The sequence below is a fragment of the Enterobacter sp. Bisph1 genome (assembly GCF_000814905.1).
Classification (GTDB): Bacteria; Pseudomonadota; Gammaproteobacteria; order Enterobacterales; family Enterobacteriaceae; genus Kosakonia.
Window position 1 is genome coordinate 1 of record NZ_JXAG01000019.1, and the last position, 57671, is coordinate 57671.

At 53.4% G+C, this 57671-nt stretch carries 51 protein-coding genes, 1 tRNA gene and 1 pseudogene (1 of these 53 running past the window's edge); 18 read left to right on the forward strand and 35 right to left on the reverse strand.

Annotated elements, in window-relative coordinates; translation table 11 throughout:
• Positions 1-182: 182 nt before the first annotated feature.
• The 20 genes from RW65_RS01140 to sdhC form a co-directional block, all read right to left on the reverse strand.
• Positions 183-258: transfer RNA gene (locus RW65_RS01140), tRNA-Lys, on the reverse strand.
• Between the two features lie 162 nt (positions 259-420).
• Positions 421-1218, reverse strand: a complete 798-nt coding sequence (gene cpoB / locus RW65_RS01145; protein ID WP_039054814.1) for a cell division protein CpoB — start codon at positions 1216-1218, stop codon at positions 421-423.
• Positions 1219-1227: 9 nt separating this feature from the next.
• Positions 1228-1743 carry a peptidoglycan-associated lipoprotein Pal gene (pal, locus tag RW65_RS01150; RefSeq protein ID WP_007373922.1) on the reverse strand — a complete coding sequence of 172 codons (516 nt, stop codon included), beginning with the start codon at positions 1741-1743 and terminating at the stop codon, positions 1228-1230.
• A 34-nt stretch (positions 1744-1777) separates the two neighbouring features.
• Complete coding sequence (gene tolB / locus RW65_RS01155) at positions 1778-3070, reverse strand: Tol-Pal system beta propeller repeat protein TolB (RefSeq protein ID WP_039054815.1); 1293 nt, start codon at positions 3068-3070, stop codon at positions 1778-1780.
• Between the two features lie 132 nt (positions 3071-3202).
• A complete protein-coding gene (gene tolA, locus RW65_RS01160; protein ID WP_039054816.1) occupies positions 3203-4483 on the reverse strand; it encodes a cell envelope integrity protein TolA in 1281 nt (426 codons plus the stop codon).
• Positions 4484-4522: 39 nt separating this feature from the next.
• Positions 4523-4951, reverse strand: coding sequence for a colicin uptake protein TolR (gene tolR / locus RW65_RS01165; RefSeq protein ID WP_039054817.1), 429 nt, complete (start codon positions 4949-4951; stop codon positions 4523-4525).
• 3 nt (positions 4952-4954) lie between these two features.
• On the reverse strand, positions 4955-5647 hold the full coding sequence (gene tolQ / locus RW65_RS01170) for a Tol-Pal system protein TolQ (protein ID WP_156123947.1): 693 nt from the start codon (positions 5645-5647) through the stop codon (positions 4955-4957).
• Positions 5644-6048 (reverse strand): tol-pal system-associated acyl-CoA thioesterase, encoded by a 405-nt coding sequence (gene ybgC / locus RW65_RS01175; protein ID WP_039054819.1) that lies wholly within the window; start codon positions 6046-6048, stop codon positions 5644-5646. The genes tolQ and ybgC overlap by 4 nt, the downstream gene beginning before the upstream one ends.
• Positions 6049-6196: 148 nt before the next feature.
• Positions 6197-6490 carry a cyd operon protein YbgE gene (gene ybgE, locus RW65_RS01180; RefSeq protein WP_039054820.1) on the reverse strand — a complete coding sequence of 98 codons (294 nt, stop codon included), beginning with the start codon at positions 6488-6490 and terminating at the stop codon, positions 6197-6199.
• Positions 6490-6603, reverse strand: a complete 114-nt coding sequence (gene cydX / locus RW65_RS21490; RefSeq protein WP_004100325.1) for a cytochrome bd-I oxidase subunit CydX — start codon at positions 6601-6603, stop codon at positions 6490-6492. Before cydX ends, ybgE begins: the two co-directional genes overlap by 1 nt.
• A 14-nt stretch (positions 6604-6617) precedes the next feature.
• Positions 6618-7757 (reverse strand): cytochrome d ubiquinol oxidase subunit II, encoded by a 1140-nt coding sequence (gene cydB / locus RW65_RS01185; RefSeq protein ID WP_039054821.1) that lies wholly within the window; start codon positions 7755-7757, stop codon positions 6618-6620.
• A gap of 15 nt (positions 7758-7772) precedes the next feature.
• The gene (gene cydA, locus RW65_RS01190) at positions 7773-9341 is read right to left on the reverse strand and encodes a cytochrome ubiquinol oxidase subunit I (protein WP_039054822.1); all 1569 of its coding nucleotides are present in this window, start codon (positions 9339-9341) and stop codon (positions 7773-7775) included.
• An 878-nt stretch (positions 9342-10219) separates the two neighbouring features.
• Positions 10220-11089: a succinate--CoA ligase subunit alpha gene (gene sucD, locus RW65_RS01195; protein WP_039054823.1), complete on the reverse strand. Its 870-nt coding sequence runs from the start codon at positions 11087-11089 to the stop codon at positions 10220-10222.
• Positions 11089-12255, reverse strand: a complete 1167-nt coding sequence (gene sucC / locus RW65_RS01200) for an ADP-forming succinate--CoA ligase subunit beta (RefSeq protein ID WP_039054824.1) — start codon at positions 12253-12255, stop codon at positions 11089-11091. The genes sucD and sucC overlap by 1 nt, the downstream gene beginning before the upstream one ends.
• 103 nt (positions 12256-12358) lie before the next feature.
• A complete protein-coding gene (gene odhB / locus RW65_RS01205; protein WP_039054825.1) occupies positions 12359-13591 on the reverse strand; it encodes a 2-oxoglutarate dehydrogenase complex dihydrolipoyllysine-residue succinyltransferase in 1233 nt (410 codons plus the stop codon).
• A gap of 14 nt (positions 13592-13605) precedes the next feature.
• Positions 13606-16413 carry a 2-oxoglutarate dehydrogenase E1 component gene (gene sucA, locus RW65_RS01210; protein ID WP_039054826.1) on the reverse strand — a complete coding sequence of 936 codons (2808 nt, stop codon included), beginning with the start codon at positions 16411-16413 and terminating at the stop codon, positions 13606-13608.
• A 356-nt stretch (positions 16414-16769) separates the two neighbouring features.
• A complete protein-coding gene (gene sdhB, locus RW65_RS01215; protein WP_039054861.1) occupies positions 16770-17486 on the reverse strand; it encodes a succinate dehydrogenase iron-sulfur subunit SdhB in 717 nt (238 codons plus the stop codon).
• A gap of 15 nt (positions 17487-17501) precedes the next feature.
• Complete coding sequence (gene sdhA, locus RW65_RS01220) at positions 17502-19268, reverse strand: succinate dehydrogenase flavoprotein subunit (protein WP_039054827.1); 1767 nt, start codon at positions 19266-19268, stop codon at positions 17502-17504.
• Positions 19268-19615: a succinate dehydrogenase membrane anchor subunit gene (gene sdhD, locus RW65_RS01225; RefSeq protein ID WP_039054828.1), complete on the reverse strand. Its 348-nt coding sequence runs from the start codon at positions 19613-19615 to the stop codon at positions 19268-19270. Before sdhD ends, sdhA begins: the two co-directional genes overlap by 1 nt.
• Positions 19609-20013, reverse strand: a complete 405-nt coding sequence (gene sdhC, locus RW65_RS01230; RefSeq protein WP_039054829.1) for a succinate dehydrogenase cytochrome b556 subunit — start codon at positions 20011-20013, stop codon at positions 19609-19611. Before sdhC ends, sdhD begins: the two co-directional genes overlap by 7 nt.
• A 274-nt stretch (positions 20014-20287) precedes the next feature.
• Between sdhC and RW65_RS23300 the strand changes: the two genes are divergently transcribed.
• Together RW65_RS23300 and RW65_RS01235 are read left to right on the forward strand one after the other, a co-directional pair.
• The gene (locus RW65_RS23300) at positions 20288-20446 is read left to right on the forward strand and encodes a hypothetical protein (RefSeq protein ID WP_502685536.1); all 159 of its coding nucleotides are present in this window, start codon (positions 20288-20290) and stop codon (positions 20444-20446) included.
• 202 nt (positions 20447-20648) lie between these two features.
• A complete protein-coding gene (locus RW65_RS01235; protein WP_039054830.1) occupies positions 20649-21935 on the forward strand; it encodes a citrate synthase in 1287 nt (428 codons plus the stop codon).
• 792 nt (positions 21936-22727) lie between these two features.
• Here the strand turns inward: RW65_RS01235 and nei are convergent.
• The 7 genes from nei to RW65_RS01270 all read right to left on the reverse strand — a co-directional run bounded on the left by nei (position 22728) and on the right by RW65_RS01270 (position 28478).
• Positions 22728-23519, reverse strand: coding sequence for an endonuclease VIII (nei, locus tag RW65_RS01240; RefSeq protein WP_039054831.1), 792 nt, complete (start codon positions 23517-23519; stop codon positions 22728-22730).
• Positions 23520-23533: 14 nt separating this feature from the next.
• Positions 23534-24271 carry a 5-oxoprolinase subunit PxpA gene (gene pxpA, locus RW65_RS01245; RefSeq protein WP_039054832.1) on the reverse strand — a complete coding sequence of 246 codons (738 nt, stop codon included), beginning with the start codon at positions 24269-24271 and terminating at the stop codon, positions 23534-23536.
• Positions 24261-25193 (reverse strand): 5-oxoprolinase subunit PxpC, encoded by a 933-nt coding sequence (gene pxpC, locus RW65_RS01250; RefSeq protein ID WP_039054833.1) that lies wholly within the window; start codon positions 25191-25193, stop codon positions 24261-24263. The genes pxpA and pxpC overlap by 11 nt, the downstream gene beginning before the upstream one ends.
• The gene (pxpB, locus tag RW65_RS01255; RefSeq protein WP_039054834.1) at positions 25187-25843 is read right to left on the reverse strand and encodes a 5-oxoprolinase subunit PxpB; all 657 of its coding nucleotides are present in this window, start codon (positions 25841-25843) and stop codon (positions 25187-25189) included. Before pxpB ends, pxpC begins: the two co-directional genes overlap by 7 nt.
• An 11-nt stretch (positions 25844-25854) precedes the next feature.
• Positions 25855-26598, reverse strand: a complete 744-nt coding sequence (locus tag RW65_RS01260) for a type 2 GTP cyclohydrolase I (protein WP_039054835.1) — start codon at positions 26596-26598, stop codon at positions 25855-25857.
• A gap of 10 nt (positions 26599-26608) precedes the next feature.
• Positions 26609-28021, reverse strand: a complete 1413-nt coding sequence (phrB, locus tag RW65_RS01265; RefSeq protein WP_039054836.1) for a deoxyribodipyrimidine photo-lyase — start codon at positions 28019-28021, stop codon at positions 26609-26611.
• A gap of 250 nt (positions 28022-28271) precedes the next feature.
• Positions 28272-28478 (reverse strand): YbfA family protein, encoded by a 207-nt coding sequence (locus RW65_RS01270; protein WP_039054837.1) that lies wholly within the window; start codon positions 28476-28478, stop codon positions 28272-28274.
• Positions 28479-28894: 416 nt separating this feature from the next.
• Here RW65_RS01270 and kdpF point away from each other — a divergent pair, with 416 nt between their 5' ends.
• From kdpF to kdpE, 6 genes are read left to right on the forward strand one after another with little or no spacing between them, the layout of a single operon-like run.
• Entirely contained in the window at positions 28895-28984 is a 90-nt protein-coding gene (kdpF, locus tag RW65_RS01275) for a K(+)-transporting ATPase subunit F (RefSeq protein WP_039054838.1), read from the forward strand.
• Positions 28984-30660, forward strand: a complete 1677-nt coding sequence (kdpA, locus tag RW65_RS01280) for a potassium-transporting ATPase subunit KdpA (protein ID WP_039054839.1) — start codon at positions 28984-28986, stop codon at positions 30658-30660. The genes kdpF and kdpA overlap by 1 nt, the downstream gene beginning before the upstream one ends.
• 20 nt (positions 30661-30680) lie before the next feature.
• Positions 30681-32729 carry a potassium-transporting ATPase subunit KdpB gene (gene kdpB, locus RW65_RS01285; RefSeq protein ID WP_039054840.1) on the forward strand — a complete coding sequence of 683 codons (2049 nt, stop codon included), beginning with the start codon at positions 30681-30683 and terminating at the stop codon, positions 32727-32729.
• 12 nt (positions 32730-32741) lie between these two features.
• Entirely contained in the window at positions 32742-33317 is a 576-nt protein-coding gene (kdpC, locus tag RW65_RS01290; RefSeq protein WP_039054841.1) for a potassium-transporting ATPase subunit KdpC, read from the forward strand.
• Between the two features lie 3 nt (positions 33318-33320).
• Positions 33321-36008 (forward strand): two-component system sensor histidine kinase KdpD, encoded by a 2688-nt coding sequence (gene kdpD / locus RW65_RS01295; protein WP_039054842.1) that lies wholly within the window; start codon positions 33321-33323, stop codon positions 36006-36008.
• Positions 36005-36682 (forward strand): two-component system response regulator KdpE, encoded by a 678-nt coding sequence (kdpE, locus tag RW65_RS01300; protein ID WP_039054843.1) that lies wholly within the window; start codon positions 36005-36007, stop codon positions 36680-36682. The genes kdpD and kdpE overlap by 4 nt, the downstream gene beginning before the upstream one ends.
• 161 nt (positions 36683-36843) lie before the next feature.
• Here kdpE and tnpA read toward each other — a convergent pair.
• The 5 genes and pseudogenes from tnpA to seqA all read right to left on the reverse strand — a co-directional run.
• Positions 36844-37130: pseudogene (tnpA, locus tag RW65_RS01305) on the reverse strand (IS200/IS605 family transposase); the annotation flags it as partial.
• A 126-nt stretch (positions 37131-37256) separates the two neighbouring features.
• A complete protein-coding gene (locus tag RW65_RS01310; protein ID WP_231564344.1) occupies positions 37257-37685 on the reverse strand; it encodes a WapI family immunity protein in 429 nt (142 codons plus the stop codon).
• A gap of 9 nt (positions 37686-37694) precedes the next feature.
• On the reverse strand, positions 37695-38375 hold the full coding sequence (locus tag RW65_RS01315; RefSeq protein ID WP_231564345.1) for a hypothetical protein: 681 nt from the start codon (positions 38373-38375) through the stop codon (positions 37695-37697).
• A gap of 378 nt (positions 38376-38753) precedes the next feature.
• On the reverse strand, positions 38754-40394 hold the full coding sequence (pgm, locus tag RW65_RS01320; RefSeq protein WP_039054844.1) for a phosphoglucomutase (alpha-D-glucose-1,6-bisphosphate-dependent): 1641 nt from the start codon (positions 40392-40394) through the stop codon (positions 38754-38756).
• Between the two features lie 24 nt (positions 40395-40418).
• Positions 40419-40973 (reverse strand): replication initiation negative regulator SeqA, encoded by a 555-nt coding sequence (gene seqA / locus RW65_RS22520; protein ID WP_039054845.1) that lies wholly within the window; start codon positions 40971-40973, stop codon positions 40419-40421.
• 180 nt (positions 40974-41153) lie between these two features.
• Between seqA and ybfF the strand changes: the two genes are divergently transcribed.
• The 4 genes from ybfF to fur all read left to right on the forward strand — a co-directional run bounded on the left by ybfF (position 41154) and on the right by fur (position 43772).
• Positions 41154-41927: an esterase gene (gene ybfF, locus RW65_RS01330; protein ID WP_039054846.1), complete on the forward strand. Its 774-nt coding sequence runs from the start codon at positions 41154-41156 to the stop codon at positions 41925-41927.
• A 130-nt stretch (positions 41928-42057) separates the two neighbouring features.
• Positions 42058-42339 (forward strand): LexA regulated protein, encoded by a 282-nt coding sequence (gene ybfE / locus RW65_RS01335; protein ID WP_039054847.1) that lies wholly within the window; start codon positions 42058-42060, stop codon positions 42337-42339.
• A 163-nt stretch (positions 42340-42502) separates the two neighbouring features.
• Entirely contained in the window at positions 42503-43033 is a 531-nt protein-coding gene (fldA, locus tag RW65_RS01340) for a flavodoxin FldA (protein WP_197058854.1), read from the forward strand.
• 292 nt (positions 43034-43325) lie between these two features.
• Entirely contained in the window at positions 43326-43772 is a 447-nt protein-coding gene (fur, locus tag RW65_RS01345) for a ferric iron uptake transcriptional regulator (protein ID WP_039054849.1), read from the forward strand.
• An 86-nt stretch (positions 43773-43858) separates the two neighbouring features.
• Here fur and chiP read toward each other — a convergent pair whose 3' ends face one another.
• The 3 genes from chiP to nagE form a co-directional block, all read right to left on the reverse strand.
• Complete coding sequence (gene chiP, locus RW65_RS01350) at positions 43859-45253, reverse strand: chitoporin ChiP (protein WP_039054850.1); 1395 nt, start codon at positions 45251-45253, stop codon at positions 43859-43861.
• A gap of 447 nt (positions 45254-45700) precedes the next feature.
• Positions 45701-47368, reverse strand: a complete 1668-nt coding sequence (gene glnS / locus RW65_RS01355) for a glutamine--tRNA ligase (RefSeq protein ID WP_039054851.1) — start codon at positions 47366-47368, stop codon at positions 45701-45703.
• A 265-nt stretch (positions 47369-47633) separates the two neighbouring features.
• Positions 47634-49664 carry an N-acetylglucosamine-specific PTS transporter subunit IIBC gene (gene nagE, locus RW65_RS01360; protein WP_039054852.1) on the reverse strand — a complete coding sequence of 677 codons (2031 nt, stop codon included), beginning with the start codon at positions 49662-49664 and terminating at the stop codon, positions 47634-47636.
• Between the two features lie 329 nt (positions 49665-49993).
• Between nagE and nagB the strand changes: the two genes are divergently transcribed.
• The 6 genes from nagB to RW65_RS01390 all read left to right on the forward strand — a co-directional run.
• The gene (gene nagB, locus RW65_RS01365) at positions 49994-50794 is read left to right on the forward strand and encodes a glucosamine-6-phosphate deaminase (protein ID WP_017455911.1); all 801 of its coding nucleotides are present in this window, start codon (positions 49994-49996) and stop codon (positions 50792-50794) included.
• 63 nt (positions 50795-50857) lie between these two features.
• Complete coding sequence (gene nagA, locus RW65_RS01370) at positions 50858-52006, forward strand: N-acetylglucosamine-6-phosphate deacetylase (RefSeq protein WP_039054853.1); 1149 nt, start codon at positions 50858-50860, stop codon at positions 52004-52006.
• 9 nt (positions 52007-52015) lie between these two features.
• Positions 52016-53236, forward strand: a complete 1221-nt coding sequence (gene nagC / locus RW65_RS01375) for a DNA-binding transcriptional regulator NagC (protein ID WP_039054854.1) — start codon at positions 52016-52018, stop codon at positions 53234-53236.
• A 266-nt stretch (positions 53237-53502) separates the two neighbouring features.
• Positions 53503-54822, forward strand: coding sequence for a hypothetical protein (locus RW65_RS01380; RefSeq protein ID WP_039054855.1), 1320 nt, complete (start codon positions 53503-53505; stop codon positions 54820-54822).
• A 391-nt stretch (positions 54823-55213) separates the two neighbouring features.
• On the forward strand, positions 55214-56533 hold the full coding sequence (locus RW65_RS01385; RefSeq protein WP_039054856.1) for a hypothetical protein: 1320 nt from the start codon (positions 55214-55216) through the stop codon (positions 56531-56533).
• Between the two features lie 467 nt (positions 56534-57000).
• A protein-coding gene (locus RW65_RS01390) for a hypothetical protein (RefSeq protein WP_039054857.1) crosses the window boundary here: on the forward strand, positions 57001-57671 show its 5' portion. The gene runs 649 nt beyond the window's last position; only the first 671 of its 1320 coding nucleotides appear in the window; its start codon is at positions 57001-57003; the stop codon falls past the right edge of the window.

Consider the following 57671-nt stretch of genomic DNA (forward strand, 5'->3'; position numbering starts at 1 on the left):
CGGGATCGAACCGCCGACCCCCTCCTTGTAAGGGAGGTGCTCTCCCAGCTGAGCTAATCACCCGATACTACGCTGGTAAGATGTTTCCATCTTAAATGGTGGGCCGTGCTGGATGACCTGGCTTCGCCTCGTTGCTTAAGCAACGTTATCCTTCACGTTTTACTTTCACCCATCGTTGAAAGTGGTGGGTCGTGCAGGATTCGAACCTGCGACCAATTGATTAAAAGTCAACTGCTCTACCAACTGAGCTAACGACCCACTTTTGCTGCTTTCGGCTTATGCGATAACCCTTGGCAACGGCGGCATATATTACTGATTTAAGGAGTCAGCGCAACAACAATTTCGATCAATGTCACTTAACTGCTTATGATTCATGCGACAAGACCAGAAATAGTCCGATTTCTGGTCATGCGCTATGCATTACATCGAAGAAAGTCGTTTTTGCGCCTGTTTGGCACCTTCGGTACCAGGGTACTTACTGACCACCTGCTGGTAGACCGCTTTCGCTTTCGCCGTATCCCCTTTGTCTTGCATAATCACGCCGACTTTAAACATCGCGTCGGGTGCTTTAGGCGACTTGGGGTAATTTTTCACCACCGAGGCGAAATAATAGGCCGCATCGTCTTTTTTACCCTTGTTGTAATTCAGTTGCCCGAGCCAGTAGTTGGCATTGGGTATGTAGGTTGAATCCGGGTATTTTTTGACGAAATTCTGAAATGCGACGATAGCATCATCCTGGTGGGCTTTATCCTGCACCAGCGCTACGGCGGCATTGTAATCGGTATTTGCATCGCCGCTTTGTACCGGAGCGCCACCGGTCGCCGCTCCCGTATTGGCGTCGGCTGCCGGAGCCTGCGCTGCCGCACCGCTCTGACCGCCAGAAGCCTGCTGCGTTTGTCCAGCTGCGCCGCTGCTAAGATTGCCTATCTGCTGCAAAATTTGCTGTTGACGTTCAACGATCTGATTGAGCTGATACTGATTTTCCTGGATTTGCCCACGAAGCGTATCAATATCGGCCTGATTATCGGAAAGTTGCTGCTGGAGTTGAGTTAAAAGCTGGCTGTGAGCATTGGAAATACGCTCAAGTTGAGTGACGCGGTCTTCGACCGAGCCTGAGCCGACACTACTGATTGGCGCCTGAGCATTAGCGGCCCAGGGGGCCGCTATGCCAACCAGTAACGACAGACTCAACAGATGATGTCTGAAGTTACTGCTCATGCAATTCTCTTAGTAAACCAGTACGGCGCGACGGTTTTTAGCGTAAGCCGCTTCGTCGTGACCCAGTACTGCAGGTTTTTCTTTACCGTAAGAAACGATGGAGATCTGGTCAGCGGAAACGCCTTTACCCTGCAGGTACATTTTAACGGCGTTAGCACGACGTTCGCCCAGGGAGATGTTGTATTCCGGGGTACCACGTTCGTCAGCGTGACCTTCTACGGTAACTTTGTAGGACGGGTTGCTGCGCAGGAAGTTAGCGTGAGCATCCAGCATCGCTGCGAAGTCAGAACGGATGTCATACTTGTCCAGATCGAAGTAAACAATGTTGTTCTGCTGCAGCTGTTGCATTTGCAGACGCGCTTGTTCTTCAGAGGACATGTTGCCGCTACCGTTCATGCCAGTGCCAGCACCCATCATGCCTTCGCCGCTCTGGTCACTGGTGTTGTTCTTGTGAGAAGAACATGCAGCGATCGCCATTACAGGCAGAGCCAGCATCAGGCCTTTCAGCACTTTGTTCAGTTGCATTTCTTTGATTCCTTTATAATTCAATTATTTATTATTACAGATACGGAGACCAGGCAGGGAATTTAACCTGTCCATCAGTCGCCGGAATACGCGCTTTGAAACGCCCATCTGTAGAAACCAGGTTCAGCACGGATCCCATCCCCTGAGAAGAGCTGTAGATTACCATTGTGCCGTTTGGTGCCAGACTTGGCGTTTCATCCAGGAACGTGGACGTAAGAACCTGCACGCCACCCGCTTCCAGATCTTGTTTAGCGATGTGCTGCTGACCACCTTCAGAGCTAACCATCACCATAAATTTGCCGTCGCTGCTGATATCTGAGTCCTGGTTCTGCGAACCCTGCCAGGAGATACGCTGCGCTGCGCCGCCGTTAATACCTACTTTGTAAACCTGCGGACGTCCAGCCTGGTCGGAAGTGAAAGCCAGCGTCTGGCTATCCGGGAACCAGGTCGGCTCCGTATTGTTGCTGCGGCCATCGGTTACCTGACGAATCTGGCCAGAACCGATATCCATGACATAAATATTCAGGCTACCGGTTTTCGACAGCGCAAACGCAAGCTTAGTGCCGTCCGGTGAGAAAGCCGGCGCGCCGTTGTGACGCGGGAAGGAAGCCACCTGACGAATACTGGCGTTTGCCAGGGTCTGAATCACCAGCGCGGAACGACCGCTTTCAAAGGTGACGTACGCCAGTTTGGAACCGTCCGGAGACCACGCCGGAGACATCAGCGGCTGCGGAGATTTGTGTACCAGGAACTGGTTGTAACCATCGTAATCAGACACACGCAGTTCGTACGGGAACTGGCTGTTAGCGGTCTGCACCACATAGGCGATACGGGTACGGAACGCGCCTTTAATGCCCGTCAGTTTTTCGAACACTTCATCACTGGCGGCGTGAGCGGCATAACGCAGCCACTGTTTGTTCACTTTAAAGGAGTTCTGTGCCAGCACGGTACCCGGCGCACCGCCGGTATCGACTAACTGGTAAGCAACATTGTAGCTGCCGTCCGGATTAGGCGTTACCTGACCCACAACCACCGCGTCAATGCCCAGCGCAGACCAGGCGGCAGGCTGAACTTCCTGCGCGCTGCCCGGTTGCTGCGGCAGACGGGATCTGTCGAGTGGATTGAATTTGCCGCTGTTGCGCAGATCCGCAGCGACGATACCGCCCGCGTCTTCAGGCGCAGCGCCAGGGCCTGCCCACTGGAAAGGCACAACGCCGATCGGGCGTGCCGAGTCCACCCCTTGGGTGATCTCGATACGTACTTCTGCGTGCAGCACCGCTGCCCACAGCATAAGAAAACCAAATGCAACACGTAATGCCTGCTTCATCATATCTCCCTTATCCGGGTGGAAAACCCGCGATAATTTAGCAGAATTTTAACAAACTCAAATAGACAAAACTACTCGCGTCAGGACAGCCTGAGTTTACTCTCCTCCGCTGTCCGCGAAGGAAAGTGTACCTTAAGGTTTAAAGTCCAGCGGCGCATTTTTGAACACTTCATACACAGCCTGACTTGGCGGTTTCGGCATTTTCGCCTGTCGTGCTGCAGCCAGTGCAGCCTGACAGAGCGCCGGATCGCCACCTTCCGACTGGATATCTAACAGCGTACCGTCCGGCGACAGTTTGATACGTAACGTACAGGTTTTCCCCGTATAAGAGGAGGCATCATAGAAGCGGCTTTCGATTGCCGATTTAATCTGCCCTGCGTAGTTACTGATATCGGCACCGGATGCGCCGTTGTTCTTAGTGTTACCAGAACCAGCGGCGGCTGCATTATTCCCTTTCGCTCCACCGCCCGTTTTCGGCGCATTCTTACCGGAGCTCAAATCGCCAAACAGGTCGTCAACGCCGGATGCATCCGCTTTTTCCGCCGCAGCTTTCTTCGCGGCTGCGGCCTTCTCAGCCGCTGCTTTCTTGTCGGCAGCCGCTTTTGCTGCGGCCGCTTTCTTATCGGCGGCCGCCTTTTCAGCGGCAGCTTTCTCGGCTGCGGCTTTTTCAGCCGCTGCGGCTTTTGCTGCAGCCGCTTTTTCAGCCGCTGCGGCTTTCGCTGCGGCCGCTTTTTCAGCGGCAGCTTGTTTAGCCGCTTCAGCCTGTGCTTTCTTCGCCGCGTCCGCTTCGGCTTTTTTCTTCGCATCAGCGGCAGCTTTTGCGGCTTCCGCCTCGGCTTTTTTCTGTGCGTCAGCAGCCGCTTTTGCAGCCTCCGCTTCGGCTTTTTTCTTCGCATCGGCGGCGGCTTTTTTCGCGGCTTCTTCTGCCGCTTTGGCCTGTGCATCCGCCTTCGCTTTCGCGTCCGCAGCGGCTTTCGCGGCAGCCTCTTCAGCCTGCTTCTGCTGCTGTTGCGCCTGTTTTGCCGCCTCTTCCGCTTTTTTCTGCTGTTCAGCCTGCTCGCGTGCCGCTTCCTGCGCCTGCAAACGCTCCTGCTCCAGCTGTTTCAGTCGTTCTTGCTCAGCAGCCTGCTTTTCACGCAGCTCTTCCGCTTGCTGCTGCGCCTGTTTTTCACGCTGCTCTTTTGCGCGCTGCGCGCTGGCTTGCTGCTGCTGTTGGCGATTGTAATTTTCCACCACAGCGCCCGGATCGACCATCACCGCATCAATCGCAGAGCCACCGCCGCCCCCTGAAGAAGCATCAATATGCTCATCAAACGAGCTCCAAATCAGCAGTGCCACGAGAATGACGTGCAGCACTGCCGAAATGATTATCGCTCGCTTAAGCTTGTCGTTTTGTACGGTTGCCTTTGACACTCTCGGTTCCCAAAAACTGTCCGCCTGTTAAGCCGGTGATCAGATAGGCTGGGTCATTAAGCCGACTGATTTAACACCCGCGCTATGTAACAGGTTCAGCGCTTTAATGATTTCATCGTACGGCACATCTTTTGCCCCGCCGATTAAGAACACGGTTTTCGGATTGGACTGCAGGCGACGCTGCGCCTCGGCAATCACCTGCTCCGGCGGCAGTTGATCCATACGATCTTTTTCCACCACCACGCTGTACTGTCCGACACCGGAAACCTCAATAATGACCGGCGGATCGTCGTTGGTGCTGACGGTCTGCGACTCGGTCGCATCCGGCAGATCCACCTCTACGCTTTGCGTAATGATCGGCGCTGTTGCCATGAAGATCAGCAGCAGCACCAGCAACACGTCCAACAACGGTACGATGTTGATTTCAGACTTGAGCTCACGACGGCCCCGTCCACGCGTTCTGGCCATGGCTTACTCCTTGTTGCTGTCGCTGCTGGCAAATGCCTGGCGATGCAGAATAGCCGTGAACTCTTCCATAAAGTTGTCGTAATTCAGTTCCAGTTTGTTCACGCGCTGATTCAGACGGTTGTAGGCCATTACCGCCGGAATAGCGGCAAACAGACCAATCGCTGTCGCGATCAACGCTTCGGCAATCCCCGGCGCAACCATTTGCAGCGTGGCTTGCTTCACCGCGCCCAGCGCAATAAAGGCATGCATAATCCCCCACACCGTACCAAACAGACCGATATACGGACTGATGGAGCCAACGGTACCGAGGAAAGGAATGTGGTTTTCCAGCGCTTCCAGTTCACGGTTCATCGAAATGCGCATGGCACGAGCCGCCCCTTCGACAATCGCTTCCGGCGCGTGGCTGTTAGCACGATGCAGACGGGCAAACTCTTTGAAACCGCTGTAAAAGATTTGTTCCGAACCGCTCATATTATCGCGGCGCCCCTGGCTTTCCTGATACAGGCGAGAGAGCTCAATACCGGACCAAAACTTGTCTTCAAAGGCTTCCGCTTCGCGCCCTGCTGCGTTGAGGATGCGCGTTCGCTGGATGATAATTGCCCAGGATGCGATTGAAAAACCAATCAAAATCAACATGATAAGTTTGACCAGAAGGCTAGCCTTCAGGAACAAATCAAGGATGTTCATGTCAGTCACTGCTTAAACTCCGCGACAATAGACTTGGGAAGCGCACGAGGCTTCATTAAGAGTGGATCAACACAGACAATCAGTACTTCAGCTTCGTTCAGCACAATGTTCTCTGCGTTGACAATCCGCTGCGTGAAAACCATTGAGGTTCCACGCATTGATGTAACTTCCGTTTGGACTTCGAGCATGTCGTCGAGTCTGGCGGGTGCAAAATACTCCAGCGTCATTTTACGTACCACGAATGCGACGCGCTCAGCCAGCAGAGCCTGTTGGCTAAAGTGATGGTGGCGCAGCATCTCAGTGCGGGCTCTTTCATAAAAAGCAACGTAGCTGGCGTGGTAAACCATGCCACCGGCATCGGTATCTTCGTAATAGACCCGAACCGGCCATCGAAACAGCGTTGTATTCACTTTACATCCCGGTAATGCAAAAAAAGTTAGAGCTTTTAAGCTTCGCTACTATACGCGCGGGGAAGGTGCTTTGGAATGGGTTCAAGTAAACGGATAGTAAAAATTTATGGGCTTTTGCAAGCCCATGAGGATAACGGATATTTATTACTCAAAAGAAGAAAAAGAGCAGACCCGCAAGCATCACCGCCATAGCGACGGAGGGGCAGAAAAAGCCCTGCCAGTGCAGCGCGCGCGGGCGAAAACCAACGCCGTGCACGACGCCCGTGCATACCGCCCATATCAGCAGCAGCCCGTGCCAGATTTCCAGCTCGCTGGTTTTTGCGGCGAAACGGGAGGGATCCCAGAATATACAGCCCGCCAGCAGTAATGCCATGATGAGGGAAAGGGCCCGTAACGGGCCCTTGTCCATTACCGCATAGAGCTTTGCGATAATCTTTTCCATCAATGCTCTTCTTTCCCGGCTTTGGTGGCTTCAACGTGTTCCAGCGCCAGCGCGGTAATCACTCCGAAAGCACAGGCAAGAAGCGTTCCTAAAATCCATGCGAAATACCACATATTCTGCTCCTTACTTAGTACAGAGAGTGAGTGTTGCTTTCAACGTGTTCTTTGGTGATACGTCCGAACATTTTCCAGTAGCACCAGCTGGTGTACAGCAGAATAAGCGGTACGAATACCAACGCCACATAGGTCATCAGATTCAGCGTCATCTGTGTGGATGTCGCATCCCACATCGTCAGGCTTGCTTTCAGCATGGTGCTTGACGGCATGATGAATGGGAACATCGCGATGCCCGCCGTCAGGATGATGCATGCCAGCGTCAGGGATGAGAACACAAACGCCCAGGCCGCTTTATTCAGACGCGCCATAAACACCGTCAGCAGTGGCAACACTACGCCCAGAGCCGGCACCAGCCACAGTACAGGCATATTGTTGTAGTTAGTCAGCCAGGCACCCGCCTGAACCGCCACTTCTTTGGTTAATGGGTTAGACGGTGCATGGTGATCCATCACAGAGGTCACTACGTAGCCATCGATACCGTACACCACCCATACACCGGCCAGCGCAAAACAGACCATCGTTACCAGCGCGGCAATCTGCACCGTCGCGCGGGCACGCAGATGCAGCTCACCCGCCGTACGCATTTGCAGGTAAGTCGCGCCCTGAGTCAGGATCATCGCCACGCTGACGATACCTGCCAGCAGACCAAACGGGTTCAGCAGCTGGAAGAAGTTACCGGTGTAGAACAGGCGCATGTCAGTATCGAGGTGGAACGGCACGCCCTGCAGCAGGTTGCCGAACGCCACGCCAATGACCAGCGGCGGAACAAAGCTGCCGATAAAGATGCCCCAGTCCCACATACCGCGCCAGCGCACGTCTTCAATCTTCGAGCGGTAGTCAAAACCGACCGGACGGAAGAACAGCGAAGCCAGCACGAGGATCATCGCCACATAAAAACCGGAGAAAGCCGCAGCGTAAACTGTTGGCCAGGCGGCAAACAGCGCGCCGCCCGCGGTAATCAGCCAAACCTGGTTACCGTCCCAGTGCGGCGCGATGGTGTTGATCATCACGCGGCGCTCGGTATCGCCTCGACCCAGTACGCGCGTTAACATCCCCACGCCCATGTCGAAGCCATCGGTCACGGCGAAACCTATCAGCAGGATGCCAACCAGCAGCCACCAGATAAAACGTAATACTTCATAATCGATCATTTGACGACTCCTGTCTTAGCGTGCCGGCTGAGAAGCCACGGTGGACTGCTCGTAGTGATAGCGACCTGTTTTCAGACTGCTCGGCCCAAGGCGAGCAAATTTGAACATCAGGAACACTTCCGCCACCATAAACAGCGTATAAAGGCCGCAAATCAGAATCATTGAGAACAGCAGATCGCCGACCGTCAGCGAGGAGTTAGCCACTGCCGTCGGCAGTACCTCACCAATCGCCCACGGCTGACGGCCGTACTCAGCCACAAACCAGCCTGCTTCAATAGCAATCCACGGCAGCGGGATACCATACAGCGCTGCGCGCAGCAGCCATTTTTTCTCACCGATGCGGTTACGAATTACCGTCCAGAACGAAGCACCGATAATCAACAGCATCAGGATACCGCTCGCCACCATCAGGCGGAACGCGAAGTACAGCGGCGCAACGCGTGGGATTGAGTCTTTGGTCGCTTGCTTAATCTGCGCTTCGGTCGCATCCGCCACGTTCGGCGTATAGCGTTTCAGCAACAGGCCGTAGCCAAGGTCTTTCTTAATGTTATTGAACTGATCGCGAACGGCCTGATCGGTCGAACCGCCGCGCAGCTGTTCAAGCAGCTGGTACGCTTTCATACCGTTACGGATACGTTCTTCGTGCTGCACCATCAGATCTTTCAGACCGATAACCGGGGTATCAACAGAGCGGGTAGCGATAATGCCCAGCGCGAAAGGAATCTGCACGGCAAATCTGTTCTGTTGCTTATCCTGATCCGGTATACCAAATAGCGTAAACGCCGCCGGAGCAGGCTGTGTTTCCCACTCGGCTTCAATCGCCGCCAGTTTGGTTTTTTGCACGTCACCCATTTCGTAACCGGATTCATCACCCAGTACGATAACGGAGAGAATAGAAGCCATACCGAAGCTTGCGGCAATGGCAAAAGAGCGCTTAGCGAAAGCGATGTCGCGACCGCGCAGCAGATAGTAAGAGCTAATGCCAAGGATAAAGATGGCACCACAGGTGTAGCCAGAGGCGACGGTGTGAACAAATTTCACCTGCGCAACCGGGTTCAGCACCAGTTCTGCAAAGCTCACCATCTCCATGCGCATGGTTTCAAAGTTGAAATCAGAGGCAATCGGGTTCTGCATCCAGCCGTTGGCGACCAGAATCCACAGAGCGGATAAGTTAGAGCCGAGCGCTACCAGCCAGGTCACCGCCATGTGCTGTACTTTGCTCAGACGATCCCAGCCGAAGAAGAACAGACCGACAAAGGTAGACTCGAGGAAGAACGCCATCAGACCTTCAATGGCCAGCGGCGCACCGAAGATATCCCCAACATAGTGAGAATAGTATGACCAGTTAGTCCCGAACTGGAACTCCATCGTCAGACCGGTTGCCACGCCCAGTGCGAAGTTGATGCCAAACAACTTGCCCCAGAACTTGGTCATATCTTTATAAATCTGTTTGCCGGAGAGGACGTACACCGTTTCCATAATAGCCAGCAGGAACGCCATACCGAGCGTTAGTGGCACAAACAGAAAGTGGTACATCGCGGTCAAGGCAAACTGTAAGCGCGACAGTTCGACTATATCTAACATTATGACTCCTTGCTCATCGCAGAAGACTCCGAGAGTAAACCCCGTTAGCGAGGGTTCACACGCATGCCCCAAAAAATTTACCGCACTGTTTTATTCATTGCGCGAGAATCGTGACAAAGAATGAAAAAGTTACGGCAAGGTTAAAAAGAAATTCGAATTGATCTCTCGAATATATTACTCCGTAAACCCATTACAATAAAAAGGTTTTTATTGAGTTTGTTTTACGTTTTTCGACGGCGATCAATTTATGCCTAATTTAGCACTTTTGCTGCAATTTGATCGGCGACAATTTAACGATTTTTGCCGTCTTTTCCAAGCTTTTAAAGATTGATTTAAATCAAGATTATTCCATCATGTTAATTTTGTGTACTGCGTATAAGTATCGTAAATTACTTGTTAAGAGTATGTTCATACTAACGCCACGAATAGTTATCAATCGGTGGGTTAACACAAATAATAGCGACTTTATTTAACGTTTAGCGTTAATGTTAAAAAAGCGTCTCTATATCGGCATGGTAAAAATAAAAAATGAGAGGTGCGGCGGTTATTTTACAATTAATTCACCTTAACGATAATGACAATTAACACCGTTTCGTTATTATTTTATAAATGCCCTACACATTAAAGCCCTACTTTTATAAAGGCTACCGTGGCGTTTCATCTTCCCGCAGATGACATTCCCCGATCGCCGATAGCGTCGTTAAAATGATTTTGGCGGCCTTTTTACCGCTCCCTGATCTTCTGACGCGCCCTCAGCGCCACCTACTGCACCGCTCAGCGTTCGCTGCGTAAACTGCAGCCATAAAAAAGGCCGCTACGAAAGCGGCCAACCATGTCGAAAGGATACTTGCTCCCCTACATGGAGGAGCAATGAGGTTTTATTTGATAACAGATTTCAGTGCTTCGCCGATATCGGCCAGGCTGCGCACTGTTTTGACGCCTGCGGCTTCCAGCGCGGCGAATTTCTCATCCGCCGTGCCTTTACCACCAGCAATGATGGCGCCTGCGTGGCCCATACGCTTGCCTTTTGGCGCGGTAACGCCTGCGATATAACCGACTACCGGTTTGGTGACGTGATCTTTGATGTAGGCTGCAGCTTCTTCTTCCGCGCTGCCGCCAATCTCACCGATCATTACAATCGCTTCGGTCTGCGGATCTTCCTGGAATAGTTTCAGGATATCGATAAAGTTGGAGCCCGGAATCGGGTCGCCACCGATACCGACGCAGGTAGACTGACCAAAGCCGTAATCGGTGGTCTGTTTAACTGCTTCATAGGTCAGCGTACCGGAACGGGAAACAATACCGACTTTACCCGGCTGATGAATATGGCCAGGCATAATGCCGATTTTGCACTCGCCTGGGGTGATCACGCCCGGGCAGTTTGGACCAATCATGCGCACGCCAGCTTCATCCAGCTTCACTTTCACCGTCAGCATATCCAGCGTCGGGATACCTTCGGTGATGGTAATGATCAGTTTGATGCCCGCATCGATAGCTTCGAGGATCGAGTCTTTGCAGAACGGTGCCGGAACGTAGATAACGCTCGCGGTGGCACCTGTCGCTTCAACAGCTTCGCGCACGGTGTTAAACACCGGCAGCCCGAGGTGCGTGGTGCCGCCTTTGCCTGGCGTTACGCCGCCAACCATCTGCGTACCATAGGCAATCGCCTGCTCGGAGTGGAATGTACCCTGGCTTCCGGTGAAGCCCTGGCAGATAACTTTAGTGTTCTTATCAATCAAAACAGACATTATTTCCCCTCCACTGCGGCAACAACCTGCTGTGCTGCATCCGTCAGACTTTTCGCTGCGATAATATTCAGGCCGCTGTCCGCCAGGCGTTTCGCGCCCAGTTCAGCGTTGTTCCCTTCCAGACGCACCACCACCGGTACGTTAACGCCCACCTCTTCGACCGCGCCGATAATACCGTCAGCGATCAGGTCGCAGCGGACGATACCGCCGAAGATGTTAACCAGTACCGCTTTAACGTTTTCATCAGAGAGGATGATTTTAAAGGCTTCGGTTACGCGCTCTTTGGTCGCGCCGCCGCCCACATCCAGGAAGTTAGCCGGTTCGCCGCCGTGCAGTTTAACGATGTCCATGGTGCCCATCGCCAGGCCTGCGCCGTTAACCATGCAGCCGATGTTGCCATCCAGCGCCACATAGTTTAGTTCCCAGTGTGCTGCCTGCGCTTCACGCGGGTCTTCCTGAGACTGGTCGCGCATTTCGCGCAGTTCCGGCTGGCGGAACAAAGCGTTACCGTCTGCGCCCAGTTTGCCGTCGAGGCAGATCAGATCGCCCTGTTTAGTGATAACCAGCGGGTTAATCTCAATCAGCGCCAGATCGCGCTCCAGGAAAATGGTCGCCAGACCCATAAAAATTTTGGTGAACTGCTGAACCTGTTTGCCTTCCAGGCCTAGTTTGAACGCCAGATCGCGTCCCTGATACGGCATTGGGCCGGTCAGCGGATCGATAGCGGTTTTATGGATCAGGTGCGGAGTCTCTTCCGCCACTTTCTCGATTTCCACGCCACCTTCAGTAGAGGCCATGAACACTACGCGGCGTGAGCTACGGTCAACTACCGCGCCCAGATACAGCTCTTTGTCGATATCCGTTGCCGCTTCCACCAGAATCTGGTTTACCGGCTGGCCATTGGCGTCCGTTTGGTACGTTACCAGACGTTTGCCGAGCCAGTTTTCAGCGAAGGCGCGGATATCTTCTTTACTATTGACGACTTTTACGCCGCCCGCTTTACCGCGGCCGCCTGCGTGGACCTGGCATTTTACCACCCACGGACCGGCACCGATTTTAGATGCCGCTTCTTCTGCTTCACGCGGGGTAGTACAGGCATAACCAACGGGAGTCGGCAGTCCTGACCGGGCAAACAGCTGTTTCGCCTGATACTCGTGTAAGTTCATGTGTTCTATCCATCCTTCATTAAATTTGTCACGCCGGATGACGGCTTACAAAGCAGGTGTTCGTTATAGTTGCCCGGTAACATACGCTACCGGGCACTGGCCGCTACACGTCCAGCAGCAAGCGAGTCGGATCTTCCAACAGTTCTTTAATCGCCACCAGGTAGCCCACGGACTCACGGCCATCGATCAGACGGTGGTCATAAGAGAGCGCCAGATACATCATCGGCAGGATTTCCACCTTGCCATCAACGGCCATCGGGCGATCTTTAATGGCGTGCATGCCAAGAATTGCGCTCTGCGGCGGGTTGATGATCGGCGTCGACATCAGGGAACCGAACACACCACCGTTGGTGATGGTGAAGTTACCGCCGGTCAGATCTTCAACGGTCAGCTTGCCGTCGCGGCCTTTCAGCGCCAGCTCTTTGATTTTCTTCTCGATATCCGCCATACCCAGCGTATCAACGTCACGCAGCACCGGCGTGACCAGGCCACGCGGCGTAGAAACCGCCATGCTGACATCGAAATAGTTGTGGTAAACCACATCATCGCCATCGATAGACGCGTTGACTTCCGGGAAGCGTTTCAGCGCTTCAACTACCGCTTTAACGTAGAAGGACATAAAGCCCAGACGGATGCCGTGACGTTTTTCAAACGCCTCGCCGTACTGCTTACGCAGATCCATAATCGGCTTCATGTTGACTTCGTTAAAGGTCGTCAGCATGGCGGTAGAGTTTTTCGCTTCCAGCAGACGCTCGGCAACGCGTTTGCGCAGGCGGGTCATCGGAACACGTTTTTCGGTACGGCCAGCCAGCTGCGGAGCCGGAGCCGGAGCCGGGCTGCTCACCGGCGCGGCTGCCGTTTTTTCCTCTTTCGCCGGGCCTTTCGCCAGATGTTTTTCCACATCTTCGCGCGTCAGACGGCCGCCGACGCCAGTGCCTTTAATGGCGCTGGCTTCAAGGTTGTGCTCAGCCAACAGGCGACGGATCGCCGGGCTCAGGGCGTCGTTGCTCTGCTCTTCCAGCGACGCCTGCTGGCGCTGGGCCGGAGTAGACTCTTTCTCTTCAGACTTAGCGCTGCTCTCTTTACCGGCGCTGTTGCCCTCTTTCAGGCGGCCCAGAATCTGGCGGGAAGTCACGGTGGTGCCTTCATCTTCCAGCACCGCGTCCAGAATACCGTCCGCTGAAGCCGGTACTTCCAGTACCACTTTGTCAGTTTCGATTTCGACCAGCACTTCGTCGCGTCGTACGCTATCGCCTGGTTTTTTGTGCCAGGTCGCAACGGTCGCATCAGCAACGGACTCAGGGAGATCGGGAACGAGAATATCTACGCTACTCATTATTTATCCTTTAATTAATCGACGTTCAGCGCGTCATTGACCAGATCTTGTTGCTGTTTCTGGTGAACGGACAGGTATCCCACCGCCGGGGAGGCGGAGGCCGGGCGACCTGCGTAACGCAGAGCGGCCCCAAATGGAATCACATCACGGAAATGATGCTGGCTGCAGTACCATGCGCCCTGGTTAAGGGGCTCTTCCTGGCACCAGACAAAATCATGTACGTGTGCGTAAGGTTTTAGCGCTTCCTGCACCGACTGGTGCGGGAACGGGTAAAGCTGCTCGATACGCACAATGGCGACATCCTTCTGGTCGTTCTTACGACGCTGTTCCAGCAGATCATAATAGACCTTCCCGGAGCAAAGGATAACGCGCTTAACACCCTGCGGATCGAGATCGTCAACTTCACCGATGGCGGGCATAAAGGTGCCGTTCGCCAACTCTTCAAGGGTAGAAACCGCTTGCGGATGACGCAACAGCGACTTCGGCGACATAACAATCAGCGGGCGACGCATACCGCGCAGCGCCTGGCGACGCAGCATGTGGTAAACCTGCGCCGGCGTTGACGGCACACACACCTGCATATTTTGTTCAGCACACAGCTGCAGATAGCGTTCCAGACGTGCAGAAGAGTGCTCAGGCCCCTGCCCTTCATAGCCGTGCGGCAGCAGCATTACCAGACCGCACATACGGCCCCACTTCTGCTCGCCGGAGCTGATGAACTGATCGATCACCACCTGCGCGCCGTTGGCGAAGTCGCCAAACTGGGCTTCCCAGATGGTCAGCGTACGCGGCTCTGCAGTAGCGTACCCGTATTCAAATGCCAGCACCGCTTCTTCAGAAAGCACGGAGTCCCACACGCGGAACTGACCTTGTGAATTGTGCACATGGCTCAGCGGGGTATAGGTTGAACCGTTCGCCTGATTGTGAATAACCGCATGGCGATGGAAGAAGGTGCCACGGCCGGAGTCTTCACCCGACAGACGCACCGGAATGCCTTCATCAACCAGCGTGGCATAAGCGAGAGTTTCTGCGCCGCCCCAGTCGAACAGCTTCTCACCGTTCGCCATCAGTTGGCGGTCGGCATAGATTTTTGCTACGCGGGACTGCATTTCGATGGCTTCCGGCACCGTACTGATCCGTTTTGCCAGTTCCTGCAGACGCTTCATCTCGACCTTGTTCGGGTAGCTCTCATCCCACTCATGGTTGAGATACGGCGACCAGGTAAAGGAGTGCATATTCATCGGACGCCATTCGGCAACCACGCACTCGCCCGCATCCAGCGCATCGCGGTACAGGTTGACCATTTCGGTGGCATCTTCAAGCGTGATGGCTTTTTCCTGCTCCAGACGATCGGCGTAGATTTTACGCGGCGTCGGGTGCTTTTTGATTTTCTGATACATCAGCGGCTGGGTTGCGCTCGGCTCATCGGCTTCGTTGTGCCCATGACGACGGTAGCAAACCAGGTCAATAAAGACATCGCGTTTGAAGTTGTTACGGTAGTCGAGGGCCAGACGGGTAACGAACGCTACCGCTTCCGGATCGTCGGCGTTAACGTGGAAAATCGGCGCCTGGACCATTTTACCAATATCGGTACAGTATGGCGTGGAGCGCGCATCCAGCGGGTTGGACGTGGTAAAGCCCACCTGGTTATTAATCACAATACGCACCGTACCACCGACTTCGTAGCCGCGCGCTTTAGACATGTTCAGGGTTTCCTGCACCACACCCTGGCCCGCAACGGCCGCATCGCCGTGAATGGTAATCGGCAGCACTTTATTGCTACCAGGCTCAGCCAGACGATCAAGACGCGCACGCACGGAACCGATAACTACCGGGCTTACGATCTCCAGGTGCGACGGGTTAAACGCCAGCGCCAGGTGCACCAGGCCACCTTCGGTTTCCACATCGGACGAGAAGCCCATATGGTATTTCACGTCGCCGGTGCCGAGGTGCTCTTTATGCTTACCGGCAAACTCGTCGAACAGATCCTGCGGCTGTTTACCCAGCACGTTGACCAGCACGTTGAGACGGCCGCGGTGCGCCATACCCAGCACCACTTCGCGCGTGCCGCTTTTGCCCGCGTGGCGGATCATCTCTTTTAGCATCGGTACCAGCGCATCGCCGCCTTCCAGCGAGAAGCGTTTCGCACCAGGGAATTTCGCGCCCAGGTAGCGCTCAAGCCCTTCCGCCGCGGTCAGTTCCGTCAGGAAGCGTTTCTTCTCTTCGCTGCTGAAGCTGGATTTGCCCGTTGCGGATTCGATACGCTGTTGGATCCAGCGTTTCTCTTCGGTGCTGGTGATATGCATATATTCCGCACCGATCGAGCCACAATAGGTCTCTTTCAGCGCGTTAATCAATTCGCCCAGCGGCATGGTGTCTTTGCCGATAGCAAAAGAGCCGACGTTGAACGTGTTCTGGAAATCGGCTTCCGTCAGGTCGTGATAGGCCGGATCGAGATCGGCAACCCTTTCTTGCTGCCACAGTCCCAGCGGATCGAGATTCGCATGCTGATGACCACGGAAGCGGTATGCGTTGATAAGCTGCAGGACTTTAACCTGCTTCACATTGGTATCAGGGTCGGAAATAGAGGAAGAGTAACGTGAAGCATCTTTCGCCAGCTGACGGAAATAATCACGCGTTTTGGAGTGGAACTGATCCGGTTTGACTCCGGTGCCCGGTAACTGCTGGAACATAGATCGCCAGTTTGCATCTACCGAGTCAGGATCGGTTAAGAAGTCTTCATAGAGCTGTTCTATCCAGCTCTGGTTAGACCCAGAGAGGTAAGAAGAGTCCAGCCAGGCTTTCATTGCGCCGTTCTGCATCGTGATCCCTTAAGCATTGTTATGCTTACTTCGCCGTGGATAACTACGACGTACACAAGTTAGCGCACGTCCCAGGGTTCACTTGCGGGCTCTTGGTGGCCCGCGAAGGAACCTTTAAAAACTGCCCTAATCTTCGTTGTTTGGGCTGCGACTGCGTTGGCTGCCTTCGCTTACCCAGGTCACATAGTTCACTATGCTCCCAGGGATGAGCTCAGTTGCCGCCTTGTCTCGCGCCAAACATCTCGATTATGACTTTTGTGGCAGTTTTTAGAGGTTTCCTGCATTTTTGCCGCCTGGCGCTGCATTTCGGCCTACAGACGTAGGCCCGACAAACAGCGCCAGGCGGCGTTGGTTACTTATGCACTACGCTGCAGCAGCATCGACTTAATATGGCCGATGGCGCGCGTCGGGTTCAGCCCTTTAGGGCATACACTGACGCAGTTCATAATGCTATGGCAGCGGAAAACGCTGAAAGCATCGCTTAACCCTTCCAGACGGTTGTCGGTTTCCGTATCGCGACTGTCGATCAGGAAACGGTACGCCGCCAACAAACCTGCCGGGCCGATAAATTTATCCGGGTTCCACCAGAACGACGGACAGGATGTTGAGCAGCAAGCACAGAGAATACATTCATACAGACCGTCGAGTTTTTCACGCTGCTCCGGTGCCTGCAGGTGCTCTCGTGCTGGCGGATTTTGCCCATTATTCAACAAGTAAGGCTTAATCTTCTCATATTGAGCATAGAACTGCCCCATGTCCACCACCAAATCACGGATCACCGGCAGGCCTGGCAGAGGACGGATCACAATCTTCTGTTTGCCATTACCGAGAGCGGAGATCGGGGTGATACACGCCAGACCGTTTTTACCGTTCATGTTCAAACCATCGGAACCGCACACCCCTTCACGGCAGGAGCGACGAAACGACAGCGTAGGATCTTTTTCTTTCAGCTGCATTAATGCATCCAGCAGCATCATGTCACGCCCTTCTTCGCCTTCAAGGGTGTAATCCTGCATGCGCGGAGCATCATCGACATCCGGGTTATAACGATAGATCGAAAATTCGAGTTTCATCATCCAGTCTCCGCATTAATAAGTACGAATCTTCGGCGGGAACGCCGGACGCAGTTTCGGCTCCATATTGACGCTGCGACGCGTCATGGATTCCGTTTCTGGCAGATACAGGGAATGGCACAGCCAGTTTGCATCGTCACGATCCGGATAGTCGAAGCGGCTATGGGCGCCACGACTCTCAGTGCGGAAGTTTGCGGACACCGCCGTCGCATAAGCGGTTTCCATCAGGTTATCCAGCTCCAGGCACTCAACGCGCTGGGTGTTAAACTCGGTGGAAGTATCGTCCAGACGGGCGTTTTTCAGGCGCTCGCGAATCACTTTCAGCTGCTCCAGCCCTTTCGCCATCGCATCGCCTTCGCGGAATACCGAGAAGTTATGCTGCATGCACTCCTGCAGCGCTTTGCGAATAGTGACCGGATCTTCGCCGTTACGGTTGTTGTTCCAGCGGTTGAGACGTTCAAGAGAGGCTTCAACATCCGATTCGCTGGCATCACGTAGCGCGCCCTGCTCGGCGATAGACTCTTGTAAATGCAGACCGGCCGCGCGGCCAAAGACCACCAGGTCCAGCAGCGAGTTGCCGCCCAGGCGGTTTGCGCCATGTACCGATACGCAGGCAATTTCACCTACCGCGAACAGCCCAGGGATCACCACATCTTCGCCCTGCGCGTTCACCGTCAGCGCCTGGCCGGTCACTTTGGTCGGAATGCCGCCCATCATATAGTGGCAGGTTGGGATCACCGGAATAGGTTCTTTTACTGGATCGACATGGGCAAAGGTGCGCGACAATTCAAGGATCCCCGGCAGGCGCGATTCCAGCACCTCTTTACCCAGATGATCGAGTTTCAGTTTAGCGTGCGGGCCCCACGGACCGTCGCAGCCGCGACCTTCACGGATTTCGATCATGATGGAACGCGCCACCACATCGCGACCCGCCAGGTCTTTGGCATTTGGCGCATAACGCTCCATAAAGCGCTCGCCATGTTTGTTCAGCAGATAACCGCCTTCACCGCGGCAACCTTCCGTTACCAGCACGCCCGCGCCGGCGATACCGGTCGGGTGGAATTGCCACATTTCCATATCCTGCACCGGCACACCGGCGCGCAGCGCCATGCCAACACCGTCGCCGGTATTGATATGCGCATTGGTGGTGGACTGGTAAATACGGCCTGCACCACCGGTCGCCAGCACCGTTGCACGGGCTTTAAAGTAGACGACTTCACCGGTTTCAATGCACAGCGCGGTACAACCCACCACGGCGCCATCCTGGTTTTTCACCAGATCCAGCGCATACCATTCGGAAAAAATCGTCGTGTGGTTTTTCAGGTTCTGCTGATAAAGCGTGTGCAGCAACGCGTGACCGGTACGGTCAGCCGCAGCCGCAGTACGCGCCGCCTGTTCGCCGCCGAAGTTTTTCGACTGGCCGCCAAACGGACGCTGATAGATACGGCCATCATCCAGACGGGAGAACGGCAGGCCCATATGTTCCAGTTCCAGAATCGCTTCCGGGCCGGTTTTACACATATATTCAATGGCATCCTGGTCGCCGATGTAGTCGGAACCTTTTACCGTGTCATACATGTGCCATTCCCAGTTATCTTCATGGGTGTTACCCAGCGCAACGGTAATACCGCCCTGCGCAGATACGGTGTGAGAACGGGTTGGAAAGACTTTAGAGAGCAGCGCACAGGTTTGCCCGCTCTGGGAAATTTGCAGTGCCGCGCGCATACCTGCGCCACCAGCACCAATAACAACAGCATCAAATTCTCTGACTGGCAGCTTCATTACACACCCCACACCACAACGAATCCATAAATCACGTAAACCGCAAGCGCAACGACAATTGCTAGTTGCAGAATCAGGCGTACAGCCACGGGTTTAACGTAGTCGGTCAACACCTGCCACATGCCAATCCAGGCATGTATCAGCAGCGAAAATAACGCCAGCAGCGTGAAGACTTTGGTGAACGCGGAGGAGAAGAAACCCGTCCAGACTACCCAGGTCAGATCGCCATGCAGGGCGAAAAAACCGACCATATAGATGATGTATAACGTCAGAACGATGGCAGTAGCACGGACAAGAATAAAATCATGTACGCCGTTGCGTCCTAATGCGGAGGCGTTGCTTACCATACGAGGACTCCTGCGAGGATTGACAGCACGACAGTGATAACAAAAGAGAGATTAGCGGAACGCTTTCCTGCTTCGAAGGTTTCTTCCAGCCAGCCAAAATCCATAAACATGTGGCGAATACCGCCGACAGCGTGATAAGCCAGCGCTGTGAGGATGCCCCAGAAAATGAATTTGACGAAAAAACTGCTCATGATGGCGGAGGCGGCTTGAAAGCCCTCTTCAGACGCGAGCGACAGACCCAGTAACCACAGCAGAATACCAACCGCCACGAAAGTAATGACGCCGGAAACGCGATGGAGAATGGAAGCTATAGCCGTAACAGGAAACCGAATTGTTGCCAGATCAAGATTGACAGGCCTTTGTTTTTTGACATTTTTAATCATGAATAACGCCCACATGCTATTCTTATAGTTTCCTTCCTCCGGTCTGCGTGCGGGTCAGACAGCGTCCTTTTCTATAACTGCTCGTTATGCAAAAAATCAGCTTCCAGATGCTAAACGACAGGTTACAACGCTGGGTGGCTCGGGATTGCAGGGTATTCCGGAGACCTGGCGGGAGTATAGGTCGTTCACAAAATCATTACAATTATCCTACATATAGTTTGTCGGGTTTTATGCAGAACAGTGACCCCCATCACGATAACAACATTCTTTTAAATTTTAATCATCTGATTTGACAAAAGTTAAACATTCTTGTTACAAACTACCCCAGAAAGGGCTTATAATTCGCAAAAGTTATGGGGTCAAACTTTCACCTGACAATAAGTTATGCAACAGTGTGATGGTATTGACCGAAGTAATCAGGACAGTTATTAGTGGTATACAGGTTTGACAAATTCGGACTGCTAAGACGCTGATTTGCTGTTTTTTCGCTGTGTTTTCAATGTGTACTTGCACGCGCCCATCGCTCTGTACCCTGGTACCTCCTCTTAACAGAGCTGCGAGCTAAACAATAGACGAGTAACGTTGATCTGCAGTTGAATGCAAATCCGGTGACTGGCGGTCTTAAGCATAAGGCGCTAAGGAGACCGTAAATGGCTGATAAGAAAGCAAGAATCACCTACAATGGTGACGCTGATATTGAACTGGATGTGCTAAAAGGCACGCTCGGTCAGGATGTAATTGATATCCGTAGTCTCGGTTCAAAAGGGGTATTTACTTTTGACCCAGGTTTTACCTCTACTGCGTCATGCGAATCAAAAATCACCTTTATTGACGGTGACGAAGGTATTCTGCTGCACCGTGGTTTCCCTATCGATCAGCTGGCGACCCAGTCCAACTATCTGGAAGTATGCTACATCCTGCTGTACGGTGAAAAACCGACCCAGGAACAGTTCGACGAATTCAAACTGACAGTAACCCGCCACACGATGATCCATGAGCAGATTACCCGTCTGTTCCACGGTTTCCGTCGCGATTCACACCCGATGGCAGTGCTATGCGGCGTGACCGGCGCGCTGGCGGCGTTCTATCATGACTCGCTGGACGTTAATAATCCGCGTCACCGCGAAATTGCTGCGTTCCGTCTGCTGTCGAAAATGCCAACCGTTGCGGCAATGTGTTACAAATATTCCATCGGTCAGCCGTTCGTTTATCCGCAGAACAATCTCTCCTACTCCGCTAACTTCCTGCACATGATGTTCTCCACGCCGTGTGAGCGTTATGAAGTTAACCCGGTGCTGGAGCGCGCGATGGATCGTATTCTGATCCTGCACGCCGATCATGAACAAAACGCTTCTACGTCTACCGTACGTACCGCAGGCTCTTCAGGCGCGAACCCGTTCGCCTGTATCGCCGCCGGTATCGCCTCCCTGTGGGGGCCGGCGCACGGTGGTGCCAACGAAGCGGCACTGAAGATGCTGGAAGAGATCAGCACCGTGAAACACATTCCGGAATTCCTGCGCCGCGCGAAAGACAAAAACGATTCGTTCCGCCTGATGGGCTTCGGTCACCGCGTCTATAAGAACTATGACCCGCGCGCTACCGTAATGCGTGAAACTTGCCACGAAGTGTTGCGTGAGCTGGGAACGAAAGACGATCTGCTGGAAGTGGCAATGGAGCTTGAGCACATTGCGCTCAACGACCCGTACTTTATCGAACGTAAGCTCTATCCGAACGTCGATTTCTACTCCGGTATCATTCTGAAAGCGATGGGCATTCCCTCCTCCATGTTTACCGTTATCTTCGCGATGGCGCGTACCGTGGGCTGGATTGCACACTGGAATGAAATGCACGATGACGGCATCAAAATCGCCCGTCCGCGTCAGCTGTACACCGGCTATGAGCAACGTGAGTTCGCTTCCGACCTGAAAAAAAGCTGATTGCGAAAACGTAATGCGAGCTTAGTGAAACGCGCCTTCGGGCGCGTTTTTATTTGGATCTAAGCGGCCACCGAATGGCGGGAATGATTTTCCATCTTAAAATATTAAAGGCCACCGGGGGTGAGCCGGTGGCCTTACTTACGTTTTCTGATTGCTTATGGTAAGCAAGCCAGAATCAGCTCAATCAAAGCGACAAGCGCTTTCAGAGCGATGACAGCGATTTGCAAAAATCCCTTCACCACGTTGCTCCTTAAGAAGCACGACATCACCGCTAAAGCTTTTACACTGCCTGGTTAACGGTGCTGCACTGTTAGTGGATGCGTGACGCGCTCTGGTTGAAGCTCTGGAGCGGCACCACCCGTAATCCAGCCAGGGCTAAACACTTTATGCCTTCGGTAACGTCGCCAACGCAAAGCGCGCCACCCACTAACGAGGCGATTATAAAATGATCAGTAGTGTAATTAATGACCTATAACAAATAACAGGCAAGAAAAAAGCCCGACTGGTGAGGTCAGGCTTGTTTTCTTTGGGTGCTTAGAGTGAAGAATCCCAGTTCAAGTTAATCAGCTTCAACCAGAGTGCGTCACGCATCCACTAACAGGAAGTCAGTTTACTCACCAAAAACAGAGGATGCAATCACCTGTAGCTTATTGCAGCATCAATATGCCTGATATTATTTTGTAAAACTGATTTCCATTTTGCACATCCTTGCCCCAAACTATTCGAGATCGGCTCTTCCTGCTCTTTCCACAGACGCGATCGCGTAGTGCCGCTACGTTAATAATAAGGTCATTAACGCTGGCAGGCCGGGCACCAGTAAAACGGGCGCGACGACATGGTGGTTTTTTCGATTGTTGCGCCGCAGCGCTCACACGGTTTACCTGCCCGGTGAAACACCTTAAAGCGAAACAGCGCGCCGTGATGCTTTTTCTCATTCACTGTACCGCGCGTCTGATACGACAAACGTGGAATATCGAGCAGCGCCTGCGCCAGCACGTCCAACTGTTCTTCGCTAAGCTGCGAGGCGTTACGCTGCGCTGAGAGCTGGCTTTGCCAGAGGATCTCTACGCGCAGATAGTTGCCCAGCCCGGCGAGAAACGCCTGATCGAGCAACAGCCCGGAGAACTGACGACGGCGAAAACGTGGCGATAACAGCCGCTCTTTAACCTCAGCGACGCTGAGGGTCATATCCAGCACGTCCGGCCCGACACGCTGCAAAAACGGGTGCTGCGCCAGTTGTTCAGGGGTAAGCAGCGCGATATCCGACGCGCTGTAGAGCAAAATCGCCTTTTCCGCCGTTTGTAGCCGCACGCGTAAAATACGCGTGGTCTGCGGCGTTTCGCCTGCCCCGACCACGCGCCAGACGCCGTAAAGCTGATTATGGCTGTAGAGAGTTAGCCCGCCGGAGAAATGCGTCAGCAGCGCTTTTCCGCGGGTTTCTATCTTGTCGATATGCTGCCCAATCAATTCGGCAGCAAAACCCGCTAACGCAGGCAGACCAAACCATACTTCCGTCAGCGCTTTACCTTTAACCGCAGCTTCAAGGGTATCCGCCGCCCGGCGGATCTCTGGCCCTTCCGGCATTTTTGCTCCTTAGGTTACTCGGCGCTAAGCATTACGCCGCGTTGCAGGAAAGCAGCGTGTAAGCGCCGGGCAAACAGTAGCGCATGTTCACCGTCGCCATGCAGACAGACCGTTTGCGCCTCTACGTTGACAAACTCACCCGTGACGCTTTTCACCCGCCCGTTAAACACCATCTCCAGGGTTTGCGCCAGCGCAATATCATCATTCTCCAGCAGCGCGCCAGGCTCGCTGCGCGGAACCAGCCGACCATCGGCGCGATAACCGCGATCGGCAAATACCTCCTGACGCGTACGCAAACCATAGCGCTCACCGGCGCGAATTAACTCGCTGCCCGCCAGGCCTACCAGAATCAACTCGGGATCCACAGCGTATACCGCGCCGGCAATCGCATCGGCGAGCATCGCGTCCTCCGCCGCCTGGTTATAAAGCATGCCGTGAGGTTTGACATGGTGCAGTTTGCCGCCTTCTGCGCCGACAATCGCCGCCAACGCGCCAATCTGGTACAGCGTTTGCGCATAGACCTTTTCTGTTGGCAGCTGCATCGCCGTGCGGCCAAAATTTTCGCGATCCGGAAAGGAAGGGTGCGCGCCGACTTCCACACCGTTGCGCAGTGCGTCGCGCACGCAGGTCAGCATCGTCTGCGCATCGCCGGCGTGAAAACCGCAGGCGATATTGGCAGAAGAGACCAGTTGCAGCAGCGCCGCATCATTCCTGCAGCCTTCGCCGAGGTCGGCATTGAGATCAATTTTCATTGTGTAGCCGCCATGCCAGTTGGTCGAGAAAGAGACGCTGCTCGCGCCGCGCCTTCAGCGCCTCATCCAGCGAACACTGGACAAAGTGGATCGGTTGTCCCGGCGGGATCTGCGCCAGATGGTACATATCTGCTTCGATAACGCAGGCAATGCGTGGGTAACCACCGGTGGTTTGCGCATCATTCATCAGGACAATCGGCTGCCCGCCAGAGGGAACCTGAATCACCCCCGGCAACAAGCCGTGGGAAAGCAGTTCACGGTTAGTGGTACGCACCAGCGGTTGCCCCTGCAAACGGTAACCCATACGGTTACTTTGCGCACTGACCTGCCACGGTAAGCGCCAGAACGCTTCCTGCGAGGTACTATCAAATTCGTGATACTCCGGCCCCGGCAAAGCACGGATGCGGTTGCCCCACAATAATTGCTTCACCCCTTGTTGCCCGTGGAACTCGCGCAGCGGTTCGCCCAGCGGCAGCATATCGCCATCGCGCAACAGGCGTCCGTCCAGCCCGCCAATCGCCGTTTTAAGATCGGTGCTGACCGAGCCCATTACCGCCGCGATGGCGAAACTACCGGCCACGGCGAGATAACTGCGCGCACCGTGCACCGGTCTTTTTAGCACCAGACGCTGCCCCGCTTTGGCGGCAAACCGCCAGCCGGTCCATACCGCTTTGCCATCCAGTTTCGCATCGCAGCCTGCGCCGGTAAGGGCAAACCAGGTGTCACGGCCAAACTCGAATTCGCAATGACTGAGGGTGATTTCCAGCGCTGCCGCACCGGGGGCGTTACCCACCAGCGCATTGGCGATCTGTAGCGCCGGTTCATCCAACGCACCGCAATAACTGACGCCGGACTGGCGCAATCCAATGCGTTTGCCGCCCTGCAAGGTGGTATACATTCCCGCGCGGATAACCGTCAGCATATGCCCTCCTTACGCGGCACAAACCGCAGCGTATCGCCCGGACGTAACAGTACCGGCTCCGGCAGACGTGGATTGAACAGCGCCAGATCGGTGCGGCCAATCAGATTCCAGCCGCCGGGGGTTTCCAGCGGATAGATCCCCGTCTGCGCGCCGCCAATGCCAACAGAACCGGCAGGAACGCGCACCCGCGGTTCAGCGCGACGCGGTGTCGCCAGCGCGTCGGGCATGCCGCCCAGATAAGGGAAACCAGGCTGGAACCCCAAAAACCACACCACATATTCGATGGAGGCATGCAGTTCAACGACCTGCTTTGGCGTCATCGCACAGTGTTCCGCCACGCTTTGCAGATCCGGCCCGGCCTCTTTGCCGTAGATCACCGGAATTTCAATCATCCGCGATTCCGGCTCCAGCGCCTCGCTCTCTTCCCACCAGCGCTGTAAACGCTCAATAGCGTCGAGGGCCAGCGAATGCGGATCGCGAAGTACTACCGTGATGTTATTCATCCCCGGAATCACTTCCACCACGTCGGGGACCTCCGCCAGCCGTTGCGTCAGCCGCCAGATACGTTTTTGCGTCGCCAGCTGTACCGGCGGCTCAAGCTCCAGCACTACCGCGCTTTCGCCTAATAAATAACATCGCGCTCGCTGCACGTGATCTCTCCTTACGCCGGGTTCGGAATATCAATAAAGGTGACGTCAAGATCGCTGTTTTTATTCAGCCAGTCGCTGAGGGCGCGAATACCGCCGCGTTCGGTTGCATGATGGCCGGCGGCATAGAAATGCAGCCCCTGCTCACGGGCCGAATGTATCGTCTGCTCTGAAACTTCACCGGTGATAAACGCATCAACACCGAAGCGTGCGGCTTTATCAATAAAGCTCTGACCGCCGCCGGTACACCAGGCGACACGGGTGACATGTTGCGGCCCGGTATCGCCGCACCACAGCGGTTTTCGGCCCAGACGCGCTTCGATCCACGAGGCTAATTCCTCGCCCGGTACCGGTATGGACAGCTCACCCCACGGCAGCAGTTCGTCAATTTCACCCATCACCTTGATACCGAGCAACGCCGCCAGTTGGGCGTTGTTGCCCAGCTGCGGATGGGCATCGAGTGGCAGATGCCAGCCGTACAGGTTGATATCATTGGCCAGCAATGTTTTCAGGCGATTACGCTTCATCCCACGAATAATCGGCGCTTCGTTTTTCCAGAAATAACCATGATGCACAATCACCGCATCTGCTTGCTGGCGCACTGCTTCATCCAGCAGCGCCTGGCTTGCGGTCACGCCGGTGATAATTTTCTGCACTGTTTCCCGCCCTTCGACCTGCAGCCCGTTCGGGCCGTAATCGCTGAACGCCGCACTGTTAAGTTTTTCGTTAATCAGTTTTTCCAGTTCGGTATTTTTCATCATTACTCCTTTACCCTTTGCGGGCGGCGTCATAGGCCGCAAGCGTAGCAACCCGCGCCTGTTTATGGTCAACAATCGGCCGGGGATAAGCGAGTTGTATCCCCTGTTTATCCGCCCACTCCCAGGGCTGATGCACGAATTTTTCCGGCACCGCCTTCAGTTCCGGCAGCCACTGGCGGATAAACACGCCTTGCGCATCAAAGCGTTCACCCTGGGTGGTGGGGTTAAAAATACGAAAATAGGGGGCCGCATCGGTGCCCGTCGAGGCGGCCCACTGCCAGCCGCCATTATTTGCCGCATGATCGCCATCGATCAGCTGCGACATAAAATAACGCTCCCCCGCCCGCCAGTCGATCAGCAGGTCTTTCACGAGGAAGCTCGCGGTGATCATCCGCAAGCGGTTATGCATCCAGCCGGTAGCGTTCATCTGGCGCATAGCAGCATCGACAATTGGATAGCCAGTCTGACCGGCTTGCCAGGCGGCTAAATGCTCGGCGCTATCCTGCCACTGTACTTTATCGGTCCAGCTAATAAAGGGACGATGTTTACACAACCAGGGATGGTAAGTGATGAGATGGCGATAAAACTCGCGCCAGATAAGTTCATTTAACCATACCGCCCCTGGCCCACCGTCGAGGGCCTGCGGCTGTTCTGCCAACAAACGATGCAGACACTGGCGCGGCGACAGCGCGCCAATCGCCAGGCATGCTGATAAACGACTGGTGCCCTCGATCGCCGGGAAATCACGCTGCTGGTCATACACCCCCGCCAGATGCTGGCAAAAGTCACGAAGCCTTGCGATAGCGCTTTTTTCATCTGCCGGGAACAGGCTGGCATCGAATGACTCTTGAGGATAATTTAGCGTCACCGGCGTGGGTACCACTTTGCTGCCTTCACGCTCGCGCGGCGCGGCTACGCACTCCGGCAGATCCTCTTTCAGCCGCCTGACAAAGGCATTTTTAAACGGCGTAAAGACTTTATACATCTCATGATTGCCGGTCGTTACGCTGCCCGGAGCGAGGATTACGCTGTCGTCAAAGCCCTGGCAGATAACGGACGGCAGGGCTTTTTCTACTGCCGCATCGCGCTGACGCTCATTAAATTCATACTGATAATTATAAAAAAGATGGCTGACCTGCTCGGCAGCGCACACCTCGGCCAGCGTTTGCACACTGTCGGTAAAGTCTGTCGCTTCGCGGTAAATCAGCGCAATGCCCTTTTCCGCCAGCGCCAGCTGGAGCGCGTTAAGATGGGCATTTATATAGGCTGCCTGGCGCGGGGCCATATCATGTTGCCGCCACTGTTCAGGCGTGGCGATAAACAGGGCTTTCACACACGCGTCATCGCTGCGACAGGCAGCGGCAAGGGCAAGATTGTCGTGCACGCGCAAATCCGCGCGAAACCAGACCAGATGGGTGGTCATACTGCTCCTGATGTCAAAAACGTAAGCGCAGCGCCGCAGAAAGGCTGTCATCACCGCTGGCAAGCCCGCTACGCGTTGGAAAATTCCTTTCTATAGTGTTTGAGTAATGTCAGCGGCGCAAGCGGCGACTGAATCACCCGGCTATCACCGAAGAACCGCCTGTCAAACTCGCAGTAAGTGTAGCCAAAAGCCACAGGTAAAAAAAACCACCGCAGAGGCGGTGGTTGAGCGGTTTGCTGTGTGTAAACGATTAATAAAAGTCGCAGGTTGCTTTCTCTGCGAGATCCATCCACACCGGTTTTTCGCTGGTTTTTGACCAGACGCGATGCAGATAGCTATAAAAACGTGCGCGATCTTTCCAGAATAACATCACCGGTAACGCCAGCACCCCCGCCACAATGGCGAAAGCACGTCGCATCAACACGATATGTGCAGGAAACGCTTTGTATGTGTCCATTATTCTCTCCCCTTTGTCAGGCCGGTAAGCCACACCGGAAAATGATTCACCGTCACTGAAAGCCAGCTATGTAAAAATCAGTGTGGCATTGAAAACTGATTAAAATAATACCGTTTTGTTTGTAATTTTACTACTCATCCGACCACTATTTTTTGTCAATATGGGCTTAATTTACATTCAGCCAGTAAATAAGTTACAAAACAGTTAAATTAATACTAACCATTAGTTAAATTGTGGTTTTTTGTTCATTCTTTATCTTTCCACGCCAGCCTCCGTGCACGTCATCTCTGCCAGCGCGTTTATCTGCGCGCCATTTTTATATTTTTTTTACACCGCTCCCGGCGATTTTTGCGAAATCTTTGCGTTGAAAACTCTACTTTCACTGCACATCGTAAAAAACACCCCGGAGGTGGACTGTGAGTGCAGGCGTAATAATCGGCATTGGGCTGGTTTTCCTGTTATTGGGCTATCTGGTTTACGCCCTGATCAACGCGGAGGCTTTCTGATGGCGCTTCAGGGGTTTCTTCTGCTTGCCAGCTTTCTGTTGGTACTGTTTATTCTTGCGCGTCCGCTGGGTTCGCTGCTGGCGAAAATGATTGCCGGTCAGCCCTTCCCCGCCGTACACGGCGTGGAAAACCTGCTCTGGCGCGGGCTGAGCATTAATACCCGCGAAATGCACTGGCGGCACTATTTGCTGGCTATTCTGTGGCTGAATATTTTTGGTCTTCTGCTGCTATTCGCGATCCTGATGCTGCAAGGCATTCTGCCCCTCAATCCACAAAACCTGCCGGGGCTTTCCTGGCATCTGGCACTCAATACCGCCGTCAGTTTTGTTTCTAACACCAACTGGCAATCCTATGCCGGGGAAACCACCCTCAGCTATTTCAGCCAGATGATTGGGCTGACGGTGCAAAACTTTTTATCCGCCGCCACCGGGATTGCCGTGGTCTTTGCGCTGATCCGCGCCTTCTCGCGCCGCAGCATGGAAACCCTCGGTAACGCCTGGGTCGATATTACGCGCATTACCTTGTGGATTTTGTTGCCCATCGCTCTGCTGATTGCGCTGTTTTTCATTCAGCAAGGCGTGCTGCAAAACGTCTCAGCCTACCAGCCTTATACCTCGCTGGAAGGCGTACAGCATCTGATGCCAATGGGACCGGTCGCCTCGCAAGAAGCGATCAAAATGTTGGGGACTAACGGCGGTGGCTTCTTTAATGCCAACTCGTCGCATCCGTTCGAGAACCCGACGGCCCTCACCAACTTTGTGCAGATGGTCGCCATCTTTCTGATCCCGGCGGCGCTCTGTTTCGCTTTTGGTGACGTAGTCGGCGATCGCCGTCAGGGGCACATGCTGCTGTGGACCATGTCCATCATCTTTGTGGTGTGTGTCGGGATAGTGATGTGGGCCGAGTGGCAAGGTAATCCGCATTTCCTGCAATTCGGTGCCAATAGCGCCAGCAATATGGAAGGGAAAGAGAGCCGTTTTGGCATTCTCGCCAGTAGCCTTTATGCCGTTGTGACTACCGCGGCCTCCTGCGGGGCTGTCAATGCCATGCATGACTCCTTTACCGCCCTTGGCGGGATGATCCCGATGTGGCTGATGCAGATTGGCGAAGTGGTGTTCGGTGGCGTGGGCTCAGGGCTGTACGGCATGCTGCTGTTTGTCCTGCTGGCGGTGTTTATCGCCGGGCTGATGATAGGTCGTACACCGGAATTCCTCGGCAAGAAAATCGACGTGCGTGAAATGAAAATGACCGCACTGGCGATCCTGGTTACCCCGGCGCTGGTACTGATCGGTACCGCGCTGGCAATGATGACCGACGCCGGGCGCAGCGGCATGCTCAACCCTGGCATTCACGGCTTTAGTGAAGTGCTGTACGCCGTTTCCTCCGCCGCCAACAACAACGGTAGCGCCTTTGCGGGCTTAAGCGCTAATACCCCGTTCTGGAACTGCCTGCTGGCGTTCTGCATGTTCTTTGGCCGCTTTGGCGTAATTGTGCCGGTAATGGCGATTGCCGGTTCGCTGGTGACGAAGAAAATCCAACCCGGCAGCTCCGGCACGCTCCCCACTCACGGCGCGCTATTTATCGGCCTGCTGATTGGCACCGTGCTGCTGGTAGGAGCTTTAACCTTTATTCCTGCCCTGGCCCTCGGCCCGGTGGCGGAATACCTGCAATTTTAAGAGTGGCGGAGACGCGTGATATGAGTCGTAAACAACAGGCGCTTTTCGAACCGAATCTTGTTCGCCAGGCGCTGATAGATTCCGTGACCAAGTTAAGCCCGCACGTACAGTGGCGTAACCCGGTGATGTTTATTGTCTGGATGGGCAGCGTATTAACCACCCTGCTAACACTGTTGATGGCCACGGGCCATCTCGACGGTAGCGCGTGGTTCACCGGCGCGATTAGTGGCTGGTTATGGGTGACGGTTTTGTTCGCCAACTTCGCCGAAGCGCTGGCGGAGGGACGCAGTAAAGCACAGGCCAACAGCCTGAAAGGGGTGAAAAAAACCGCCTTCGCCCGCAAATTGCGCGCACCGCAGCACGATGCGCAAATTGACCATATTCCGGCGGCGGATCTGCGTAAAGGCGATGTGGTGCTGGTGGAAGCAGGCGACATTATTCCCTGCGATGGCGAGGTGATCGAAGGCGGTGCCTCAGTGGATGAGAGCGCGATTACCGGCGAATCAGCACCGGTTATCCGCGAGTCCGGCGGCGATTTTGCCTCGGTGACCGGCGGTACGCGTATTCTTTCCGACTGGTTGGTTATCCAGTGCAGCGTTAACCCAGGCGAAACCTTCCTCGACCGGATGATCGCCATGGTAGAAGGCGCGCAGCGGCGCAAAACCCCCAATGAAATCGCGCTGACCATTTTGCTGGTGGCGCTGACCATCGTGTTCTTGCTGGCAACGGCAACTTTATGGCCTTTCTCCGTTTACGGCGGCACGCCGGTAAGCGTTACCGTGCTGGTGGCGCTGCTGGTTTGTTTGATTCCAACCACCATCGGCGGGCTGTTATCGGCCATTGGCGTGGCGGGGATGAGCCGCATGTTGGGTGCCAACGTCATTGCCACCAGCGGGCGCGCGGTGGAAGCGGCGGGCGATGTCGACGTTTTGTTGCTGGATAAAACCGGTACCATCACCCTCGGTAACCGTCAGGCTTCCCATTTTCTCCCGGCCGAGGGGGTGGATGAAAAAACCCTCGCCGATGCCGCGCAACTCTCCTCTCTGGCGGATGAAACGCCGGAAGGCCGCAGCATTGTGATCCTCGCCAAGCAGCGCTTTAACCTGCGCGAACGGGATATGCAGAGCCTGCAAGCGACATTTGTCCCCTTCACCGCGCAAACGCGCATGAGCGGGATTAACGTGCAGGATCGCATGATCCGCAAAGGCTCGGTGGATGCTATTCGCCGCCATATTGAAGCCAACGGCGGCCACTTCCCGGCGGATGTCGACGCGCTGGTCGAGCGCGTGGCGCGCCAGGGGGCAACGCCGCTGGTGGTGGCTGAAGGGGCAAAAGTGCTGGGTGTGATTTCGCTGAAAGATATCGTCAAAGGCGGTATTAAAGAGCGCTTCGCTCAGCTGCGCAAAATGGGTATCAAAACGGTGATGATCACCGGTGATAACCGTCTTACTGCCGCGGCGATTGCCGCCGAAGCGGGCGTCGATGATTTCCTTGCCGAAGCGACGCCGGAAGCCAAGCTGGCGCTGATTCGCCAGTATCAGGCGGAAGGTCGGCTGGTGGCGATGACCGGGGATGGCACTAACGATGCCCCGGCGCTGGCGCAGGCGGATGTTGCGGTAGCGATGAACTCCGGTACGCAAGCAGCGAAAGAAGCGGGCAATATGGTGGATCTCGATTCCAACCCCACCAAGCTAATTGAAGTAGTGCATATCGGAAAACAGATGTTGATGACGCGCGGCTCGCTGACCACCTTCAGTATCGCTAACGATGTGGCGAAGTACTTCGCCATTATCCCGGCGGCGTTTGCAGCAACCTATCCGCAGCTGAATATGTTGAACGTGATGCACCTGCACTCCCCGGCCTCGGCGATTTTGAGCGCGGTTATTTTTAACGCGCTGGTGATTGTGTTTCTTATCCCGCTGGCGTTGAAAGGAGTGAGTTATAAACCCCTGACCGCCTCCGCCATGCTGAAGCGCAACCTGCTTATCTACGGGCTGGGCGGTTTGATTGTGCCGTTTATCGGTATCAAGGCGATTGACCTTATTCTCACGCTGTTCGCACTGGTATAAAGGAAGATAAAAATGGCTTTAATACGCCCGACATTTCTGCTGTTGATCCTGTTGACGCTGGTCACCGGCGGGCTCTATCCGCTGCTGACCACCGCGTTGGGACAGTGGTGGTTTCACGACCAGGCCAACGGCTCACTGATCCGTGAAGGCGACAACGTGCGCGGTTCACGCCTGCTGGGCCAGCAATTTACCCAGCCGGGATATTTTCATTCGCGCCCTTCCGCCACGGCAGACGCACCGTATAATCCTATGGCTTCCGGCGGCAGCAACCTCGCGGCTAGCAATCCGGAACTGGATAAAGAGGTTGCACAGCGCGTTGCCGATCTGCGGGCCAGTAACCCGCTAGCGAATGCCCATATTCCGGTGGAGCTGATTACCGCATCGGCGAGTGGTCTTGACGGACAGCTCACCCCGGCGGCGGCCGCGTGGCAAATTCCGCGTATCGCGCAGGCGCGTAACCTGCCGGTGCGCGTGGTGGCAAAACTGGTGGCGGAAAATACCGCAACACCGCTGGTGAATTTTATCGGCCAGCCGGTCGTGAACGTTGTCGAACTTAATCTGGCGCTGGATGCGCTCAAGGATCAATAAAGCATGACTGACGAGCCTTTGCGCCCCAATCCCGACCGCCTGCTGGAACATGCCGCCACGGCGCACCGGGGCAAGCTGAAAGTCTTTTTTGGCGCTTGCGCCGGGGTGGGTAAAACCTTTGCCATGCTGCAGGAAGCACAGCGGCTACGGGCGCAAGGGCTCGATATTCTGATTGGCGTGGTGGAGACTCACGGACGAAAAGAGACCGCTGCGCTGCTGGAAGGGCTGGCGACGCAGCCCGCCCGCCGCATTCACCATCGCGGCCGCTTAATTCAGGAGTTCGATCTCGACGCCGCCCTTGCGCGGCGTCCGGCGTTAATTTTGATGGACGAACTGGCACACAGTAACGCGCCCGGTTCGCGCCACCCAAAACGCTGGCAGGATGTTGAAGAGCTGCTGGAAGCGGGAATCGACGTGTTTACCACCGTCAACGTTCAGCACCTTGAAAGCCTCAATGATGTGGTCAGCGGTGTGACCGGCATCCAGGTGCGTGAAACGGTGCCGGATCCCTTTTTCGACAGCGCCGATGAAGTGGTGCTGGTGGACTTACCGCCGGACGATCTGCGCCAGCGCCTGCACGAAGGCAAAGTCTATATCGGCGGTCAGGCGGAACGCGCCATCGAACACTTCTTTCGTAAAGGCAACCTTATCGCCCTGCGTGAACTGGCGCTGCGGCGCACCGCCGATCGCGTGGATGACCAGATGCGTGCCTGGCGCGATCGCGCCGGCGAAGAGAAAGTCTGGCATACGCGCGATGGGATTTTGCTCTGCGTTGGACACGGCGCAGGTAATGAGAAACTGATTCGTACCGCCGCAAGGCTGGCGGCAAAGCTGGGCAGCGTCTGGCATGCGGTGTATGTCGAAACCCCGACGCTGCATAAATTACCCGAGCCGCAGCGGCGGGCGATTTTAAGCACGCTGCGGCTGGCGCAGGAGCTGGGAGCGGAAACCGCAACCCTTTCCGATCCCGCTGAAGATCGCGCTATTTTGCGCTATGCGCGCGAACATAACCTCGGCAAGATCCTGATAGGCAGGCGCAATAAACGCCAGTGGTGGAGCCGGGAATCTTTCGCCGATAAGCTGGCCCGTCGCGCGCCGGATCTCGATCTGGTGATTATCGCCCTTGAGGATGCCCCCGCAGCACTGCCCGCCCGCGCTGGCGATACGCGCCCGTTAATGGAGCGCTGGCGCGTGCAATTAAAAGGCTGTGCCGTCGCCCTTGCGCTGTGCGCCGCCATTACGTTAATCGCCATGCAGTGGCTGACGGCCTTTGATGCCGCCAACCTGGTGATGATCTACCTGCTTGGCGTGGTGCTGGTAGCGCTGTTTTTTGGTCGCTGGCCTTCCGCTTTCGCCACGGTGATTAACGTTGTCAGCTTCGATCTCTTTTTTATCGCCCCGCGCGGCACGCTGGCGGTTTCCGATGTGCAATATCTTCTCACCTTCGGCGTGATGCTGACGGTCGGCTTGCTGATTGGTAACCTGACGGCGGGCGTACGTTATCAGGCGCGCGTGGCCCGCTACCGGGAACAGCGCACCCGCCATCTGTATGAAATGTCAAAAGCGCTGGCGGTGGGACGCAACAACCAGGATATCGCCGCCACCAGTGAAACCTTTATTCACTCCACCTTTAACGCACGCAGCAAACTGCTGCTGCCGGACAGCCACGGCCAGCTGGTGGCGCTGACCCAGACGCAGGGCATGACGCCATGGGATGACGCGATTGCGCGCTGGAGTTTTGATAAGGGCCAGCCTGCGGGCGCAGGTACGGATACCCTTCCCGGTGTGCCCTACCAAATTTTGCCACTACAGAGCGATCAAAAAACCCACGGGTTATTGATTGTCGAACCGGCGAATTTACGCCAGCTGATGATCCCGGAACAGCAGCGCCTGCTGGAAACCTTTACCCTGCTGGTCGCCAGCGCGCTGGAGCGCCAGGCGTTAGCCACCAGCGAGGAGCAGGCACGGCTCGCCAGCGAGCGCGAGAGCATTCGCAACTCGTTGCTGGCGGCGCTCTCTCACGACCTGCGCACGCCGCTGACCGTGCTGTTTGGTCAGGCGGAAATCCTCACCCTGGATCTGGCGAGCGAGGGATCAAAGCACGCGCCGCAGGCAAATGAAATCCGCCAGCATGTGCTTAATACCACGCGGCTGGTGAACAATTTACTCGATATGGCGCGTATTCAGTCCGGCGGCTTTAATTTGAAAAAAGAGTGGCTGACGCTGGAAGAGGTGATTGGCAGCGCCCTGCGAACTTTGGAGCCGGGGCTTGGCGGCCAGCATATTACGCTGTCCCTGCCCGACCCGCTGATGTTAGTGCATGTTGACGGTCCGTTATTTGAGCGGGTGCTAATTAATCTGCTGGAAAATGCGGTGAAATACGCAGGGCATAACGCTGAAATTGGCATTACCGCCCACAGTACACCGGCGTTACTGACGCTGGATGTCTGGGATAACGGACGGGGGATCCCGGAAGGCCAGGAGGCGGCGATATTTGATAAGTTTGCCCGCGGCACCAAAGAGTCGGCCATTCCCGGCGTTGGGCTGGGTCTGGCGATTTGCCAGGCGATCGTTGAGGTACACGGCGGCACCATCGCGGCGCGTAACCGTCCGCAGGGCGGCGCGCTATTTTGTGTTACACTTCCACGAGAAACGCCGCCGCAACTTGATGAATTACCTGAGGATCTGTGATCAACGTTCTGATTGTCGAAGATGAGCAAGCTATCCGCCGTTTTCTGCGCACCGCGCTGGAAGCCGAAGGGCTGCGCGTCCATGAAGCGGAGACGTTACAGCGCGGTTTAATTGAAGCCGCGACGCGTAAACCGGACCTGGTGATCCTCGATCTCGGGCTGCCGGACGGCGACGGCCTCGATTTTATCCGTGATCTGCGCCAGTGGAGTCAGATGCCGGTAATTGTGCTGTCGGCGCGCGTTGAAGAACACGACAAAATCGCCGCGCTGGATGCGGGGGCCGATGATTATCTCAGCAAGCCTTTTGGCGTTGGCGAACTGCAGGCGCGTTTGCGCGTCGCGCTGCGCCGCCATGCCGCAACCTCCCCCGGTGAGCCGGTGGTGACCTTTTCCGATATCCGCGTTGACCTTGCCAACCGCCGTATTCAGCGCGGCGAGGAAGAGATTCATCTGACGCCGATTGAGTTTCGCCTGCTGGCAGTGCTGCTCAATAACCACGGTAAGGTCCTGACGCAACGCCAGCTGCTGAGCCAGGTATGGGGCCCGAACGCCGTGGAGCACAGCCACTATCTGCGTATTTATATGGGTCATTTGCGGCAGAAGCTGGAAGTGGATCCGGCGCGTCCTCGCCATTTGCTTACGGAAACGGGGATTGGCTACCGGTTTATGCTCTAGGGGTGTAAACAAAGTGCACTGCGGATCGCGCGGGGATAAAAATACTGGCAGTAAAGAAATATCCTCCTACATAGCCGGAGGTTTTTCATATGCGCCTGTAAGGCTCTGTTACCAGCCACGCCCTGCCAGGCGCATAGCAATCTGACATTTGCATTTCTGGATTACTTGCCGCCCGTAAAAGGGCTTCCCGGATACGGGATGGATAACTGCTCACCGAGTTTATCCTGTTCAAGCTGGTACTTTATGTAGTCCTGCATCCTGGCCGTGTTCTTTCCCACCGTATCCACATAGTAACCACCGCACCAGAACTCCCTGTTTCTGTATTTGAATTTCAGATCGCCAAACTGCTCATACAGCATCAGGCTACTTTTACCTTTCAGATATCCCAACTCATTTTCGGCGGTATTTCGACAAGCATATGGATACGATCCGGACAGCGTTCCGCTTCAAAGCAAAAGGGGTTTAAAAAACCGGCCTGAAGCTGAAAGCTTCACGGAATCCCCAGCCTGGCTGGGGGGCCTATAGACAAAAAGACCGGCATTCTGAGTGCCGGTCTTATGGCTTCATCCAGGCATCAATTTTGCCATGAAATGATGTCGTCCAGACCAGAGAGCAGCTCGGGAAAGTAACTTTCATCAATATCGAAGGAATCATCAAGGGTAATACTGTCAGCATGGTTTTCAGGCTTAAGTACCAGACTAACACCAACAGCCCCGGCAAAATGTGCCTGATGAAACTTAAGCACAACCTGCTCGAATGCCGAGGTTAAATTAATATCCTTCATTTTCGCCCCTGTCTTTAAGGCCTGATGGAAACCATATGTATCATTCCTGAACTGCTCCAACTGACCAACAAAAAACTCTGCAGCAAACTCTGTTTTTAAGGCAGGGATTGAGAATTCAACCCAAACCATAATACGGCTATAGGCAGGTTCCTCGGGCTCAGTCAGCCTTTCATAAGGCGTTAATTTAAGGTGTCTGTCACCGCTTGTGATATCTATCATGATCCCCCCTTACGGCATGTACTGAAAATGCATGATAGTCCAGTCAACTTCCCTGACCAAAACCTCAAGACGGTAAGACTTATAAATATAAGTGCCTTTATTTTGCCTGTCTTCCACAAGCTTATACATACGAGCCTCGTAACGGAAAAGCCCTGGCTTTTTGAGAGGGTCCGGCGTTCTTATGCCATAACGAATGGCCTTTTCCTGAATCTGTAAAGGTACATAACGACCTGGGGTCAGCATGTGTTTCGCCGATGACTCACTCATCCTGAGCGCACGAGCTGATAAGCCCATTTTAAGACGGCCACGCAAGAGACTGATGGTAGCCTCACTGAGGCTCACAGTTACGGTGACTTTGACACTACTCTCCAGTAACGCCTTACCTGCCCGAAAAAGACGAAATGCACCAAAGGCAATTAAAGCGAGGTCTGTTGGGTCAATCAGGGGGACTTCTAATGGCGCTTCTTCCAGCCTTACAAACATGCCGTCGGCATCATATATCTGCCATAAACCGGGGGACTGAGCGACGGAATAACCAATACACATCCCGCTTTCGTCATCAACGATAGGTTTTGAGTTCAGTGGAGGATTGCGGGGGCGAAATTCGAAATATTCACCGGCTGGCAATGTAGACTGGAAGATGTAGAAACGTCCTGGCTCGTCTGTAATTAATCCAACCTTCATTGTCATGATTTCCCTATGGGCTAACCTTTGGGTCATCATAAAGGACGTTTTTACTTCAATCTACTTTTCCTGACTCTGATTTTATCGACTTAGAAGCTAACGCCTCGCCGGGCTCGTTGTTTTACATCACCGACACTGAAAGCGAGTTTAAGCACTGGCGGCGTTTGCTATCGTCGACGTGGCGGCGGAATTATCGAACCTCTCACCGGGGTGAACATCTCAATTTTCGTATCGCTGATATCGCAATATTTGCGGTGATTTTCTCTTCCGATAATTAGCCGTGTGAATTAAATAATCTTTCATAAAGCCCATTACTGAAGTCTTGTCTGGCGCGGCTTTCCAGTTACGCCAGACATTAAAAAGGCTCCCGCAGGAGCCTTATCTTCAGGCGTTTTTCAGCACTTCGCTGACAATCTCTACCGCCTCTTTCTCGATCTGCTGACGATGTTCAGCGCCGAGGAAGCTTTCGCAATAGATTTTGTAGGCATCTTCCGTGCCCGACGGACGGGCGGCGAACCAGCCATTATCGGTCATCACTTTCAACCCGCCAATCGACGCGCCATTGCCCGGCGCTGCCGTCAGACGTGCGGTGATCGGATCGCCCGCCAGGGTGCTGGCGCTGACCATTTCCGGAGAGAGCTTCGACAGCGCCGCTTTCTGTGCGGAAGAGGCGGAAGCCTGCAAACGGTTGTAGCTCGGTGCACCGAAGCGCTGAGCCAGTTCGTCATAATGCTGCTGCGGGTTTTTACCGGTCACTGCGGTGATTTCCGCCGCCAGCAGGCACATGATGATACCGTCTTTATCCGTTGACCACGGAGTGCCGTCGAAACGCAGGAAGGACGCGCCCGCGCTCTCTTCACCGCCGAAGCCAAAGCTGCCGTCATGCAGACCATCAACAAACCATTTAAAGCCAACCGGCACTTCCACCAGCTTACGGCCCAGATCGTTGACGACACGGTCAATCATCGCAGAAGAGACCAGCGTTTTCCCTACCGCAACCTCGTTGCCCCACTGTGGGCGGTGCTGGAACAGGTAGTTGATGGCAACCGCCAGGTAGTGGTTCGGGTTCATCAGACCCGCAGGCGTCACGATGCCGTGACGGTCATAGTCCGGATCGTTAGCGAAGGCCAGATCGAACTTATCACGCAGCGCCAGCAGGCCCGCCATCGCGCACTCGGATGAGCAGTCCATACGGATCACGCCATCTTTGTCGAGATGCATAAAGCGGAAGGTTTGATCGACCTGATCGTTAACGATGGTCAGATCCAGCTTGTAGTACTCGGCAATACGTTTCCAGTATTCAATACCGGAGCCGCCCAGCGGATCGACACCCAACTTGAGGCCCGCTTTCTGGATAGCCGCCATATCGACGATATCCGCCAGCCCTTCGATAAACGGCTGCACCAGATCTTTTTCCGTGACATGACCGGAGGCCAGCGCGGCATCCAGAGTGATGCGTTTCACGCCTTGCAGGCCATCGGCAAGCAGCGCGTTAGCACGATCTTCCACCACTTTGGTGACGTTGGTATCCGCCGGGCCGCCGTTTGGCGGGTTGTATTTGATACCCCCGTCTTCCGGCGGGTTGTGGGAAGGCGTAATGACGATACCGTCTGCCTGCGCGCCACCATTTTTGTTATGCACCAGGATAGCATTAGAGATGGCAGGCGTTGGCGTAAAGCCGTTGTTTTCCTGCACGATAACGTCCACGCCGTTTGCCGTCAGCACTTCCAGTACGGAGATAAACGCTGGCTCAGACAGCGCGTGAGTATCTTTACCCACATAGCACGGCCCGGTGATGCCGTTTTTCGCACGCTCTTCAGCGATGGCCTGGGCTATCGCCAGAATGTGCGGCTCGTTAAAGCTGTGGCGGCCTGCGCTGCCACGGTGGCCCGATGTACCGAATTTCACCGCATGTTCTGAATTACCAGCCTGCGGTTTCAGCACGTAATACTGCGCGGTAAGCTGAGCGACGTTAATCAAATCGCTCTGTTGTGCAGGTTGCCCCGCACGCGGATGGTTAGCCATTGCCTGGTCCTTTCAATGCAAGGATTAAATTGTGCCGCAAACTTTCTCAATCAATTCCGCGGGGAACTGCATTGACTGCATGATGTGCTCGATCATGCTGCATTTACGACCCGTATTGGTGTTGGTTATGACCCAGTAAGGGGTATTGGGCACCTGTTTCGGCTTGGTTTGGTTGCCGTTTTGCAAAAGCGTTTGCTCGTTTGCGGCAAAGTATACGCGTGTGCGCCCGTGCAGAGACTCGGTGGATTCCGTAAACCCCTTTTCATCCAATAAATAGAGTGTAGACAGCACCAGCAGGAAACGATTCACCGCCTTTTTTTGTTCGGCGTATTCATCAGACAGCAGCAGCTCGCGCACGGCGCGGACTTTATCTTTGGCGCTACTGAGAGGTTTAACCTCTTCTGCGGCAGCGACGGTACGCGGCTCTTTCACCGGCATCGGGGAAGCGGCAGGCTGTGACTGGGAGACGGCGGAAAATTTCAACATGCGCCGTAAAATGTCGGATGCGCTCTCGCCAATATGCTTCGTGTGGCCGGCAATATAACTGTAGAGCTCATCATCAACTTCGATCGTTTTCATCTTCATCCAGTGCGATATTATCTGAATACAAGTGTTGGGATTATAAAGTTAAATCTCAACAGCGGATAGCGTCAAACCAGGGTGGCGGCAAAAGTAAGAGTAATGCTTAGCCTTGCAGCCGGGCGGCAGAATGTTCAACATAATAGCCTAACCCGACAGTGTGAAAAAAAGAACTTTGCTATGAAATTGAATACGCGCGCGCAAACTGCGCAGGATCCGCACAACAATTCTCCGATAGTCCTCGTTCATGGTCTTTTTGGCAGCCTTGATAACCTTGGCGTGCTCGCCCGAGAGCTGATTGCCAGTCATGATGTGCTGCAGGTGGATATGCGTAACCACGGTCTTTCCGGGCGCGCTGATGAGATGAACTACCCGGCGATGGCGCAGGATCTGCTGGATACCCTTGACGATCGGCAGATTGAGCAGGCGACGTTTATCGGTCACTCTATGGGCGGCAAAGCGGTCATGGCGCTGACGGCGCTGGCACCGGAACGCATCGACCAGCTGGTTGCCATTGATATCGCACCGGTGGACTACAAAGTGCGCCGCCATGACGAAATCTTTGCCGCTATCAATGCGGTCACGGCGGCGAATGCCACCACGCGCCAACAGGCCGCTGCGCTTATGCGTGAGCATGTTGCTGACGAGGGCGTTATTCAGTTTCTGTTAAAATCCTTCGCCGACGGCCAGTGGCGCTTTAACGTCCCGGTATTGTGGGAGCAGTACCCGCATATTGTGGGCTGGGAAACCGTGCCTGCGTGGGATAAACCGGCCCTGTTTATTTGCGGTGGTAATTCCCCTTACGTCACCGAAGCGTACAAAGAACCGCTGCTGGCGCAGTTCCCGCAGGCGCGAGCGCATGTTATTGCAGGAGCGGGCCACTGGGTGCATGCAGAAAAACCCGAAGCGGTGATGCGCGCCATCCAGCGCTATCTCACTGAAAAGACAAATTGATTAAAAAGGCGGCGACCGGTCGTTTCAGCGCGCCCGGTCGTTGGCGTGTCCGTTGTGCTGATGTATGATGGCGCGCTATTCAGCCCGGGCAGCAGCCCGATTGCTTGTTTTCCCGTAGTATGCTTAGACCATGGCTAAAGAACAAACGGACCGTACGACATTAGATCTGTTCGCGAATGAGCGTCGCCCGGGACGGCCGAAGACAAACCCGCTCTCGCGCGATGAACAGTTGCGCATCAACAAACGCAATCAGCTAAAACGCGATAAAGTTCGTGGGCTTAAGCGTGTCGAATTAAAACTGAACGTAGAAGCCGTCGATGCGTTAAATGAGCTGGCCGACGCGCGCGAGATGAGCCGCAGTGAGCTGATTGAAGAGATGTTGCTGGCACAGCTTAAGGCATTGCGCGGCTAGCGAATCCTCCGAAACCTTCCCAAAATTATACTTTCATGTGGCATACAGTGCACTCGGCGGCAATTGCTATTTTCGCCCGCTTGCCTGTTCTGCTATGATTGCCCTTATCTGTGGGCTTAGCGCCATCACCATAATCATTAAGTTTCAAGAGGTTATTTTACTCATGGCAATTATCGGTATTTTCTTCGGCAGCGACACGGGTAACACCGAAAATATCGCGAAAATGATTCAAAATCAGCTTGGTAAAGAGGTTGCCGACGTCCATGACATTGCCAAGAGCAGCAAAGAAGATTTCGCAGGCTATGACATTCTGTTGCTCGGCATTCCCACCTGGTACTACGGTGAACCGCAGAGCGATTGGGAGGATTTTTTCCCGACGCTGCAAGAAGTCGACTTTAGCGGCAAATTAGTTGCGGTGTTTGGCTGTGGCGATCAGGAAGACTACGCAGAATATTTCTGCGATGCGCTGGGCACCATTGGTACGATTGTCGAATCGCGCGGTGCGATCATTGTGGGCCACTGGCCGACTGAAGGGTATCACTTTGAAGACTCAAAAGGGCTGGTGAACAAGGATCACTTTGTGGGTCTGGCGATTGACGAAGACCGTCAGCCGGAGCTAACCACCGAGCGTGTGCAAAAATGGGTGCAACAGATTCGCGGAGAGATGCACCTCGACGAAATCCTTAATGCCTGATCTTTTTTACGGCGTAATCTGAAGGTTGCGCCGTATTAATAGATAAAAGCAATGAAAATAATTGCTACAAATTTTTAACTTTTTTCTCCATCGCTGTACAATAAGCGCAGCTCAAGCAGGTGGCCTCGCAAAGGAGTTTGCAGGTGACACCACGTTTTATAAGCTTACTTTACTTGAGGACTTGCAGTTTTCATTTAGCCATGGCAGTTCTATAATGAGACGCATTACCTCAGGTGCATTCCTTATCACTTCCCTAAGGAAGTGAATCGTAAAGCAACAGGACAGATTCCGCATGACTGACAACAATACCGCATTAAAGAAGGCCGGCCTGAAAGTCACGCTTCCTCGGTTAAAAATCCTCGAAGTGCTTCAGGAACCGGATAACCATCATGTCAGTGCGGAAGATTTATACAAACGACTGATCGACATGGGCGAAGAGATTGGGCTGGCAACGGTTTACCGCGTGTTGAACCAGTTTGATGACGCCGGCATTGTCACCCGTCATAATTTTGAAGGCGGCAAGTCCGTTTTTGAGCTGACTCAACAACATCATCACGATCACCTGATCTGCCTCGACTGCGGCAAGGTAATTGAATTCAGTGATGATTCTATCGAAGCGCGCCAGCGCGAAATCGCCGCTCAGCACGGCATTCGCCTGACCAACCACAGCCTCTACCTTTATGGCCACTGCGCCGAAGGCGATTGCCGTGAAGATGAACACGCGCACGACGCGAAATAACCCCTTATGATACGAAAAGCCAACCCGCGGGTTGGCTTTTTTTTGCCTGCGATAGGAGCAGCGGTCGAAGCTGCGCCCTGCCCCGATTAGAAAATGGTAAAGGGTGCGATGACCATAAACTTCACGTCGCGCTCATCCTGGAAAATGTTGCCATACCCCCCGCTGTAGCTCGGAATGTCGGAATGATTGTCATACTGAGTGAAGTGCAGTTTGAACATCGTGCCTTTCGCCCGGCCATCCTGCAGGGTATAAACGGCATCAAGGCTGTAAGCGGACTCTTTCAGACGATAGTTAGGATCGTACCAGGCGTCCGGCGTTGCCATATCGGCGGGTTTTGCATCCCAGGCGTAGGCGTAAGACGCGCCGAGGGTCCAGCCCGGCAGATTCCAGTTTTTCAGATCGTACATCGCGCCAAAGAACAGCGCTTTTTCGCCATCGGCATTAAAGTCGGAACGGTTATCCCACCAGATATCCAGCCGACCGTTGGACGAAGCGTAAGTTGGCGTCATACGCTGCAGGAAAAATCCCTGCTGCCCTTCGGCTTTCACCCATGTCCCTTCAAGTCGCAGATCCACCTGACCGACTTTATAGCCAAAAGTCAGCGCCTGCAGCCATGCGGTGCCGTCATAGATATCGTTTACGCCGCCATTGGCTTTATCGCGCGTACCGTAAAACTGATAGCTGGTGCTCAGCGGGCTGCCTGCAACAGCAAATTTATAACTGGCTTTAGCAAAGTATTGATCGATAAAACCTTGCGCCTGGCCAAACGCCGCTTCCAGCAGCAGGTCGTTTTTAAAATCATACTTCGCACCAAGGGAGTGCAGATAATCGACTTTTGTCGTTCTGTCGTTTCGATAGAACTTGTCCATTTCGATATGCCACGGCGATTTATACTCATTGGTCCACATATACGAGAAGCTCAGCGCCCCGGCATCGCCGTAATCAAAATTCGCCCCGACTTCCGCGCCCTGATAGGTGCCCGGCATAAAGCTCCAGTGCGGTGCTAATAATGTCTGCCCGGTTGGCTGAATATAACCGGCGCGTGCCCACACCGGACCATATTTAAATTTTGCCGCCGCTTTATACAGGCTGACGCCACTTTTATCTCCTGACCAGTCTTCTTTATAGGCTTTGTTGCTGGAAGAGAAGGCGATTTCGTTCGGGTGTGCGCTATCGCCATTTTCCGCCATCTCAATGGCCGTAAAGGCGGCGATATCAAAACCAAACATATCCGCCACGTAGCCGGACTGGAAATCCAGATTCGCATTCCATGTGCTATGTGCAAGGTTGGTTTTATATTTGTTTTCCAGCACATCTTTACGGTCACGCTCACGCTGCCAGTAATAGATGCCACCCGTCAGCGTTGAATCATCGATAAAACCCGCCGCATGTACCTGAGGCGCAACCGCCCAGCCGGATATTGCCGTGATGCTGGCGATAGCCAGCGCCAGCGCACTACGTTTGCTCGTAAACGCACGCATAAGTCATTCCTTATAGACAGAGATAAACATCGCCGGAGAAAGCGAAAAAAGTAAAAAAGTTGCGGTAGTAACGAAATCCGCCGATTTCGTTTCTGCATTAAGACTATTTTTCGCGACGCGAATTATCAATGCTTTTAAGTAACGAAATGACAGGATTATGACGAAGTGCACACATTCAGACGTACCTTGAAATATTTTACACAAAACAACGCGACCGTTAATAATATGCGGAAAAATAAAGAAAATAACCCTAAATGATAGCGATTACACATTAGGTATAACTTTTAACAGCAATAAGAATCCTATTTATTTAATGGGAATCACATCAAGGAGAAGACATATTAATTCGCGACGCGAATATTGATAAAAGGTAAAATCCTAATCGATAAGCAAAAAAAAGCGCCGCGGAGAGCGGCGCTTTCAGGCAATTGTTTCTGATTGACTTAGTTAGTCACCGATTTTTGCCCAAGTATCACGCAGGCCAACGGTGCGGTTGAAAACCAGTTTGGTAGCGGTTGCATATCGGCTATCGAGGCAGAAGTAACCTTCGCGTTCAAACTGGTAAGCTTCACCCGCCAGCGCCTGCTGCAGCGATGGTTCGCCGAAGCCTTGTTTAATAACCAGCGATTCCTGATTGATGGTCGCCAGGAAATCATCCGCAGCGCCCGGATTCGGTACGCTAAACAGACGATCGTAGAGACGGATCTCAATCGGCAGCGCGTGCTGTGCGCTTACCCAATGAATGACGCCTTTTACTTTGCGCCCATCGGCCGGATCTTTACTCAGGGTTTCGGCATCGTACGAGCAGAAAATGGTGGTGATAGTGCCTTCGGCATCTTTCTCCACGCGTTCCGCTTTGATGACGTAAGCGTTACGCAGACGCACCTCTTTACCCATCACCAGACGTTTATACTGCTTGTTGGCTTCTTCACGGAAATCAGCGCGATCGATCCAAATTTCACCGCTAAACGGCACTTCGCGGGTGCCCATTTCCGGTTTGTTCGGATGGTTCGGCATGGTGACGATTTCGCTGCCGCCCTGCGGATAATTTTCGATAACCACTTTAACCGGATCGATAACTGCCATCGCGCGCGGTGCGTTTTCATTCAGATCTTCGCGGATGCAGGATTCCAGCGAGGCCATCTCAATGGTGTTGTCCTGCTTGGTCACGCCGATACGTTTGCAGAATTCGCGAATAGACGCGGCGGTATAGCCGCGACGACGCAGACCTGAAATGGTCGGCATACGCGGATCGTCCCAGCCTTCAACATGCTTATCGGTGACCAGCAGATTGAGTTTGCGCTTGGACATCACAGTGTATTCCAGATTCAGGCGCGAAAACTCGTACTGGCGCGGGTGAACCGGAATGGTAATGTTATCCAGTACCCAATCGTACAGACGGCGGTTATCCTGGAATTCAAGCGTGCAAAGCGAATGGGTAATGCCTTCCAGCGCATCGCTGATGCAGTGGGTAAAGTCGTACATCGGATAGATGCACCACTTGTTGCCGGTCTGATGATGCTCGGCGAACTTAATGCGGTACAGCACCGGATCGCGCATCACGATAAACGGCGAAGCCATATCGATCTTCGCGCGCAGACACGCTTTCCCCTCTTCAAAGCCGCCGGCGCGCATTTTTTCAAACAGCGCCAGGTTCTCTTCTACGCTGCGATCGCGATACGGGCTGTTTTTACCCGGCGCGGTCAGCGTACCGCGGTATTCGCGGATCTCATCAGCGGAAAGCTCGTCAACGTAGGCCAGACCTTTATTGATCAGCTCAATCGCGTACTGATACAACTTGTCGAAATAATCTGATGAGTAGCAGATATCGCCAGACCAGTTGAAGCCTAACCATTGCACGTCGTTCTTAATAGATTCAACGTATTCGATGTCTTCTTTCGCCGGGTTAGTGTCATCGAAACGCAGGTTGCATTGGCCCTGGTAATCTTGCGCGATGCCAAAGTTCAGGCAAATAGATTTCGCATGGCCAATGTGCAGATAGCCATTCGGCTCCGGCGGAAAACGGGTATGAACGGTGGTGTGTTTTCCAGAGGCCAGATCTTCATCAATTATCTGGCGAATAAAGTTAGTCGGGCGGGCTTCAGCCTCACTCATCACGGGTTCCTCAAAGCGTAAACAACGTATAACGGCGTATGATCTAATAACAGCGCGCAGGAAACAACCTTTAGTTATACAAATCAGCGTTGCCTGCGGTCGTCGCTTGCAGCCTGCGGGCAGCGTGGAAGGAATAAAGCCTCCGGCGCATCATCGACTACTGGTTTCAACGCGCTGCGTCGCGCGTTGATAAAACGCAGCGCAAAAAAAAGCGGCGGAGGACACTCCCCCGCCGCTTAAGGCATTATTGCTTACTCAGGAGCGGTTAGCCTCTAATTTCAAACAGTGGCGTTTGGCCTGCAATCACCGTGCCTTGCGCTTTAATAACCAGACCGTTGAAGTCATCGATATTGCTGACCACCACCGGGCTAATCATGGAACGGGCGTTAGCATTCAGGTATTCCAAATCCATTTCGAGGATCGGTTGCCCCGCCGTCACTTCAGCGCCCTCTTCCACCAGCCGCGTAAAGCCCTGGCCGCCCAGCGCAACGGTATCGATACCCATGTGGACAACGATTTCCGCGCCTTTAGCCGTTTCCAGGCAGAACGCATGGTTGGTATTGAAGATTTTCACAATGGTACCCGCAGCCGGAGAAACCACCATTTTATCCGTCGGTTTCACCGCCACGCCGTCGCCCACCGCTTTGCTGGCGAAGGCTTCATCAGGCACCTGATCCAATGCCACCAGCTCACCGGTGACCGGCGATACCAGTTCAGCGATAAGGGTCGCGTTCGGTACTGCCTGCGGTTTTACCGCTGCCACAGGAGCCACAGGAGCCACCGCTGCGGGCGCCGCTGCACCGGCCGCCGGGACGTCGCCCGCAACTCTCATTGCGTCAGCGATTTTTTCCGCGATAAATCCGACGATGATCTGCACGCCGGTTTTGTTCAGACGAATAACGCCGGAAGCACCCAGACGTTTCGCCATTGATTCATTCACCAGCGAAGAGTCTTTTACCGATAAACGCAGACGTGTAATGCACGCATCGATACCCGTCAGGTTAGCCGAGCCGCCTACCGCCGCGATATACTGGCGCGCCAGACCGCTAACGTCCTGCTCGGCGTTGGCGCTGACATTCACATCGCGACCATCGGTTTCATCCCCGGCAACCGCCAGTTCACGACCCGGGGTCAACAGGTTGAATTTGGTGATAGTGAAACGGAACACCACGTAGTAGATAACGAAGAACACCAGCCCTTGCAGGATCAGCATCCACCAGTGGGTCGCCAGCGGGTTACGCGAGGAGAGCACCATATCCACCAGACCGGCGCTGAAGCCAAAACCGGCGATCCAGTGCATGCTTGCCGCGATAAATACGGAGATCCCCGTCAGCACGGCGTGAATCACATACAGTACCGGCGCAACGAACATGAAGGAGAACTCCAGCGGTTCGGTGATACCGGTAAAGAAGGCAGCAAACGCGCCGGCCATCATGATCCCCAGCACTTTGGCTTTATTTTCCGCACGCGCGCAGTGATAAATGGCCAGCGCCGCACCCGGCAGACCGAACATCATGATCGGGAAGAAGCCGGCCTGGTAACGGCCAGTGATACCGACCACCGCTTTACCGGCTTCGATAGACTGTGCGCCACCGAGGAAGTTAGGAATATCGTTAATGCCCGCTACGTCAAACCAGAACACGGAGTTAAGCGCGTGGTGCAGGCCGACCGGAATCAGCAGGCGGTTAAAGAAGGCGTAAACGCCCGCGCCAACGGAGCCCAGTTTCTGAATGCTCTCGCCGAAGTCCACCAGGCCCGTAAACACTACCGGCCAGATGTACATCATGATGAAGGCCACCACGATCATCACAAAGGAGGTCAGAATCGGCACCAGACGACGGCCGCTAAAGAAGGAGAGCGCTTTCGGCAGCTCAACGCTGCTAAAGCGGTTATAGAGCTCAGCGGCAATAATCCCCACCAGAATACCGACAAACTGGTTTTTAATTTTGCCAAACGCCGCCGGAACCTGATCCGCAGGAATTTTTTGGATCATCGCTACCGCCGCCGGTGAACAGAGCGTAGTCAGCACCAGGAAACCAACAAAGCCCGCCAGCGCCGCGGCACCATCTTTATCTTTTGACATACCGTAAGCGACACCGACCGCAAACAGCACGCCCATATTGTCGATAATGGCGGAACCGGACTGGATGAAAAACGCCGCCAGCGCGTTCTGTCCGCCCCAGCCGACCGGATCAATCCAGTAGCCGATCCCCATCAATATTGCCGCCGCAGGCAGCGTGGCGACAGGCACCATCAGCGCGCGGCCAATCTTTTGCAGATAACCAAGAATACTCACTTTAATTCCCCCTATGAACCCGATGCGGGCTCACTGAAACAGTCGTTTTTATTGTGTTACAAACCCTGAAGTCACGGCTATTTTCTCACTACCTGACAGAGTGTGTGAAAAATTAATTCGCCTCGCAAATTAAAAGCGTATTTTCTGTGATAAAAATCACTAACTATCGTTTATGAGCCTCCTGAATATTGGCAAACAGGCAAAACTTATTTTATGATTAAAAAAATCAGAACGGATTGCGCCCTTCTCGCTGCGGCGAACCAGGTTACGCTTAGTTTAGCGATCATGCTTTCCGCCTACACTCTTCATATTACTTTTAGAGGTGAACCATGAGATTGATCCCCCTGGCAACAGCCGAACAGGTCGGCAAATGGGCAGCACGCCATATTGTCAATCGTATCAACGCGTTTAAACCCACCGCAGACCGCCCATTTATCCTCGGTCTGCCGACCGGCGGCACGCCGCTTACCGCATACAAAGCGTTAGTTGAGATGCACAAAGCAGGCCAGGTTAGTTTCCAGCATGTGGTCACCTTCAACATGGATGAATACGTTGGCCTGCCGAAAGATCACCCGGAAAGCTATCACAGCTTTATGCACCGCAACTTCTTCGATCACGTTGATATTCCAGCTGAAAATATTAACCTGCTGGATGGCAATGCGCCGGATATCGACGCAGAATGCCGCCGTTATGAAGAAAAAATCCGCTCTTACGGTAAAATCCATTTGTTTATGGGCGGCGTAGGCAACGATGGACATATCGCGTTTAACGAACCGGCTTCTTCTCTCGCTTCGCGCACACGTATTAAAACCCTCACCCATGACACTCGCGTAGCGAACTCGCGCTTCTTTGACGGCGACGTAAATCAGGTGCCGAAATACGCACTGACCGTTGGCGTTGGCACACTGCTGGACGCGGAAGAAGTGATGATTCTGGTACTCGGCGGCGTGAAAGCGCAGGCGCTGCAAGCGGCCGTTGAAGGCAACGTTAATCATATGTGGACCATCAGCTGTCTGCAGCTGCATCCGAAAGCGGTAATCGTCTGCGATGAACCGTCTACGATGGAGCTGAAAGTTAAAACGTTGAAATATTTCAACGAACTAGAAGCGGAAAATATTAAAGGTCTGTAAGTCCGTTACCGCTGCGCGAGGCGGAACCTGCGCAGCGGTAAACCATGTTAACCGGGGGTTGTTATGTATGCTTTAACTCAGGGCCGGATTTATACCGGCCATGAAATTCTGGATGACCATGCGATCATCATCAACAATGATCTGATTGAACGTCTTTGTCCTCTGGCGGAAGTGCCGACAGGCATGGAACAACGCTCGCTGAATGGTGCCATCCTCGCCCCCGGTTTTATCGACGTCCAGCTCAACGGCTGCGGCGGCGTGCAGTTTAACGACACCGCCGAAGCCGTCAGCGTGAAAACGCTGGAGATCATGCAGCAGGCGAATGAACGCTCCGGCTGCACCAGCTTCCTGCCGACGCTTATTACCAGCAGCGACGAACTGATGAAACAGGGCGTGCAGGTGATGCGCGAGTATCTGGCGAAACACCCGCATCAGGCGCTGGGGCTTCATCTGGAAGGGCCGTGGCTGAATATTGTTAAAAAAGGCACCCATAATCCGGCTTTCGTGCGCAAACCGGATCACGCGTTGGTCGATTTCCTCTGCCAGAATGCTGATGTGATTACCAAAGTCACGCTGGCACCGGAAATGGCGGGTGACGAGGTGATTCGCCAGTTGGCAAACGCGGGCATTGTTGTTTCCGCCGGTCACTCAAATGCGACGCTAAAAGAGGCGCAAGCCGGCTTTCGCGCCGGGATCACCTTCGCCACCCATCTCTATAACGCGATGCCCTATATCACCGGACGCGAACCAGGTCTGGCGGGTGCGGTACTGGATGACGCGGATGTGTACTGCGGCGTGATTGCAGACGGGCTGCATGTCAATTACGTTAATATTCGTAATGCCAAACGGCTAAAAGGCGACAAACTGTGCCTGGTCACGGACGCCACCGCGCCCGCAGGTGCGAATATTGAGCAGTTCATTTTTGCTGGCAAAACAATATACTACCGTAATGGCCTGTGCGTGGACGAAAACGGAACGCTGAGCGGTTCAGCCCTGACGATGATCGAAGGGGTACGCAATCTGGTGGAATATGTCGGTATTGCACTGGATGAAGCGCTGCGTATGGCAACCCTGTACCCCGCGCGCGCCATTGGCGTAGACCAACAGCTCGGCAGCCTGGCCGCCGGTAAAGTAGCGAACCTGACGGCGTTCACGCGCGATTATAAAATTATTAAGACCATCGTTAACGGCAACGAGGTCGTCACTGCATAAAGAGACGGTATGACATCAGGCGGACAAGCTCAAATTGGAAACGTTGACCTCGTAAAGCAGCTTAACAGTGCGGCGGTTTACCGCCTGATTGACCAACATGGCCCTATTTCGCGCATTCAAATTGCCGAACAAAGCCAGCTTGCTCCCGCCAGCGTAACAAAAATTACGCGTCAGCTAATTGAGCGTGGGCTGATTAAAGAAGTCGATCAGCAGGCCTCTACCGGGGGCCGCCGCGCTATCTCTATTGTTACCGAAACCCGTAACTTTCAGGCAATCGGCGTGCGCCTCGGGCGCTACGACACGACGCTTACCCTATATGATCTGAGCAGTAAAGTGCTGGCAGAAGAACATTATCCCCTGCCTGAACGTACCCAGGAAACTCTGGAGCATGCGCTGCTCAATACCATCAGCCACTTTATCGAAGCCAGCCAGCGTAAGATCCGCGAACTGATCGCGATATCGGTTATTTTGCCAGGGCTTGTCGATCCGGAAAGCGGCGTAATTCGCTATATGCCGCATATTCAGGTTGAAAACTGGGGTCTGGTCGAGGCGCTGGAAAAACGTTTCAAATTAACCTGCTTTGTCGGGCACGACATTCGCAGCCTGGCGCTGGCCGAGCACTATTTTGGCGCAAGCCAGGACTGTGAAGATTCCATTCTGGTGCGAGTGCATCGCGGTACGGGTGCCGGCATCATCTCCAACGGGCGTATTTTTATCGGCCGTAACGGCAACGTCGGTGAAATTGGTCACGTACAGGTTGAACCGCTGGGTGAACGCTGCCACTGCGGCAACTTTGGCTGTCTGGAAACCATTGCCGCCAATGCGGCTATTGAGAACCGCGTTCGGCATCTGCTGGAACAGGGTTACCAGAGCCGTATGACGCTGGAGGACTGTTCGATCAAGGCTTTGTGTAAAGCCGCCAATAAAGGCGACGTGCTGGCCTGTGAAGTGATTGAGTATGTCGGTCGCCACCTCGGTAAAACTATCGCCATTGCCATCAACCTGTTTAATCCGCAAAAAGTGGTGATTGCCGGTGAGATTGTCGAGGCGGAAAAAGTGCTGCTGCCAGCCATCGAAGCCTGCATTAATGCCCAGACGCTCAAAGCGTTTCGCAAAAATCTACCGGTGGTGCCTTCCGCACTGGATCACCGCTCGGCGATTGGCGCGTTTGCGCTGGTAAAACGCGCTATGCTGAATGGTCTGCTGCTGCAACGTTTACTGGAAAATTAAGCCGCACCGGGATTCTTTTCACTCATCGCTGAGTGCAAGGGATCCCGTAAAAAATCGCCTCTGGCACACCTCTTTAATACCTCACCTGGCCGCAAACGCTTCTGGTCGAGCGAATACCCCGTAATTCAGTGCCGCACCTGGTATAACCTCACCCTCACTTACCCCAATATATTATGTTTCGTCAACGCGCCTGGATGTACACAGAAATCGTTGTCTGGAAGGGAGTAAGTGAATACGCGATTTAGCCAACAAGGAGAGTGAAAATTATGCCTGTCATACAAAAAATGCCGGTCCCCAAAGTTAAACATTTTGGTTTTTACTCTGATATCTACAGGGGGTTTGCCGATATCGCGGGTGAAAAGAATATGCCTGAGCCAGCAAAAACCCGTCTGTATAAGGGGGTTGTCTCTGGCACTGCAGGCCAAAGCGGGAACAATAATTTGTATTGTATTACCGAAGGTAGGCAGGAGGAGTTAATTGTCACTTTTTATGAACAATTATCCGGGACCGGAGAGATGGTCTATCTGTACGATAAAAATGCGCCATTCTTTACTGCCAATAGCAAATTTCTGTCCAAAATTGACACCGACAAGCCGCACCGGCTTTTTGCCACTTTTACCGGGGGAAACTCACTGTTTGCGAGCCGTGCAGCCAGCTTCGTTAGAGAAAAGCTGAAACCCTACACATTTCAAAGTGTGGTCTGGAATAGCTGGTCCTGGCTGCCGCAACGCTTCTCATTCTGTATGCCAAAGAGCTACGTTATCAGGCTGGACCTTAAGACAGGTGACGTCAGATCATTTAATACCCACCACCCTCAGGTGGAACGGTTTCTTACACGTAAAGAATTTCTGAGTGATAACCGCCTCGCGGTGAGGACCAGATTACAGTTCTGGCTAAGAGAGTGGTTTGAGGAACATAAAGAATATCTTGCCTACAAAGATAGAGCGATTGAACTAAGTCAAAAAGATCCCGCCCGATATACCATGAAGTTGTTAAGAGCCATCGGCGGTGACAACTCATATCTCCTCCTCAGCTATGAAAAATATCGAGGCTTTGAGAATGACATGGCTATTGCCGCTGACGACCAGACGGAATTCCTTATTCTTTTACCGGATGCCGAATACGCATTACCAAAAGGTAGAGAGCAAGAGAAATCGCCGGTCGAGAACAAAGAGGCATTTATATTTGAAAAGCCAACAACAACTCCGCTGCAGCGTCGTAAGGTAAAGAAAATCTCCGTTATGCAAGCGCCGGTCAGAGCCTCCGCCGTTCCCTTTCATCGCACTGAATCTGTCTATACGGTAGAGGAGAGTCAATTATTTACTTTGCAACGTAATCTTTTGACTGACTATTGCGGGAAAGAGGCGAAAGACACGCTCTCACATATTGAGGTCATTAAAGCAGATTTGGCCGCCGGGCGGTTGCCAACAAAAAGTGTTGAACACTATCTGGTCGCCGATCTTCCCGCCTTAAGCCGCAGTAAAGGCCGCGGAGCATGGAGACTGTTAATTATCCGTAATCAAAAGGTATTAACCCTTCACATTATTGCCGACTATCACGACGGAACCTGGAAGCAATGGAGTTAACTAACATTTTGCTGTATCGGTTTACTTGAAGGTGAACGTGTTTATGTTAATCCCGTCGATGGCGGCAGCAGCAAGCAGAATCCGTAATCGATATACGACGGATTCTGTCTGCGGCAACGGTTGCTGGAAAACTGAACGGCACCGGAGATTTTACTCACTTAACGCTGAGGGAAAAAGCACCCTTTAAAAAGCCAAAATCAGCATCCCTTGTTTACCGTATCAAATTGCTGGCCAGGCAATTAGCCCTCGAATTCAGTGCCGCACCTGGTACAAAATTCCCCTCACTTAGCGCAATATATTTTTTATCAGCGAGCCCTGAATATATGCGGTAAACGTGTTCAAGAAGAGAGCGAATGAAGACTCGCTTTCAATAACAAGGAGCGTGAAAATTATGCCAGCGTCCAAAAGAATGCCTGTTCCCAAAGTTAAACATTTTGGTTTTTATTTTGATATCGACAGAGGGTTTGCGGATATCACGGATGAAAAAAACCTTCCTATACCAGAAAAAACCCTACTTAGTGAGGGCGTTAATTCTGGAATCGCAGGCCAAACTGAATACAATAATTTATATTGCATCAGTACCGGTTTTCAAGATGAGTTAATTATCGCTTTCTATGAGCAATTATCCGGGTACGGGGAATTAATCTATCTTCACGAAGATAATACGGAATATTTTACTGAATGTAGCAAATTCTTGTCTAAAATTGATATCTCAAAGCCGCACCGACTTTTTGCCACCTTTACCGGGGGAAATGCGCTGCTGGCGAGTCGTGCAGCGAGGCTCGTTACCCTCCAGCTGAAAGATTATACTTTTCAGCGTGTCGTCTGGAACACCTGGTCCTGGCTCCCGCCGATATTCACAGTATGTGTGATAAAGGAATACGTTGTCAGGCTGGATCTTAACACTGGCGATGTCAAATCATTTGCTACGAATTACAACCAGGTTGAAAGATTTATCCGCCGCAAAGGATTTGCAGTGGATATCTGCTTTGCAGCGAGGGAAAAGTTAGATAAATGGTTAAAAGATTGGTTTGATAAAAATAAAGAATATGCTGCCTATAAAGAAAAGGCGCTCCTTCTTAACCAAAAAGATCCCAACGTATATTCAATGAAGATGTTTGAATCGCTCACCGGCGAGCCGGCACGTCTCCTTGCAAGCTATGAAAAAGATCGATATTTCTGTCATGAAAACGACATCATCTCCCATCCCACAACGGAAATACTTATTATGCTGCCGAGTGAAATCTATGACTTGCCTAAAGGAATAGAACAAGTTAAACAGCCAGCTGCTGAAAAGGAGGGTTTCATATTTGAAAAACCTATAACGACTCAGCCGCAGCGGCGCAACGTAAAGAAAGCGCCTGTTAAGGAAATGCGGATCAAACCCTCCGCCGTATCCTTTCACCGTACAGAATCTCTCTATACGGTACAGGAAAGTGAAATGTTTAATGCACAACGTAATCTTCTGGATAACTACTATGGAGAAGAGGCACAACACACGCTCTCACATATTGAGGTCATTAAAAACGATTTAGCCACGGGGCGGTTACCCAGAAAAAGTGTTGAACATTACTTTGTCGCCGATCTTCCCGCCTTAAGCCGCAGTAAAGGCCGCGGCGCATGGAGACTGTTAATTACCCGTAATCAAAAGGTATTAACCCTTCACATTATCGCCGACTATCACGACGGAACCTGGATACAGTGGAGTTAACGTTCCACGTTATAAACATTTCGCTCTACCGGCTTACGTAAAGAAGCGCGCATGTATGTTTGCGCCGTCGAAGGGGCATGCTTGCAAACCGAGTACAACAGTATACAGAATCATTTCCGTATAGGATCACGGCCCGGCGCCTGGTGCGTTTGCCCTGCTCAACACGTCATGAGGAATGGCTTACTACTGCAAAGTTTACTGAAAAGCTGAGCCGAACCGGGGATCCTGCTCACGTAAAGCTGGGTTAAAAGGGATCCTCGTAAAAATCAACCTCAGCGAACCTTATTAACTCCTCAGATTGCTGGCCGAGCTATTACCCGTATAATTCAGTGCCGCACCTGGTACAAAATCCTTCGCAATTAATCCAATATATTTGGTTTCATCAACGAGTCCTGAATGTACGTGATAATCGTGGTCAGTAAGAGAGCGAAAGAATAGTCGATTTAATAATAAGGAGGATGAAATTTATGCCGGTCACACAAAGAATGTCCGTACCAAAAGTTAAACATTTTGGTTTTTATTTTGATATCGACAGTGGGTTTGCTGACATTGCCGGTAAAAAAAATTTGCCTGTGCCAGCAAAAACTCTTCTTACCAAAGGGGCTGTCTATGGTACCGCAGATGAAACCGGGAACAATAATTTGTACAGCTTCACTGACGGTTTTCAAGATGAGTTAATTATCACTCTCTACGAGCAATTATCCGGGACCGGGGAGATGGTCTATTTGCACGAAAATAATCCGGATTTTTTTACTAAACGTAGCAAATTTTTGTCTAAAATTGACCCTATCAGGCCGCATCGGCTTTTTGCCACCTTTACCGGAGGAAACTCATTGTGGGCCAGCCATGCCGCCAGGTTCGTTGGTCAACAGCTAAAACAGTACGACTTTCAAAGTGTGGTCTGGAATACCTGGTCCTGGCTCCCACCACGTTTCTCTTTTTGCATGTTAACTAGCTACGTCGTCAGGCTGGACCTGAAGACAGGTGACGTCAAATCATTCAAAACTAATTGCGGTCAGGTTGAAAGATTTCTTTTGCGCAATAATTTCCTCGAATATAACCGCCTTGCGGTAAGGGAAAGCAGAAATTGTTGGCTAAGAGAGTGGTTTGATAATAATAAGGAATTTTCGGCCTTCAG

Excerpts from the sequence above, each read along its gene's own strand:
- cpoB (WP_039054814.1), bottom strand. The coding sequence starts at position 1,218 with ATGAGCAGTAACTTCAGACATCATCTGTTGAGTCTGTCGTTACTGGTT.
- pal (WP_007373922.1), bottom strand. The coding sequence starts at position 1,743 with ATGCAACTGAACAAAGTGCTGAAAGGCCTGATGCTGGCTCTGCCTGTA.
- tolB (WP_039054815.1), bottom strand. The coding sequence starts at position 3,070 with ATGAAGCAGGCATTACGTGTTGCATTTGGTTTTCTTATGCTGTGGGCA.
- tolR (WP_039054817.1), bottom strand. The coding sequence starts at position 4,951 with ATGGCCAGAACGCGTGGACGGGGCCGTCGTGAGCTCAAGTCTGAAATC.
- ybgE (WP_039054820.1), bottom strand. The coding sequence starts at position 6,490 with ATGGAAAAGATTATCGCAAAGCTCTATGCGGTAATGGACAAGGGCCCG.
- cydX (WP_004100325.1), bottom strand. The coding sequence starts at position 6,603 with ATGTGGTATTTCGCATGGATTTTAGGAACGCTTCTTGCCTGTGCTTTC.
- cydB (WP_039054821.1), bottom strand. The coding sequence starts at position 7,757 with ATGATCGATTATGAAGTATTACGTTTTATCTGGTGGCTGCTGGTTGGC.
- cydA (WP_039054822.1), bottom strand. The coding sequence starts at position 9,341 with ATGTTAGATATAGTCGAACTGTCGCGCTTACAGTTTGCCTTGACCGCG.
- sucD (WP_039054823.1), bottom strand. The coding sequence starts at position 11,089 with ATGTCTGTTTTGATTGATAAGAACACTAAAGTTATCTGCCAGGGCTTC.
- sucC (WP_039054824.1), bottom strand. The coding sequence starts at position 12,255 with ATGAACTTACACGAGTATCAGGCGAAACAGCTGTTTGCCCGGTCAGGA.
- odhB (WP_039054825.1), bottom strand. The coding sequence starts at position 13,591 with ATGAGTAGCGTAGATATTCTCGTTCCCGATCTCCCTGAGTCCGTTGCT.
- sucA (WP_039054826.1), bottom strand. The coding sequence starts at position 16,413 with ATGCAGAACGGCGCAATGAAAGCCTGGCTGGACTCTTCTTACCTCTCT.
- sdhB (WP_039054861.1), bottom strand. The coding sequence starts at position 17,486 with ATGAAACTCGAATTTTCGATCTATCGTTATAACCCGGATGTCGATGAT.
- sdhA (WP_039054827.1), bottom strand. The coding sequence starts at position 19,268 with ATGAAGCTGCCAGTCAGAGAATTTGATGCTGTTGTTATTGGTGCTGGT.
- sdhD (WP_039054828.1), bottom strand. The coding sequence starts at position 19,615 with ATGGTAAGCAACGCCTCCGCATTAGGACGCAACGGCGTACATGATTTT.
- sdhC (WP_039054829.1), bottom strand. The coding sequence starts at position 20,013 with ATGTGGGCGTTATTCATGATTAAAAATGTCAAAAAACAAAGGCCTGTC.
- RW65_RS01235 (WP_039054830.1), top strand. The coding sequence starts at position 20,649 with ATGGCTGATAAGAAAGCAAGAATCACCTACAATGGTGACGCTGATATT.
- nei (WP_039054831.1), bottom strand. The coding sequence starts at position 23,519 with ATGCCGGAAGGGCCAGAGATCCGCCGGGCGGCGGATACCCTTGAAGCT.
- pxpA (WP_039054832.1), bottom strand. The coding sequence starts at position 24,271 with ATGAAAATTGATCTCAATGCCGACCTCGGCGAAGGCTGCAGGAATGAT.
- pxpC (WP_039054833.1), bottom strand. The coding sequence starts at position 25,193 with ATGCTGACGGTTATCCGCGCGGGAATGTATACCACCTTGCAGGGCGGC.
- RW65_RS01260 (WP_039054835.1), bottom strand. The coding sequence starts at position 26,598 with ATGAAAAATACCGAACTGGAAAAACTGATTAACGAAAAACTTAACAGT.
- phrB (WP_039054836.1), bottom strand. The coding sequence starts at position 28,021 with ATGACCACCCATCTGGTCTGGTTTCGCGCGGATTTGCGCGTGCACGAC.
- RW65_RS01270 (WP_039054837.1), bottom strand. The coding sequence starts at position 28,478 with ATGGACACATACAAAGCGTTTCCTGCACATATCGTGTTGATGCGACGT.
- kdpA (WP_039054839.1), top strand. The coding sequence starts at position 28,984 with ATGGCGCTTCAGGGGTTTCTTCTGCTTGCCAGCTTTCTGTTGGTACTG.
- kdpB (WP_039054840.1), top strand. The coding sequence starts at position 30,681 with ATGAGTCGTAAACAACAGGCGCTTTTCGAACCGAATCTTGTTCGCCAG.
- kdpC (WP_039054841.1), top strand. The coding sequence starts at position 32,742 with ATGGCTTTAATACGCCCGACATTTCTGCTGTTGATCCTGTTGACGCTG.
- kdpD (WP_039054842.1), top strand. The coding sequence starts at position 33,321 with ATGACTGACGAGCCTTTGCGCCCCAATCCCGACCGCCTGCTGGAACAT.
- RW65_RS01310 (WP_231564344.1), bottom strand. The coding sequence starts at position 37,685 with ATGATAGATATCACAAGCGGTGACAGACACCTTAAATTAACGCCTTAT.
- RW65_RS01315 (WP_231564345.1), bottom strand. The coding sequence starts at position 38,375 with ATGACAATGAAGGTTGGATTAATTACAGACGAGCCAGGACGTTTCTAC.
- pgm (WP_039054844.1), bottom strand. The coding sequence starts at position 40,394 with ATGGCTAACCATCCGCGTGCGGGGCAACCTGCACAACAGAGCGATTTG.
- seqA (WP_039054845.1), bottom strand. The coding sequence starts at position 40,973 with ATGAAAACGATCGAAGTTGATGATGAGCTCTACAGTTATATTGCCGGC.
- ybfF (WP_039054846.1), top strand. The coding sequence starts at position 41,154 with ATGAAATTGAATACGCGCGCGCAAACTGCGCAGGATCCGCACAACAAT.
- ybfE (WP_039054847.1), top strand. The coding sequence starts at position 42,058 with ATGGCTAAAGAACAAACGGACCGTACGACATTAGATCTGTTCGCGAAT.
- fldA (WP_197058854.1), top strand. The coding sequence starts at position 42,503 with ATGGCAATTATCGGTATTTTCTTCGGCAGCGACACGGGTAACACCGAA.
- fur (WP_039054849.1), top strand. The coding sequence starts at position 43,326 with ATGACTGACAACAATACCGCATTAAAGAAGGCCGGCCTGAAAGTCACG.
- chiP (WP_039054850.1), bottom strand. The coding sequence starts at position 45,253 with ATGCGTGCGTTTACGAGCAAACGTAGTGCGCTGGCGCTGGCTATCGCC.
- glnS (WP_039054851.1), bottom strand. The coding sequence starts at position 47,368 with ATGAGTGAGGCTGAAGCCCGCCCGACTAACTTTATTCGCCAGATAATT.
- nagB (WP_017455911.1), top strand. The coding sequence starts at position 49,994 with ATGAGATTGATCCCCCTGGCAACAGCCGAACAGGTCGGCAAATGGGCA.
- nagA (WP_039054853.1), top strand. The coding sequence starts at position 50,858 with ATGTATGCTTTAACTCAGGGCCGGATTTATACCGGCCATGAAATTCTG.
- nagC (WP_039054854.1), top strand. The coding sequence starts at position 52,016 with ATGACATCAGGCGGACAAGCTCAAATTGGAAACGTTGACCTCGTAAAG.
- RW65_RS01380 (WP_039054855.1), top strand. The coding sequence starts at position 53,503 with ATGCCTGTCATACAAAAAATGCCGGTCCCCAAAGTTAAACATTTTGGT.
- RW65_RS01385 (WP_039054856.1), top strand. The coding sequence starts at position 55,214 with ATGCCAGCGTCCAAAAGAATGCCTGTTCCCAAAGTTAAACATTTTGGT.